The sequence below is a fragment of the Flavobacterium sp. genome, from assembly GCF_031409475.1.
Classification (GTDB): Bacteria; Bacteroidota; Bacteroidia; order Flavobacteriales; family Flavobacteriaceae; genus Flavobacterium.
In genome coordinates this window covers 1-40,388 of record NZ_JANNXH010000050.1, presented here as the reverse complement: position 1 = coordinate 40,388, position 40,388 = coordinate 1, and the positions used below count along the sequence as shown (strand labels likewise).

30 protein-coding genes, 1 rRNA gene and 1 pseudogene are annotated in these 40,388 nt (G+C 33.6%); 21 read left to right on the top strand and 11 right to left on the bottom strand.

Annotated elements, in window-relative coordinates:
• Positions 1–237 precede the first annotated feature (237 nt).
• From RMO53_RS09705 to RMO53_RS09655, 12 genes and pseudogenes are all read left to right on the top strand, one after another.
• Positions 238–2,640, top strand: a complete 2,403-nt coding sequence (locus tag RMO53_RS09705) for a TonB-dependent receptor (protein WP_310380072.1) — start codon at positions 238–240, stop codon at positions 2,638–2,640.
• 5 nt (positions 2,641–2,645) lie between these two features.
• Positions 2,646–3,467, top strand: coding sequence for a DUF4249 family protein (locus RMO53_RS09700; RefSeq protein ID WP_310380071.1), 822 nt, complete (start codon positions 2,646–2,648; stop codon positions 3,465–3,467).
• Between the two features lie 273 nt (positions 3,468–3,740).
• Complete coding sequence (locus RMO53_RS09695; protein WP_310380069.1) at positions 3,741–4,403, top strand: thiamine diphosphokinase; 663 nt, start codon at positions 3,741–3,743, stop codon at positions 4,401–4,403.
• Between the two features lie 78 nt (positions 4,404–4,481).
• The gene (rlmF, locus tag RMO53_RS09690) at positions 4,482–5,465 is read left to right on the top strand and encodes a 23S rRNA (adenine(1618)-N(6))-methyltransferase RlmF (RefSeq protein ID WP_310380068.1); all 984 of its coding nucleotides are present in this window, start codon (positions 4,482–4,484) and stop codon (positions 5,463–5,465) included.
• 341 nt (positions 5,466–5,806) lie between these two features.
• On the top strand, positions 5,807–6,391 hold the full coding sequence (locus tag RMO53_RS09685) for a sigma-70 family RNA polymerase sigma factor (RefSeq protein ID WP_310380067.1): 585 nt from the start codon (positions 5,807–5,809) through the stop codon (positions 6,389–6,391).
• An 89-nt stretch (positions 6,392–6,480) separates the two neighbouring features.
• Positions 6,481–7,593 (top strand): FecR family protein, encoded by a 1,113-nt coding sequence (locus RMO53_RS09680; RefSeq protein ID WP_310380066.1) that lies wholly within the window; start codon positions 6,481–6,483, stop codon positions 7,591–7,593.
• 119 nt (positions 7,594–7,712) lie between these two features.
• Positions 7,713–11,123 carry a TonB-dependent receptor gene (locus tag RMO53_RS09675; protein WP_310380064.1) on the top strand — a complete coding sequence of 1,137 codons (3,411 nt, stop codon included), beginning with the start codon at positions 7,713–7,715 and terminating at the stop codon, positions 11,121–11,123.
• A gap of 266 nt (positions 11,124–11,389) precedes the next feature.
• Entirely contained in the window at positions 11,390–13,381 is a 1,992-nt protein-coding gene (gene uvrB, locus RMO53_RS09670) for an excinuclease ABC subunit UvrB (RefSeq protein ID WP_310380062.1), read from the top strand.
• A gap of 78 nt (positions 13,382–13,459) precedes the next feature.
• Positions 13,460–14,587 carry an ATP-binding protein gene (locus tag RMO53_RS09665; RefSeq protein WP_310380059.1) on the top strand — a complete coding sequence of 376 codons (1,128 nt, stop codon included), beginning with the start codon at positions 13,460–13,462 and terminating at the stop codon, positions 14,585–14,587.
• 9 nt (positions 14,588–14,596) lie between these two features.
• Positions 14,597–14,698 (top strand): annotated as a pseudogene (locus tag RMO53_RS14465) (UvrB/UvrC motif-containing protein); the annotation flags it as partial.
• Between the two features lie 171 nt (positions 14,699–14,869).
• Complete coding sequence (locus tag RMO53_RS09660; protein WP_310380057.1) at positions 14,870–15,748, top strand: hypothetical protein; 879 nt, start codon at positions 14,870–14,872, stop codon at positions 15,746–15,748.
• Positions 15,749–15,964: 216 nt separating this feature from the next.
• Complete coding sequence (locus RMO53_RS09655) at positions 15,965–16,354, top strand: hypothetical protein (protein WP_310380056.1); 390 nt, start codon at positions 15,965–15,967, stop codon at positions 16,352–16,354.
• Between the two features lie 103 nt (positions 16,355–16,457).
• Here RMO53_RS09655 and RMO53_RS09650 read toward each other — a convergent pair whose 3' ends face one another.
• On the bottom strand, positions 16,458–16,859 hold the full coding sequence (locus tag RMO53_RS09650) for an excinuclease ABC subunit B (protein ID WP_310380054.1): 402 nt from the start codon (positions 16,857–16,859) through the stop codon (positions 16,458–16,460).
• A gap of 60 nt (positions 16,860–16,919) precedes the next feature.
• On the opposite strand from RMO53_RS09650, the gene RMO53_RS09645 reads away from it, so the two are divergent.
• Genes RMO53_RS09645 through RMO53_RS09635 form a run of 3 tightly spaced genes read left to right on the top strand, consistent with a single transcriptional unit; the run spans position 16,920 to position 18,713 of the window.
• On the top strand, positions 16,920–17,726 hold the full coding sequence (locus tag RMO53_RS09645; protein WP_310380051.1) for an alpha/beta hydrolase-fold protein: 807 nt from the start codon (positions 16,920–16,922) through the stop codon (positions 17,724–17,726).
• A 58-nt stretch (positions 17,727–17,784) separates the two neighbouring features.
• Positions 17,785–18,252: a DUF1456 family protein gene (locus RMO53_RS09640; RefSeq protein WP_310380049.1), complete on the top strand. Its 468-nt coding sequence runs from the start codon at positions 17,785–17,787 to the stop codon at positions 18,250–18,252.
• On the top strand, positions 18,249–18,713 hold the full coding sequence (locus RMO53_RS09635; RefSeq protein WP_310380048.1) for a DUF1569 domain-containing protein: 465 nt from the start codon (positions 18,249–18,251) through the stop codon (positions 18,711–18,713). The genes RMO53_RS09640 and RMO53_RS09635 overlap by 4 nt, the downstream gene beginning before the upstream one ends.
• A gap of 65 nt (positions 18,714–18,778) precedes the next feature.
• Here RMO53_RS09635 and sucC read toward each other — a convergent pair whose 3' ends face one another.
• Entirely contained in the window at positions 18,779–19,972 is a 1,194-nt protein-coding gene (gene sucC, locus RMO53_RS09630) for an ADP-forming succinate--CoA ligase subunit beta (RefSeq protein ID WP_310380046.1), read from the bottom strand.
• Between the two features lie 406 nt (positions 19,973–20,378).
• Here sucC and gltB point away from each other — a divergent pair, with 406 nt between their 5' ends.
• From gltB to RMO53_RS09600, 6 genes are all read left to right on the top strand, one after another.
• Positions 20,379–24,896, top strand: coding sequence for a glutamate synthase large subunit (gene gltB, locus RMO53_RS09625; RefSeq protein WP_310380044.1), 4,518 nt, complete (start codon positions 20,379–20,381; stop codon positions 24,894–24,896).
• 2 nt (positions 24,897–24,898) lie between these two features.
• The gene (locus RMO53_RS09620; RefSeq protein WP_310380043.1) at positions 24,899–26,353 is read left to right on the top strand and encodes a glutamate synthase subunit beta; all 1,455 of its coding nucleotides are present in this window, start codon (positions 24,899–24,901) and stop codon (positions 26,351–26,353) included.
• 144 nt (positions 26,354–26,497) lie between these two features.
• The gene (locus tag RMO53_RS09615; protein ID WP_310380040.1) at positions 26,498–27,391 is read left to right on the top strand and encodes a Fic family protein; all 894 of its coding nucleotides are present in this window, start codon (positions 26,498–26,500) and stop codon (positions 27,389–27,391) included.
• 170 nt (positions 27,392–27,561) lie between these two features.
• Positions 27,562–28,782 (top strand): diaminopimelate decarboxylase, encoded by a 1,221-nt coding sequence (gene lysA / locus RMO53_RS09610; protein ID WP_310380038.1) that lies wholly within the window; start codon positions 27,562–27,564, stop codon positions 28,780–28,782.
• 192 nt (positions 28,783–28,974) lie between these two features.
• Positions 28,975–29,193, top strand: coding sequence for a hypothetical protein (locus tag RMO53_RS09605; RefSeq protein ID WP_310380036.1), 219 nt, complete (start codon positions 28,975–28,977; stop codon positions 29,191–29,193).
• 19 nt (positions 29,194–29,212) lie between these two features.
• Positions 29,213–29,488, top strand: coding sequence for a type II toxin-antitoxin system RelE/ParE family toxin (locus RMO53_RS09600; RefSeq protein WP_310380073.1), 276 nt, complete (start codon positions 29,213–29,215; stop codon positions 29,486–29,488).
• A gap of 38 nt (positions 29,489–29,526) precedes the next feature.
• On the opposite strand, the gene pafA is transcribed toward RMO53_RS09600, so the two are convergent.
• The 9 genes from pafA to rrf all read right to left on the bottom strand — a co-directional run bounded on the left by pafA (position 29,527) and on the right by rrf (position 40,348).
• On the bottom strand, positions 29,527–31,143 hold the full coding sequence (pafA, locus tag RMO53_RS09595) for an alkaline phosphatase PafA (protein ID WP_310380034.1): 1,617 nt from the start codon (positions 31,141–31,143) through the stop codon (positions 29,527–29,529).
• A gap of 85 nt (positions 31,144–31,228) precedes the next feature.
• On the bottom strand, positions 31,229–31,645 hold the full coding sequence (locus RMO53_RS09590) for a hypothetical protein (RefSeq protein WP_310380032.1): 417 nt from the start codon (positions 31,643–31,645) through the stop codon (positions 31,229–31,231).
• A gap of 43 nt (positions 31,646–31,688) precedes the next feature.
• On the bottom strand, positions 31,689–32,633 hold the full coding sequence (locus RMO53_RS09585; RefSeq protein ID WP_310380030.1) for a nitronate monooxygenase: 945 nt from the start codon (positions 32,631–32,633) through the stop codon (positions 31,689–31,691).
• Between the two features lie 15 nt (positions 32,634–32,648).
• Positions 32,649–34,280, bottom strand: coding sequence for a S8 family serine peptidase (locus tag RMO53_RS09580; protein WP_310380029.1), 1,632 nt, complete (start codon positions 34,278–34,280; stop codon positions 32,649–32,651).
• Positions 34,281–34,305: 25 nt separating this feature from the next.
• Entirely contained in the window at positions 34,306–35,493 is a 1,188-nt protein-coding gene (gene mnmA / locus RMO53_RS09575; RefSeq protein WP_310380027.1) for a tRNA 2-thiouridine(34) synthase MnmA, read from the bottom strand.
• 72 nt (positions 35,494–35,565) lie between these two features.
• Complete coding sequence (locus RMO53_RS09570; protein ID WP_310380026.1) at positions 35,566–36,273, bottom strand: hypothetical protein; 708 nt, start codon at positions 36,271–36,273, stop codon at positions 35,566–35,568.
• Between the two features lie 84 nt (positions 36,274–36,357).
• Positions 36,358–38,262, bottom strand: a complete 1,905-nt coding sequence (gene yidC, locus RMO53_RS09565; protein WP_310380024.1) for a membrane protein insertase YidC — start codon at positions 38,260–38,262, stop codon at positions 36,358–36,360.
• A 46-nt stretch (positions 38,263–38,308) separates the two neighbouring features.
• The gene (locus tag RMO53_RS09560; protein WP_310380023.1) at positions 38,309–39,922 is read right to left on the bottom strand and encodes a CTP synthase; all 1,614 of its coding nucleotides are present in this window, start codon (positions 39,920–39,922) and stop codon (positions 38,309–38,311) included.
• Between the two features lie 316 nt (positions 39,923–40,238).
• Positions 40,239–40,348: ribosomal RNA gene (gene rrf, locus RMO53_RS09555) — 5S ribosomal RNA — on the bottom strand.
• Between the last annotated feature and the right edge of the window lie 40 nt (positions 40,349–40,388).

Here is a 40,388-nt window from a genome sequence, read left to right as displayed (position 1 = left end):
GAAACATAGAAAAAAAGAGTTAGATAGCCCACTTCATGGGTTCAGATAGCTATGATTTTCTTAAAATAAGTGAAACGCCTTTTAAAATTCACAAAATCTATGTTTCTATGTGGTAAAAAAAACGAATTACACCCAACGGGTAATTTTTAAAAAGAATATATCTTAATTATAAATTAACATTTGTTATGTAACAAAGTAATCCTAAATACGTCTACTTTGCAATACTAAAAATAGGATATGAATTTGAGACTACAATTTATTTTTTCGATGCATTTATTTATAGTTTGCAATTCCATTTTCTCTCAAGAAATTAGCAATAGCGAACTCGGAAAAGAAAAAATTACCCTAAGCGGAACTATTACGGATTTAAGAACCAATGAAACCCTTATTGGCGTCAACCTTTTTATTCCTGAGATTAAAGCCGGAATTACTAGTAACGAATATGGATTTTATTCTATCACCGTTCCCAATGGAAATTACACCATACAAATTTCTTATGTTGGTTATGAAACCATTTCCGAAACAATCCTATTAGACAAAACCCAAAAAAAGAATTTTTCATTAATAGAAACTGGGGAACAATTAGACGAAATAATCATTTTAGAAAAAAAGACGATTAACATTCGTAAACCTGAAATGAGTACCAACAAACTTTCAGGAAATACCATTAAAAAAATTCCTGTTGTGCTTGGCGAAGTCGATGTTTTGAAAGCACTTTTGACTTTGCCCGGAGTTACAAATGCTGGTGAAGGACAATCCGGTTTTAATGTTCGTGGTGGTGGTGCAGATCAAAATTTAATCCTGCTTGATGAAGCTACTATTTTTAATTCATCACATGTTTTTGGATTTTTCTCGGTTTTCAATCCGGATGTTATTAAAGATTTAAAGCTTTATAAAGGTGGAATTCCAGCTCGTTTTGGCGGAAGAGCATCTTCTGTTTTGGATATTTATCAAAAAGATGGAAACAGTAATAAATTAGGAATTAGCGGCGGAATTGGTTTAGTATCGAGTAGATTGTTGATTGAAGGTCCAATTGTAAAGGACAAAGGTTCGTTTCTTATTGGCGGTCGTGGGTCTTATGCGCATCTCTTTTTAAAATTAGCGGACAATCCAAATTCGGCTTATTTTTATGATTTAAATACTAAAATGAATTACAAAATAAACCCCAACAATAATTTATTTCTATCCGGTTATTTTGGTCGTGATGTATTTAGTTTGAACGATAGTTTTGTAAATACGTATGGAAATTCAACCTTAAACTTGCGTTGGAATCATTTATTTACGGATAAACTATTTTCGAATTTATCCTTAATTTATAGTGATTATTATTATGGTTTAAATCTAGATTTAATTGGTTTTCTATGGAATTCAGGCATAAAAAATTATAATATCAAATATGATTTTAAAAATTATATTAGCGATAAAATGAAATTGAATTATGGAATTAACGGCATTTACTATGATTTTAATCCCGGTATAATTGAACCCTCAAATGCAAATTCTGGAATAAACTACAGACAATTAGAAAAAAAATTCGCTTTTGAACCATCCCTTTATATTGATGCTGAACAAAAAGTTACCGAGAATTTATCACTTTCTTACGGATTACGATACAGTATGTTTTATCGATTAGGAAGTTCAACCGTGAATCTTTATCAAAATAATCAAGCGGTAGTTTTCAATACCGATTTACAAATTTATGAAAAAGCAACACCAATTGGTGTTAAAAATTACGACAGCAATAAAGTAATTGAAAGCTATAATAATCTGGAGCCGCGATTTGCAGCTTCGTATCAATTGAACGAAAATCAATCTGTGAAAGCGAGTTACAACCGCATGACACAGTATTTACAGTTAATCACAAATACGGCTTCGCCAACACCTCTGGATGTTTGGACACCAAGCGATCAATTCATCAAGCCTCAAATTTTGGACCAAGTGGCTTTGGGTTATTTCAAAAATTTTAATAATGAAAATTACTCTTTAGAAATAGAATCATTTTACAAAAAAACAAAAAATCGTATCGATTATATTGATGGTGCCGATTTGATTGCAAATGAAGCTATCGAACAAATTATTTTAAACGGCGAAATGCGGGCTTATGGTTTAGAAGTGTTATTACGCAAAAACACAGGAAAATTGAGCGGTTGGATTGCCTATACTTTATCCAAATCAGAACAAAGAACGCCAGGCAGAAACGCTACAGAAACCGGAATAAACGAAGGAAATTGGTATCGCTCTGGTTACGACAAATTACATAATTTATCTATTACGAGCACCTATGATTACAGTAAAAAATGGACTTTTGGAGCCAATTTTGTTTTACAAACAGGTCAACCCGTAACGTATCCGATTGGTCAGTACGAATATCAAGGCATCACAATCCCAAGTTATGGTTTGCGCAATGGAAGTTCATTACCTACGTATCACCATTTAGATGTTTCGGCTACTTATGTTCCAAAACCAAAACCAAATAAAAGCTGGCAAGGCGAATGGGTTTTTAGTATTTATAATCTTTATGGTCGAAAAAATGCCGCTTCAATTTCGTTTCGACAAAATGATACTTCGGGTGCAAACGAAGCGATTCGATTGTCAATTTTTGGAATAGTACCCGGAATTACTTATAACTTCAAATTTTAATTATTATGAAACGATATAAAATAATATTGATTTTAATTATAACAATCTTCGTTTCGAGTTGCGAAGATGTAATTGATGTTAATCTGAATACAGCAGCACCACAATTAGTAGTTAATGCTTCTATCGAATGGAAAAAAGGAACTTTAGGAAACGAACAAAAAATAAAATTAACCACAACAACAGGGTATTTTGACAAAACAATTCCAACAGTTTCTGGAGCCAACGTTAATATAAAAAATTCGGATAACTTAAGTTTTAATTTTATAGAAATACCCAATACTGGCGAATATGTTTGCACAAATTTTGTTCCTATTATTGATAAGCAATACGAATTAACCATCATTCTAAACGGGCAAATCTATACGGCAACCGAAACCTTAAAAAGTGTTTCAACCATTACTACTATAACTCAAAATGACAAAGGTGGCTTTACGGGTGATGAAATCGAGATAAAATCGTTTTTCCTTGATCCCGGAAATGCAGCTAATTATTACATGCTTAAATTCAAATCCAGCATTACGGTAATTCCGTCCTATGATATTTTTGACGATAGCTTTACACAAGGAAACGAAAATTTTGGGTTGTATATTAATGAAGACATTAAAACTGGAGACAATCTAGACATAACCCTTTTTGGTATTTCGAAACGCTATTTTGAATACATGAGAAAATTAACAGCCGTTGCTGGCAGCAGCAGTGGCGGACCATTTGCAACAGCTCCAGCCACCGTTCGTGGAAATATTGTGAATCAAACTAATCCTGAAAATTTTGCTTTTGGCTATTTTAATATTTCCGAAACGGATTTTAGAAATTATATTGTAAAATAAGGAGCCAATCCAGCCATTCATTACAAAAAAACTTCCTTAAAAACAGTTTTACAAAGGTTTCAAGGAACTTCCTTTGGTCGTTCTTGAAACCTAGCAAAACTAAAGTTTTTAAGGAAGTTTTGTTTTTCATTACTGTCTGGGCTATTGATCTAAGATTGAAGATTAACGATTTTTGTCCCGAAAGCTTTCGGGATTAGATTTTTCATACATTTACAAAATTCTATTTTCTTTATTCTATTCTCTACTGTCTGAAATCTAAAATCTAAAATCCTTATGTCCTCACACCATATTGTTCGCGAAGACCAAGAACCTGCATTAATTATTGCAAATGGTGCTTCGTGCAACCCCGAATTATTAGGACAATTATTAGAATGGTCGCCACTTGTAGTTGTACTGGATTCCGCTATGGAAAGAGTGATGCAATTAGACATTAAAGTCGATGTGCTGTTAGGAGATTTCGATAGAGGATTTGACCCAGAAGTCTATAAAACATCGCAATATCCAATCGAAATTGTTCACACACCGGACCAAAACAAAACCGATTTAGAAAAAGCATTCGATTATCTTATAGCAAGAAAAATTCCAGCAGTAAACGTAATTTGGGCAACTGGAAAACGTGCCGATCACACCATTACAAATTTGACAAATAGCACTAAATATCGAAATTTGTTGAAGATTGTAATTCTGGATGATCATTCTAAAGTTTTTTTATTACCAAAAAAATATGAAAAATGGTACACAGCAAATACGATTATTTCACTAATACCTATAGGAAAAGTAACTGGAATTCACACTCAAAATTTGCACTATTCGTTACAAAACGAAACCTTAACAATAGGCTACAGAACTGGTAGCAGTAATCATGTCATTAATGATGGAATTGTGAGTATTGAGCATACAGACGGCGATTTATTATTAATGGAATGCAGTGATTAATTAGGCGATAAAACATACTGAAATTAGTTTCCTACATCTATAATTCTTAACTATCTTTGCAAACATTCAAAATGAAAAATGAAAGCGAAAATAGTTGCCGAAAAAACCAATTTACATCCTAGAAACAGCCATAGATTGGGATATGATTTTGGATTATTAACACAAAAATATCCCGAATTAAAAAAATTTGTTGCCCTCAACGAACATCATATCGACTCGAGCCATAGCGAACAGGCGAAGCAAACCATCGATTTTAGTAATCCACATGCTGTAATAGCACTCAATACAGCTTTGTTAATTTCAGATTACGACATTCAGAATTGGGATATTCCTGAAAATTATCTTTGCCCACCAATTCCCGGACGAGTAGATTATATCCATTACATCGCAGATTTATTAGCCTTACACAACAATGGTATAATTCCCGAAGGAGAAAATGTAACAATTTTAGACATTGGTATTGGAGCAAATTGTATTTATCCAATAGTAGGAAACTCCGTTTATGGCTGGTCTTTTGTTGGGACAGATATCGATGAAAATGCGATTCAAAATTGCAAGAAAATTATAGAAGCCAATCCCAAATTAATAGACGCAATCAGTCTGCAATTACAAACGGAATCTCGTTTTATTTTCAAAAACATCATCACTCCCGAAGATAAATTTGCTTTCACGATTTGCAATCCACCTTTTCATAATTCGAAAGATGAAGCTACAAAATCATCCATTCGAAAAGTAAATAATTTACAATCCCGAAGCTTTGAGGAAAGAACCAAAAATCCAATTTTGAATTTTGGAGGACAAAATACAGAACTATGGTGCGAAGGTGGCGAAATTGGATTTATTATTCAAATGATTTATGAAAGTGCAAAATATCCCATGCAAGTGTTATGGTTCACCACTTTGGTTTCAAAAAAAGAAAATCTTTCAAGAATTTATAAGACATTATCTAAAGTCAGTCCTATCGAAATAAAAACAATTGATCTGTCTCAAGGTCAAAAAATCAGTAGAATTGTAGCGTGGACATTCTTGAGCCCGACCCAACAAAAAAACTGGAAGTTTTAATATTAGTATTAAACCATTGGCTATAAATGTTTAATTTTTAGAAATATAAAAATTGAAATGCATAGATACATAAAAAAAAGATTTGTCTAGACCAATTCTTGGTTTCCACATAGCCTATGAAACGACTAAATTACATCTACATTAACTATGTATCTGTGCGTTTAAAAAAATATAAATTGAACTACACCCAACGTGGTTAGCCTTAAAATAATTATACGATTACAATACTAAATCAATAAACGAAAAAAAATATTGAATAATTTACGTTATTTTAGCAAAATTTCTTATCTTAAGAAATTAAATTAAAAGCTTATTAACTTTATCTTTTAGAAACAAGAATATTGAAAACCCATACAAAATATTCAAAAAACCTTGATGATTCAACGCTTTGGAGCAATCTAAAAGCAGGTGATAAAGTTGCCTTCTCTTTTCTTTTTAAAAAATATTACGAAGATTTAGTTCGGTATGGAAAATCCTTGAGCACTTTTCCTGAAAAAGTTGAAGACTGTGTTCAAGATGTTTTTACAGATTTATGGGTTTATAAAAATAAATTAAGTGATGTTGCACTAGCAAAACCCTATTTATTAGCCAGCGTTCGCAAACGCATCATTAGAACTCAAGAACGGGATTCTATTTTTAGCAAAAGTACTTCTTTAGATTCAGTTTCTTTTCTATTCGAATGCTCTATTGAAGACCATTTTATTGCAGCTGAAACATCCGACTCAAAAATTTTATACCTCAATAAGTTATTAAATGAATTGCCCGCAAGACAAAAAGAAGCCTTGTACTTAAGATTCAATCAAGGATTAACCGTGTCTCAAATAGCAGTTCTACTCGATGTTAATTATCAGTCCGCAAACAACCTTTTGCACCGTGCCTTATTGAGTTTACGCAAAGAATGGAACGGAACAAACACAGTACTCTAAATAGTTGTTATTATTATTTAAAATTTTAATAAAATAATGAGTATTAAATAAAGATACTGTCCTTTCTATAATTGTAACCCTATATTTCAATGAATCAACGTAATAATTATACTCAATTAGAAGACTTCCTAGAAGATGAATCCTTTAAACTTTGGGTTTACTTCAATGAAGACGAGCAAGGTTGGGAAGAATGGACTTTAGAAAACCCAGCAAGAGCGAAGCTTGTTGAAAAAGGAAGACAATTGTTGCTGGCAATGAAAATTCCAAATTCTAGTTTTTCTACATCTACCATTCAAGCTGCATTAAACGCTACTTGGGACAAAATTGAAATAAAAGAGGAAAAGAACATCAATAAAAAATCAATACTAAAACCTTGGAAAAACAAGTGGATTACTCAAGTTGCTGCAATTTTTATTGTAGGATTTTCTCTAGTTTGGGTTTATGATAAATACCTAACCAAGTACGATTCTGTGCTTACTTATAATGAATTATTAAAAGAAAATTCTGGTGGTTTAGTAGAGCAAACAAACAACGACGACAAACCCCAAATTATAACCCTGTCCGACGGAAGTTCCGTATTACTTCAGCCCAAAAGTAAATTGAGTTATCCAAAAATATTTATTGGTAATCAACGAAAAGTTTATTTATCTGGAGAAGCTTTTTTTGAAATTAGTAAAAATCCACAAAAACCATTTCTTGTTTATGCAAATGAAATTGTTACTAAAGTAGTAGGTACCAGTTTTAAAATAAAAGCCTATGCCAATCAACCGGATGTAGAAGTTGTAGTGCGAACCGGAAAAGTAAAAGTAAAATCGAACCAGTTGATTGCAAATTCAAACCATCAAGAAATTGTATTATTACCCAATCAAGCCTTAAGATTCAAAAGAGAAAATCTTACATTTAATAAAATCACTGATATAACACAAGACGAAGCTTTAAATAATTCGATAAGCAACATAGAGCAATTAGGTTTTGAATTTACTGATATTCCTGTAAGCCAAATATTTAAAACAATAGAACAAGCTTATTTAGTAAAAATTGATTATCAGCATACAAAATTAAAAGACTGTTATCTTACCACATCACTCGGAGATCAGCCATTACCAGAAAAACTCAAAATCATTTGTCAAAGTATTGGCAACAATACAAGCTATGAAATGAACGGAAACCAAATAATAATTATATCAAATGGATGCAATTAAAAATATAAAAAAAGGTCGAGAACACATTTAAGCACTCGAAAAACAAAAAAAACTATTATTTCTTTTTAAAAATATAAATACTCCAAACAAACTCAATAATAACCAAACAAACCAAAATTATGAAAAAAACTGTCCTTAAAAAACGATTATTAAATCGAATTATGAAAATTACATTATTTCAATTTGTGCTGGCAATTGCATTTTCGAGTGTCGCAATGGCAAATGATGTAATAGGTCAAAAAAAACTGGATACAAGAGTATCAATTACAGTAAACCAAATGAGTTTAGACAATGCTCTAATTAAGCTCGAAAAATTAGCGAAAGTAAAATTTTCATACAATTCGAGAATGACTCAACTCAATCAAAAAGTTAGTGTCAATGCTAAAAATGAAATACTATCAAATGTACTTACCCGTATTTTAAAACCTCTGAAAATAAATTATTCCGAAGTTAGCAATCAAATTGTGTTGCAAAATGAAAACAATCAAAACATAGGTTCGAAGGAAAACAGTACTTCAATATCAAGCGAATCGATTCTTGCAGAAACTACAATCAAAGGAAAAGTAGTAGATGAAAAAGGAGATTCACTTCCCGGAGCATCAGTAACAGTAAAAGGAACTACTAAAGGAACTACAACAGATTTTGATGGAAATTATACCATAACTGCAGACCTTGGAGCTGTTTTACAGTTTTCTTACGTAGGACTTGAAACTCAACTTGTAACAGTTACAGGCGAAACTATGAATGTAACCTTAAAAGGAAGTGAAGAAACACTGCAAGATGTTGTAGTAATAGGTTCCAGAAACCCTGCAAGAACTGTAACGGAATCTGCAGTGCCTATTGATGTAATTAGCATGAAAGAAATTGCTTCTCAAGGACCACAAGTAAACTTGAACCAAATTTTGAATATGGTTGCTCCATCTTTTACTTCAAACACTCAAACTGTAGCTGATGGAACAGATCACATTGATCCTGCACAATTAAGAGGTTTAGGACCAGATCAAGTTTTGGTTTTGGTAAACGGAAAAAGAAGACACTCTTCTTCATTAGTAAATATAAATGGAACTCCAGGTAGAGGTTCAGTAGGAACAGATTTAAATGCTATTCCTGCCTTTGCAATCGAAAAAATCGAAGTTTTAAGAGATGGTGCTTCTGCACAATATGGATCTGATGCTATTGCTGGTGTAATAAATATTAAAGTAAAGAAAAATACAAACGTACTAGACGTAGCACTTTTTGCTGGAAGTCATTTTTCTGAAGGAGCAAACAACCATGAAGGTGGAAATGACGGAAGCAATTACCAGCTTGATTTAAACTACGGAACAGGACTTGGTAAAGAAAAAAGTTTCATAAATGCAACTGCTAGTATCCAACTTAGAGATGCTACAAGTAGAGCAAAAGAAGTTACGAATACTTTATTCAACGGCTACAACGCAGTTGAACAAAGAGCTTTAGAAAATAACCTAAACATCAATTCATTATTTGGTAATATTACAAATACACCAAACAGTGCTCAAATAATTGCAGCATTAAAAACTTATGCTCCACAAGTGAGTTATTTTACTCCAGCTCAACAAGCGGCAATTAACGGAGCTTCTACAATTTCTCAAATGCAAACTGCGTTAAACTTTGATGCGACCGCAGGCGAATTAGCCTATAGAGGACTCGAAAGAAAAGATTTTAATATGCGTGTTGGACAATCATCTTTGAAAAGCGCCCAATTCTTTTTAAATGGTGCTTACCCATTGAGTGAAAATGTAGAATTGTATGCTTTTGGTGGAACCAGTCATAGAAATGGTGAAGCTGCTGGTTTTTATAGAAGACCTAATCAAGCCAGATCTTACACCGGATTGTATCCAAACGGATTTTTACCAGAAATTCATTCTACCATAAATGATGTATCTGCAGCCGCAGGTTTAAGAGGTAAAATGTTTGATAAAACTTGGAACTTTGATTTGAGTCAAACAATGGGTAAAAACTCCTTTGATTATAATATTGAAAATACCGTAAATGCTACTTTGAGAGAAAATTCTCCAACTGAATTTGATGCAGGTGGATTAGCATTTATTCAAAGAACTACCAATTTTGATATGAATAGAAAAATCGATTTTCTAAAAGGATTTAATATTGCATTAGGTGGAGAATACCGTTATGAAAAATATCAAATCAATCCAGGCGAGCCAGATTCGTACTTACAATACGATATAAACGGTGCTGCTGTAACAGGTACAACACCTGCAAATATAAGAGTTACCGATTTTTATGGTGCTGCTAGACCAGGTGGATCACAAGTTTTTCCAGGTTTTAGAGCAGCGAACGCGACAAATAAATCAAGATACAGCAAAGCGCTTTATGCCGATTTAGAATTAGATGTTACGGATAAATGGTTGGTAAACGGAGCCATTCGTTTTGAAGATTATTCTGATTTTGGAAACACAACAAATTATAAATTAGCCACACGTTATAAAATAACAAACAACATCAATTTTCGTGGTGCAGCTTCAACAGGGTTTAGAGCACCATCCTTACACCAAATTTATTTTAATTCAACAGCGACACAATTCGTAGGTGGTGTACCGTTTGAAGTTGGAACTTTCAGTAATGATTCGCCAGCAGCTAAACTTTTAGGAATTCCACAATTAAAACAAGAAGAATCAAAAAGTGCTAGTGTTGGTTTTACTGCTAAAATTCCAGCGGTAAATATTACCATGTCAGCAGATGCTTATATTGTTGAAATTGTTGACAGAGTTGTTTTGACTGATCAATTTGCTAGACCAGGTGGAACTCCAGTTTCTGGATCTCCTGCAGCTGTCCTCAACGGATTATTTGACTCGGCTGGAGCTACAGCGGCAACATTTTTTGCTAATGCAGTTGATACCAGATCAAAAGGAATTGATGTAGTTATAAGCCAAAAAGCAAATTTTGGAAACGTTACTTTAAAAACTGATTTATCAGGAACTGTCTCAAATACCAGAAGAATTGGTGAGATTCATGCCTCTCCTATTTTAGCAGCAAACGGGCAAATAAACCGATATTATTCTGAAGCAAGTAGAGTATATCAAGAAGAAGCGGTTCCAAGAATTAAAGCTAATTTAACGAATTCACTTTCGTACAAAAAATTCGATTTTTTCTTGAGAAACGTATATTTTGGTGAAGTAACAGATCCTAATACAGTTGATGTAAATAGAGACGGAAGAATCGAAGGTGCAATAATCAATGGCCAAGCCGTAGAAATAGAACATCCAGTTTGGGGAGCAAAAATAATCACAGATTTATCCATTGGGTATAACATTACAAAATCAGCAAAAATTGTAATTGGTGCTAATAACATTTTAGACATTTATCCTGATTTAAATTTAGGTCCAATAAGTGCTATCAGACCAAGATTAGTAGCCGGCGCTCTTGACTATACAGCACCTCCAGCTACTGTTAATTTATCAAATGAGAATCAATTTGTTTACTCGAGAAACGTATCGCAGTTTGGTCAAAACGGTCGTTTTTTATTCGCAAGAGTAAGTTATAAATTTTAGTTAGTTTTTTTATTATTAAAAACCATTCGTTTACTCGGATGGTTTTTTTTTGTAATTTTGTTAAAATCTATTTTTGATGAGCATACAGTTTTTAAAAAAATTACATACCGGAAAAAGAGATGATTTTGACTTTAACTTCCTGAAATTAATTATAAAAAAATACCGCAGATTCGCAGATTTTTAATTTGCGAATCTGCGAATCTGCGGTAAAATTTTGAATCATAAAATTTCAAACTTTGTAACTTTGCAAATCTGAATCATTTTAAATGAACTTCCAAGTAGTATCTGATTACAGCCCAAAAGGCGACCAACCGCAAGCAATTGAAAAATTGACTCAAGGTATTATCGAAAACGAAAAATACCAAACCTTACTTGGCGTTACTGGTTCTGGTAAAACATTTACCGTTGCCAATGTCATCGAAAATGTGCAACGCCCAACACTAGTTTTAGCCCACAACAAAACGCTTGCTGCGCAATTATACTCGGAGTTCAAACAATTTTTTCCTAATAATGCGGTAGAATATTTCGTTTCCTATTACGATTATTACCAACCCGAAGCTTTCATGCCGGTAACTGGAATTTTCATCGAAAAAGATTTATCGATCAATGAAGAATTAGAGAAAATGCGAATGTCAACCGTGTCCTCACTCCTATCTGGACGTCGCGATATTATTGTGATTTCTTCGGTTTCTTGCTTGTACGGAATTGGAAATCCTATTGAATTCCAGAAAAATGTAATTCCAATCGAGAAAGGGCAAATCATTTCTCGTACTAAATTATTGCATCAATTAGTACAAAGCTTATACTCCAGAACCGAAGCTGATTTTAATCCAGGGAACTTTAGAATAAAAGGCGACACACTCGAAGTCTATCCAAGTTATGCCGATGAAGCGTTTCGGGTTCACTTTTTTGGCGATGAGATAGAAGAAATCGAAAGCTTTGATGTAAAGAACTCATTTGTTATCGAAAAATTCGAAAAACTCACGATTTATCCAGCCAACATGTTTGTAACATCGCCTGATGTATTGCAAAATGCCATCTGGGAAATCCAACAAGATTTAGTCAAACAAGTCGATTATTTCAAGGAAATTGGCAAACATCTCGAAGCCAAACGATTGGAAGAGCGCACCAATTTCGATTTAGAAATGATTCGCGAATTGGGATATTGCTCCGGAATCGAAAATTATTCCCGCTATCTCGATGGACGTTCTGCCGGCACAAGACCTTTTTGTTTGTTGGATTATTTCCCAAAAGATTACTTGATGGTTGTGGACGAAAGTCATGTCACACTTTCGCAAGTTCATGCTATGTATGGCGGCGATCGAAGTCGTAAGGAAAACTTGGTCGAATATGGTTTTAGATTGCCCGCAGCAATGGACAATCGTCCGTTGCGATTTGACGAATTCGAAGCCATGCAAAACCAGGTCATTTATGTATCTGCAACTCCAGCCGATTATGAATTGCAAAAAACCGATGGCGTTTATATCGAACAAGTCATTCGCCCAACAGGATTATTGGATCCAATTATAGAAATTCGTCCCAGTTTAAACCAAATTGATGATTTAATTGAAGAAATTCAAGTTCGTGCCGAAATTGACGAACGCGTTTTGGTCACTACTTTAACCAAAAGAATGGCCGAGGAATTAGCAAAATATTTATCCAAAGTTAATATTAGATGCCGTTATATCCATTCCGAAGTCGATACGCTTGAACGCATCGAAATCATGCAAGATTTACGAAAAGGTATTTTTGATGTTCTCATTGGTGTTAATTTATTGCGAGAAGGTTTGGATTTACCCGAAGTTTCCCTCGTTGCCATTCTCGATGCAGACAAGGAAGGTTTTCTGCGCAGTCATCGTTCACTAACTCAAACCATAGGTCGTGCGGCAAGAAACTTAAACGGAAAAGCCATTATGTATGCAGACAAAATTACCAACAGCATGCAAAAAACAATCGATGAAACCAATTACCGCCGAACCAAACAAATCAATTTCAATACCGAGAATAATGTTGTCCCAATGGCATTGAACAAGAAAATAGAAAGCGCTTTTACCAAAAATCCTTTAGTTGATTATGAATTGGGTTACAATTCTTTGCATGTTGCTGCCGAACCTGAAACCGAATATTTATCGAAACCAGAAATTGAAAAACGCATTCGCGAGAAACGAAAATCCATGGAGAAAGCAGCCAAAGATTTAGACTTTATGCAAGCTGCAAAATTGCGTGATGAAATCAAGGCGTTGCAAGCGCAGGTATAAAAAGTAGTATTTTTTAGAGTTAAATCTAAAATAAAGTAGTATTTTTGCGATTACATTCTACTATTTTATAGTTTATATATGAAAAATATACAGCGACAAATTATAAAGGACTTGCAAAATGATTGTTTTAAAGGCAAAATAATCGTTATCTTAGGAGCACGACAAGTAGGTAAAAGCACCATTATAAAAATGCTAACCAACAACCAAAGTCAAGAGGTTTTATGGCTTGATGGAGAAAACGCCGATGTCCATTTGTTATTGCAAAACCCCAATAGCGAACGATTAGCACAAATTACCGGCAACAATAAATTTATAATAATTGACGAAGCTCAAAAAATAAATAACATTGGTAGTATTTTAAAACTTTTTGCCGATTATCACAAAAATATTCAAGTAATCGCCAGTGGCTCGAGCGCTTTTGAACTCCGAAACACACTAAATGAACCACTAACTGGGCGTAAATTCGAGTTTTATTTGTATCCAATTTCATTTCAAGAGATGGTTACTCAAACCAATTTATTACAGGAAATTAGACAACTGCCACAACGAATGCTTTATGGGTATTATCCCGAAATTGTTACCAATATTGGACAAGAAGAACGATTGCTTAAATTTTTATCAGAGAGTTATTTGTATAAAGACATCTTTTTATTTAAAGGTATTAAAAAGCCTGAAAAAATATTAGAACTACTCAAATTATTGGCTTGGCAAATAGGTAGTGAGGTAAACTATAATGAACTTTCGAGAACTTTAAAAATAGATAATCAAACCGTTGAAAGTTATATTACAATGCTCGAACAAGCTTTTGTAATTTATAAACTAAATGCGTATCACACCAACCAACGCAACGAACTCAAAAAATCAAAGAAGATATATTTCAACGATTTAGGCATTCGCAATGCATTGATAAACGATTATCGTCCAATGGAATTGAGAAATGATGTTGGTAATTTGTTTGAGAATTTTGTTATAAATGAAATGCGTAAACAAAATGAGTACAAACAAATTTATGCCAATTTTTATTTTTGGAGAACCACTGACCAAAAAGAGATTGATTTGATTATCGAAAAAAATAATACATTGGTAACTTATGAAATAAAATGGAATGCTACTAAAAAAGTGAAATTAACCAAGAGTTTTAGTAATATTTATAGCAATTACACTTTTGAAGTTATTAATAAGAATAATTTTTTTGAGTTTATTTGAAAAGATTAGCGAAAAAAAAGCAAATCCATGGAGAAAGCAGCCAAAGATTTAAACTTTATGCAAGCCGCAAAGTTGCGTGATGAAATCAAGGCGTTGCAATATCAAGTGTGAAAATGTAAGAAATTTATAAAGAATTAATTATATATTTGATTGTAATAAATTAAGATGTTTATCCTACTTATCTACCCTAAATTAGGTGGCTTTGTTTGATTTTATAATACAAAAAAAATGAGTTATGGGCTATAGCAAACGTTGACAACAATCAAATAACATCTTGACTAAATGATTCCACAAAAAATACAAGCATTATTTGAGTTTATCGATTTTTTGGACAAAAACAAAACAGAATACATCCAAAAATACATTCCGCTTTGCAATGAACTTAAAGAACTTGATAAACAAAGAAACGCATTAAAACCTCACGAAAATTACAAAGACAAACAGTCTTACGAAAACATTCAAAAACAAATAAAGGAGAAATTTGAACCTATTACAGATAACATTTACACCCCAATCAAAAGTAAATTGCAAGAATTAGGAATTTGGTCAGGAGATGATGTTTATACGAGCATTTGGAATAACAATATTTCTGAAATATCAGATTTCAAAAGAAATTTTTCAGAAGAAGACGTAAAACAAATTTTTCAATACAAACAAAAATATCTGAGTTTTAGAGCTGAAGCAAATAGTGATTTTCTTTGCCTTTCATTTTTACTTTCCAGCTTAGACGAAATACTGAAAGAACTTTTTGATTTTTTCAAAGATACAAACGAAAACGAATTTGACAGTTTTGAATCTAAAACAATTGAAGTTGAAAGTTTTGCTGAAATAGCAAAAAACATAAAAGAAAACAGGGGGGAAAATGTAAAATATTCTATTCCTACTGAAACTGTTTTTGAAAAAAAACACACACCACCAAAAGCAAAAACCGCAGACATAAAAAATGAATTTAATATTTATAATATGAGAGATAAAATTGAAGTAGGCACTATTTCTAATAACAGCGGACAAATTACCATAGGCAAAGACAACAAAACAGAAGTAAATAGCAATGATGAAATTGCTAAAAAATCGTTTCGTTGGCAAAAACGCGACACAATCATTACAATAATCATCGGAATTATTGGACTAGTGATAGCATACTTATCGATGGGAAAATGACTTTAGCATAAACTGACAAAGCCACAGCCCATAACTGCTACTACAAACAATTTGGGCAATTGGTTTAATGGAAAGTTAGTTTTGTTCTGGAAGATTTGGCAAATCCGAAAACAGTGCTTAATTTAGTCCCAAACCCGCTGTAGTGCCAAGACGTTGGCGGTAATACTATCGCAGAAACTCAAAAAACAGAGACTAACTAAAATATTGAAAAAAAATATGGTAATTGAAATTGCAAAATGGACGATAATTGCTTTCGGAATATTCTTTATATGTGTCGGTGGAGTTATGCTAATTAAACCGAAAATGGCAAGAGAAACTTTAAGAAAAGCGGGAAGCACAAATTTTATAAACTATGCAGAAATAACAATCCGAATGATACCTGCAATCGCACTAATTTTATGCTCTGATTATTCAAAATATCCAGAAGTTTTTAAAATATTTGGTTGGTTTATGCTAATTACTTCTTTTGTCCTATATTTTGTACCAAGACATCTTCATCATAATTTTTCAAACAAAGCAGCAGATATATTGAAACCATTATATTTTCAATTAATCTCACCTTTTTCAATCATTATCGGAATAATTATTATTAATTCTGTAACATAAACATCAGAAAATAAAGCCTAGCGCTAACAGCCTTTTTAAGAAATTTGGGTTTTAGTCCTGTCCCGAAGTTTCGGGATAAAGTTTGTCATTGTTCTAAAAAACCCTAATTTAACTGTTCTTGAAAAATTCTTAACACTATTTCAGAATCAATAATAGCATTGGGCGTATTTGCCATCAACTCTAGTATTCGTTTTATAGCAAATGGATTCAATCCCATAAGAACACCAATTTCACGAATTTTTATTTGTTCGCGATCGTGTAAAACTCCATCACAATGCATCAACAACGCCAAACGATAAAATTGTTGAATGCGTTCGAACTCTGATTTATTGATTATGGTGTGCAACTCTTGATGGAATAAATCATCAAATTCCGCTTTATCAAATCCCAATTCTCCCGCAATCATGGATAAAAACAAATATTCCTTTTTATGCAAATCGCCATCAATAATAGAAAACGCAATCATTTCTGAGAGTAAACTAATTTTTTCAGCTTTTGTATTCATCAAGTTGAGTATTTTTGGCTAAAATATTGTTTTTAATTTAAAACAACAAAACCAATTTCAATGATTCGAAAACTATCCCTATTACTCCTCTTTTTCATCACGTCATCAAAAACTTTGGCGCAGCTAAGTACAGCTTCAACACAAGTTTCAACTTTCACTATCGAAGCACCACAATTACAGACGACAAAGAAAATTTGGATTTATTTACCAAAAAATTATGCTACCTCAAAAAAGAAATATCCTGTAATTTATATGCACGATGCGCAAAATTTATTTGACGCCAAAACATCTTTTGTAGGCGAATGGAATGTTGACGAAAAACTAGACAGTATCAACGCACAAGTCATTGTGGTGGGAATTGAACACGGAAACGAAAAACGAATGGAAGAATTAACACCTTACAAAAACGCTAAATATGGTGGCGGCAATGCTGATAATTATCTCGAATTTATTGTGAAAATTTTAAAACCTGAAATCGATAAAAAATACAGAACAAAAACCAATGCCCGAAACACCGGAATAATGGGAAGTTCACTTGGTGGATTGACTTCCTATTATGCCGTTTTAAAATATCCTAAGATCTTTGGTAAAGCTGGAGTTTTCTCTCCATCATTTTGGTTTAACCGAAAAGAAATTATAGAATTGACCAAAAATACGCCCAAACTTAAAACCAAAATTTATTTTCTCTGTGGTGACAACGAAGGAGATGCAGACGTGATTCGGGATTTGAATACAATTGACGATTTAGTTTCAGGAAAACGCTGTGATTGTTTGCATCTTACAAAAAAGACGATTGTAAAAGGCGGTCAACACAACGAAAAATTATGGCGGGATAATTTTGTAAATGCGTATCTTTGGCTTTTTTAATTGCAATTTGCATAAAATCATACTCTTATAACTTTTTACACCCATCAACCTTTTTCAAATGACAAACAACGATATCCTCAAAAAACTACGCGTAGCCTTAATGTTGCGTGACGATCAAATAGTTGAAATATTAGAACTAGTAGATTTTAGAATTTCAAAATCAGAACTAGGTGCTTTTTTTCGTGCCGAAGATCACGAAAATTATGTGGAATGTGGCGACCAAGTATTGCGTAATTTCTTAAACGGATTAGTGATACACCTTCGTGGAACCAAAGAAAATCCAAAAAATCCAACAGCAGTTTTAGCCAAACACAAAGCTCAAATTCCTGCAAAAGAAGGTCAAAAACAAAGACCCGAGTTTAAAGCAAAACCAAAAGACGAAGACAGCGCAAGAGGAGATCAAAGTCCATCTAAATCGAAACCCGCTGCAAAAAGAACTTCAAAAAAAGAGTTTCCAAAAGGGAATAACAAAATACAAGTGGTCGAAAAAGTGAAATTTAATTTCGGTAAAAAAAATACTAAATGAAAAAAATTATTTTACTATTAAATGAATTAGAAACTAAAATTGTGTTTCGAGACATAGAAAATTCATCTGTATCAAAAAGTGCCGTTTCATGGCATATCGATCATACTTTAAGAGTTTTAAGTCTTGTTATAGAAACCCTAAAAAACACAAAACCTACTGATGCTAAACGAAAGTTTAATATTCTTAAACAACTAGTTTTTATAACAGGTATTATTCCTAGAGGCAAAGCCAAAGCACCAAAATCAGTTCAATCCTTTGAAGAAATCACTTTAGAAACCTTGAAACTACAGTTTAAAGAAACAAGGTTTTTAGTTTCGTTATTAAATCATTTGAATGTAAATAGCAGTTTTATTCATCCTTATTTTGGGGTTTTAAACTTAAAAGAAACCGAAAAATTCTTGTACCTACACACCAAACATCATATCAAAATTATAAATGATATTATCCAAAAAAAATCCTGAGCTTTGCTCCGCCAGTTGGCTTCGCTCGGGTCGCTCAGGATTTTCGTTGTATAACTATTCTAGAATTAAGAAAGCGCTTTTTTCACTTGGTCTGCAGCTTCTTGAAATTCAACAGCTGACAAGATTGGCATTCCAGAATTATCGATTAATTCTTTTGCAATAACTGCATTAGTTCCTTGCAAACGAACAATTATAGGCACTTTAATCGCATCACCCATATTTTTGTAGGCATCAACAACACCTTGAGCAACACGATCACAACGAACGATTCCACCAAAAATATTAATTAAAATTGCCTTTACGTTTGGATCTTTCAAAATAATACGGAACGCTAATTCTACACGTTTTGCATCTGCTGTTCCACCAACGTCCAAAAAGTTTGCGGGTTCAAAACCTGCATATTTTATTAAATCCATTGTTGCCATCGCAAGTCCTGCACCATTTACCATACAACCTACAGTTCCGTCAAGATCTACATAGTTCAATCCTGCTTCTTTTGCTTCAACCTCAATAGCATTTTCCTCACGAACATCACGCATTTCGGCTAATTTTGGATGACGAAATAAAGCGTTATCATCTAAATTAACTTTGGCATCAACAGCAATAATTTTATTATCCGAAGTTTTTAAAACTGGATTAATTTCAAACATCGATGCATCAGAACCAATATATGCTTTATATAAAGCATCTATAAACTGAACCATTTCTTTGAAAGCATTTCCTGAAACACCTAAATTAAAGGCAATTCTACGAGCTTGAAATCCTTGTAATCCTACAGTTGGATCAATTTCTTCATTAAATATTAAATGTGGAGTATGCGCAGCCACTTCTTCAATATCCATTCCGCCTTCCGTAGAATAAACGATCATGTTACGTCCTGTAGCTCTATTTAATAAAACCGACATGTAAAACTCTGAAGTTTCACTTTCGCCAGGATAATAAACATCCTCTGCTACTAAAACTTTGTGTACTTTTTTACCGGTTGCTGAGGTCTGAGGTGTTATCAATTGCATTCCTATTATTTGTTCCGCAATTTCCTCAACTTGTTGCAGATTTTTGGCCAGTTTTACACCACCACCTTTTCCTCTTCCGCCTGCGTGAACTTGCGCTTTTATGACATGCCAACCTGTTCCTGTTTCTGCCGTTAATTGTTTTGCTACAGCAACAGCTTCTTTTGCATTATTAGCAACATAACCGCGTTGTACCTTAACACCATAACTGGCTAATATTTCTTTTCCTTGGTATTCGTGTATATCCATAATGATGTTTTTGTCAAATTTCTGAATTAATTTCAGATTTAAAGTGGGACAAAAATAGCAAAATTAACCTAAACTGTTATTATTTTTTTAATTTTATATGGAGTTCCTTTATGTTTATTTTATTGCTGTAAAATACAGCAATGCAACTTAAAATATTATAAATAATAATCCCCTTTTTGTTATAATTTTTGAACTAAAATTATAAGTAACCTATTTAGTACAAAACCATAAAATTAAGCTTATTTTTAGGTCTTGTAATTATTGATTAATGAATTCTACAGTATTATAATTGCAATATTGATATTTAACGAAGCTTTTATTACCATTATAGCAAAAATAGCCTCATTACTCCTTTTAGACTCTTTATATGTTATGAAATCTTTAATTTTGTAAAAAATTATTTAGCATGAAAGTTAAAGCACAAGGCCTCTATTTACCTGAATTTGAACACGACAATTGTGGTGCAGGATTTATTTGTAATTTGAACGGAATCAAGTCAAATGACATTATTCATAAAGCACTAGACATCTTAATAAAACTAGAACACCGTGGCGCGGTCAGTGCCGATGGAAGAACTGGAGATGGAGCAGGAATACTGTTTGATATTCCGCATGCTTTTTTTAAGAAAGTATGCGATTTCGAGATTCCTGAAACTAGAGAATATGCAGTGGGAATGGTTTTTATGCCCAAAAGCAGCAACCAAGTTGCCTTTTGTAAAACTACTTTTGAAAATGCTATAAAAGATCAAAAATTACAATTATTAGGATGGAGAGATGTTCCGGTTGATGTATCAAATTTGGGACAAATTGCCGCCGAAAAAGAACCAACTGTAAAGCAAGTATTCGTTGGCAAAAATGGTTTGGAACTTACAGAACAACAATTCAATGCCAAAATGTTTGCTGCTCGTAAAATCGCTGAGCATACGATTATAAATTCTAGAATTTCAGAAAGTCATAAATTTTATTTCACTAGTTTTTCAACAACTACCATTATATACAAAGGTTTGTTGATGCCTGAAGACATCAGTCGTTATTATACTGATTTGCTTGATGATGATTTAGTAACTCGATTGGCACTTGTACACCAACGATTTTCGACCAACACTTTTCCTTCATGGGAATTGGCACAACCTTTTAGATACATGTGTCACAATGGCGAAATCAATACATTGAGAGGAAACATTAGTCGCATGCGTGCACGTGAAGAGTTAATGCAAAGCGATGTTTTTGGTGATGATATCAAAAAATTATTCCCTATTATATTAGAAGGAAAATCCGATTCGGCTTCGATGGATATGGTTATCGAATTACTTTTGATGACAGGTCGTTCTTTGCCAGAAGCCATGATGATGGTGGTTCCCGAAGCTTGGGAAAAACACCAAACCATGTCTAAAGAAAAGAAAGCATTCTACGAATACAACGCTTGTATCATGGAACCTTGGGATGGACCAGCTTCGATTCCGTTTACTGATGGAAATGTGATTGGCGCTTTATTAGACAGAAATGGTTTGCGTCCTTCACGTTATACTTTGACCAAAAGTGGTTTTGTAATTATGTCCTCAGAAATTGGTGTTTTGGATATCAAACCCGAAGATGTAGTACAACACGGACGATTAGAGCCAGGTAAAATGTTCCTCGTTGACATGAACGAAGGTCGTATTATTGAAGACGATGAGATAAAAAATTTGGTTGTAACCAAAAGACCTTACAAGAAATGGTTAGACGAAAACTTATTGCCTCTTTCTAAAATACCGTACACTCAAAATGCAATTCCTGTCGAAAATATCGATTTTCAAACCAGACAACGTTTGTTTGGCTACACAATTGAAGATTTAAAAACCATCATAAACCCAATGGGAGCAGAAGGTGCAGAAGCATTGAGTTCTATGGGAAATGACACGCCACTTGCCGTGCTTTCGGATCAGCCACAGTTAATGTACAATTATTTCAAACAGTTGTTTGCGCAAGTTACTAATCCACCATTAGACGGAATTCGCGAGGAAATTATTACCGATATTAGTTTAGCTATTGGTGGCGATTACAATATTTTTGATATTGTTCCAAAACATTGCAAGAAACTAAAAATTCAAAATCCAGTTATCTCTAATGAGGATTTAGATAAGATACGAAACATTGACCATGTCGATTTCAAATCGGTTACAATTTCTACTTTATACAACATAGATAAAGGTGTAAATGGTCTCGAACGTGCACTAGAAAAATGTGTTCAAGCAACGTTCAAAGCCGTTTCCGAAGGTTGCAATATTGTCATTCTTTCGGATAGAAATGTGAGCGAAAAAATGGCTCCAATTCCAATGTTACTCGCCTGTTCTTACATTCATCATTCTTTAAATATTTTAAAAGCCCGTTCTAAATTTGGAATCATAATCGAATCTGCTGAGCCTCGCGAGCCACATCATTTTGCATTATTATTTGGTTATGGCGCAAGTGCTATCAATCCTTATATGGTTAACGAAATCATTTACGATCAAGTAAAACAAGGTTTTATCACCAATGTAAAAGCGGATTATGCTGTTAAAAATTTCAACAAAGCGATTGCCAAAGGGATTCTGAAAATCATGAATAAGATAGGAATTTCGACTTTACATTCGTATAGAGCAGCTCAAATTTTCGAAATTTTAGGATTAAATAAAACATTCACTTCTAAATATTTTCCATACACGCCTTCAAGAATAGAAGGAATAGGTTTGATGGAAGTCGAAAAAGAAATCAAAAAAAGATACCAAAAAGCATTTCCAAACTCGAAAGTGGCCAACTTACTTCCACTTGAAATTGGAGGAATTTACAGATGGAGAAGATCGGGCGAAAAACACATGTTTAACCCAACCACCATTTCAAAACTACAACAAGCCGTTCGTTTGAACAGTCCTGAAAGTTATAAGGAATATTCAACAATGGTCAATGACCAAAGCGAGAATTTAATGACCATCAGAGGATTATTCGAATTTAATAATCTGGATCCAATTGATATTAATGAAGTAGAACCTTGGACCGAAATTGTAAAAAAATTCAAAACTGGCGCCATGTCGTATGGTTCAATCAGTCAAGAAGCACACGAAAATTTGGCGATTGCCATGAACAGAATTGGCGGAAAAAGTAATTCTGGCGAAGGTGGAGAAGATTCAAAACGATTCCAAAAAGACTTAAATGGAGATTCTAGAAATAGTGCTATTAAGCAAGTAGCTTCAGGAAGATTTGGTGTTTCGATTAATTATTTGACTAATGCCAAAGAGATTCAAATAAAAATGGCTCAAGGTGCAAAACCCGGCGAAGGCGGACAATTACCGGGCGAAAAAGTAGTGCCTTGGATTGCCGAAGTAAGAAATTCAACACCTTATGTTGGACTTATTTCACCACCGCCACACCACGATATTTATTCTATCGAAGATTTATCGCAATTGATTTTTGATTTAAAAAATGCCAATCGTGAAGCACGAGTAAACGTAAAATTAGTTTCTGAAGTTGGAGTTGGAACCATCGCTGCTGGTGTTGCTAAAGCAAAAGCCGATGTGATTTTGATTTCGGGTTACGATGGCGGAACTGGTGCTGCGCCACTTACATCGCTACAACATACGGGAATTCCGTGGGAACTTGGACTTGCCGAAGCACAACAAACTTTAATCCTAAACGATTTAAGAAGTCGTATAGTTCTCGAATGTGATGGCCAATTAAAAACCGGTCGTGATGTAGCCATTGCAGCTTTGCTAGGCGCAGAAGAATTTGGTTTTGCAACCGCACCGCTTGTAGCTTCAGGTTGTATCATGATGCGTGCTTGCCACTTGAACACGTGTCCAGTTGGTATTGCAACACAAGATCCCGAATTGCGTAAAAATTTTAAAGGAACACCAGAGCACATCATCAATTTCATGTATTTTATTGCCGAAGAATTGAGAGAAATCATGGCGCAACTTGGTTTTAGAACCTTGAAAGAAATGGTAGGACAGTCGCAAAAACTGAATGTCAACAAAGCTATCAAACATTATAAAACCAGCGGATTGGATTTGTCTTCCATTTTATACAAACCAGAAAAAGCAAATCACGTTCCAAATCATAATACAACAACTCAAGATCACGCATTAGAAAACGTATTGGATTTTGAAATTATAAAAGCGGCGATTCCATCTATTTATAGAAAAGAAAGAACTCGAGTTAATTTTAAAATAAAAAATACCGATCGTTCAGTTGGGGCTATTTTAAGTAATGAAATTTCTAAAATATATGGCGCACAAGGTTTACCCGAAGATACCATTCTGGTAGATTTTGAAGGTTCGGCTGGACAAAGTTTTGGTGCTTTTGCAACCAACGGATTGTCGTTTAAAATTCACGGAAACTGTAATGACTATCTAGGAAAAGGACTTTCGGGCGGAAAATTAATTATCAAAGTTCCTCCTACTGCAACCTTCAAACCCGAAGAAAATATCATCATAGGTAACGTAGCACTTTATGGAGCAATTACCGGTGAAGCTTACATAAATGGAATGGCCGGAGAACGTTTTTGTGTAAGAAATTCTGGAGCAACAGCCGTTGTTGAAGGTATTGGAGATCACGGATGCGAATACATGACTGGTGGAACTGTAGTGGTTCTCGGAAAAACGGGAAGAAATTTTGCAGCTGGAATGAGTGGTGGAATTGCTTATGTTTTTGACGATAAAAAACAATTCAATTCGAACTTATGCAATATGGAAATGGTAGCTTTTGACCCTTTAGAAGAAAGTGATTTTATAAAATTGAGACGTTTAATAAAAAATCATTCGATGTATACCAACAGTCCTTTGGCAAAAAGAATTTTAGAGGATTGGGAAAATACACAGAAACATTTTATCAAAGTAATGCCTACCGATTACAAAAAAGCATTACAAAGATTATCAGAAGAAAAGCAAATTGCAGAATTAATAGGAGCATAATTATGGGCAAGATAGGTGGATTTAAAGAATATACTAGAACCGACGAAAGTAATGTAGCTGTTCTAGAACGCGTTGCAAATTACAATGAATTTACGATTCCGTTATCTAAAGAAAAGATAAAAGAGCAAGGTTCACGATGCATGGATTGTGGGATTCCTTTTTGTCACAGCTCATGTCCGTTAGGAAATTTGATTCCTGATTTTAACGATATGGTGCATCAAGAAGAATGGCAAAGCGCTTTAGAGATTTTGCAATCAACTAATAATTTTCCTGAATTTACAGGTCGTTTATGTCCTGCGCCATGCGAAAAATCATGTGTTTTAGGAATCATAGCAGAACCAGTAGCTATCGAAAATATTGAAAAAAATATAATCGAAAGAGGTTTTGCAGAAGGTTGGATAAAACCTCAAATTCCAGCAATAAGAACCGGAAAAACAGTAGCCGTTATTGGTTCTGGTCCAGCAGGTTTAGCAGCAGCACAACAATTAAATCGTGCAGGACATACGGTAACGGTTTTTGAAAGAGACAATGCCATTGGTGGATTATTGCGTTACGGAATTCCAAATTTCAAACTCGAAAAAGGAATCATCGACAGACGAGTAAAAGTATTAGAAGCAGAGGGAATAGTTTTTAAAACCGATGTGAATGTTGGTGTAAATTATAGTGTTGAACAATTAAATAGTTTTGATTCAATCGTATTATGTGGTGGCGCAACGGAGAGCAGAAGTTTGCCTACAAAAGGAATCGAAAGCAAAGGAGTTGTTCAAGCTATGACTTTTTTGACACAACAAACCAAATCCTTTTATGGTGAAAATATCCCAGATCAAATCAAAGCAACTGGCAAAGATGTAATCGTAATTGGAGGTGGCGATACGGGTTCTGACTGTGTGGGAACATCCAACAGACATGGTGCAAAATCGGTTACTAATTTTGAGATTCTACCAAAACCACCTGTTGGAAGAAGTGAAACAACACCTTGGCCATTTTGGCCATTGCAACTCAAAACATCTTCCTCACACGAAGAAGGTTGCAATAGAAACTGGTTGATTAATACAAAAGAGTTTATCGCTAACGAAAAAGGCGAACTTACCGGTTTAAAAACCGTTGAAGTAGCCTGGAAAATGACTCCGGGACAAAGACCTGAATTAATAGAAAAAGCAGGTTCAGAGAAAATCTGGCCTTGCGATTTAGCCTTATTAGCGCTAGGTTTTACTGGTCCAGAAAAAACTTTGAGCGATCAATTGGGGTTAGAAATTGATATGAGAAACAATTATAAAGCCAAAAATTACCAAACAAATGTTCCCCATATATTTACTGCTGGTGATATGCGACGCGGACAATCACTTATTGTTTGGGCAATCTCCGAAGGTCGTGAAGCCGCAAGAGAAGTAGACAGTTATTTAATGGGTTACACCAATTTACCAACAAAAGGAAATGGTGATTTGCCCAGTTTGTAATAAAAAATAGTTTTATAAAAAAGCCTTGGAAAATATTTTTTTCAAGGTTTTTTTTTAACTCTTGCCTATATCGGCAAAAAATACTAAATTTAAAGTGTTTATATATCAAATTATTGCCGATAACAATAAATTAAAATAAAAAAAATGAAATATATTTCAGTTAGTGAATTTGCAAAAAAATGGAATCTACCAGAGAGAACGGCGCGAAACTATTGTGCAAAAGGGAAAATAAAAGGTAGTTTCTTGACGGGTAAAACTTGGAATATTCCAGAAGATGCAGGATTACCTGAAAAAGGAAATAAGAAACAATTCAGTAATAATCAACTACTCAATCAACTAAAAGAGCAAAAAGACATGAAGCTGAAAGGTGGTATTTACCACCGCACACAAATTGATTTAACCTATAATTCGAACCTTATTGAAGGAAGCAAACTTACTCAAGAACAAACCCGTTTTATTTTTGAAACCAATACGATAGGTATTACTAACGAAAATGTGAATGTTGATGATATTATTGAAACCAACAATCATTTTCGATGCATAGATTTGATTATTGAGAAAGCAAAATCTAAACTAACCGAATCTTTTATAAAAGAATTGCATTTTTTACTAAAATCAGGAACTTCGGACAGCCGTAAAGATTGGTTTAATGTTGGTGATTACAAAAAATTTCCAAATGAGGTTGGAGGAAATCAAACCTGTCATCCCAAAGAAGTTGCTACAAAAATGAAGGAATTGCTTTTATATTATAACAATAAAGAACAAAAAACTTTAGAAGACATCGTAGATTTTCATCAAAAATTTGAAGTCATTCATCCTTTTCAAGACGGCAATGGTCGTGTTGGGAGATTGATTATTCTTAAGGAATGTCTTGCCAATTCGATTGTTCCGTTTATAATTGATGATGATTTGAAATTATTCTACTATCGCGGGCTCGAACAATGGAACAACGTGAGAGAATATTTAATGGATACTTGCCTCACCGCCCAAGATAATTATAAAGTCATCTTGAAATATTTTGAGATAGACTTTAAATAATCTGTAAGCTCCTTAATTAAAGCTTTACTTTGGCTCTAATTTCAATAAAAAAAATTAAAATTAACCTAGTAAATGTTTATTTTATAACAATTTGTTATAAATTGTTAATATCTGTTTTTTTCTTGTATTTAAATAGTAAGTAGCTTAATTTTGTAAAAAATATTTCAACGATGCAGTCAAAAGATTTACTACAATTAGCAGAACAATTTGGAAGTCCATTATATGTTTATGATGCCGAAAAAATCCAATCGCAATACAACCGATTAACAAAAGCATTTTCTAAGGTAAACAATCTTCGCATTAACTATGCTATGAAAGCCTTGTCTAATGTAGCCATATTGCAATTATTGAGAGAAATGGGTTCGTGTTTAGATGCAGTTTCAATTCAAGAAGTACAACTTGGACTTCATGCAGGATATTCTCCAGAACAAATATTTTTTACTCCAAATGGTGTTTCACTTGAAGAAATTGAAGAGGTAAACGCAATGGGAGTTCAAATCAATATTGATAATTTATCAATATTAGAACAATTTGGCACAAAACATCCAACAGTTCCCGTTTGCATTCGTATCAATCCGCACGTAATGGCTGGTGGAAACACAAATATTTCGGTGGGGCATATTGATAGTAAATTTGGCATTTCAATTCATCAGTTGCCGCATTTGATTCGTATTGTCGAAAATACTAAAATGAATATTGTGGGAATCCACATGCATACAGGTTCGGATATTCTAGATATCGAAGTGTTTTTATATGCTGCAGAAATATTATTTGATGTAGCTAAAAATTTCAAGAATCTAGAATTTTTAGATTTTGGAAGTGGTTTTAAAGTACCTTATAGGAAAGACGATATCGAAACGGATATTGAAGAATTAGGTAAAAAATTATCCAAAAGATTCAATGCTTTTTGTGCTGAATATGGCAAAGAATTAACTTTAATTTTCGAGCCAGGAAAGTTTTTGGTAAGCGAAGCAGGATTCTTTTTGGCCAAAGTAAATGTAGTAAAACAAACAACTTCTACGGTTTTTGCTGGAATTGATAGCGGTTTTAATCACTTGATTCGTCCAATGCTTTATGGCTCACAACATCATATCGAGAATATTTCGCACCCAAAAGGGAAAGAGCGTTTCTACTCCGTTGTAGGTTATATTTGCGAAACGGATACTTTTGCCAATAATCGTAGAATCTCAGAAATTAAAGAAGGCGATATTTTAAGTTTCCGTAATGCTGGTGCGTATTGTTTTACGATGGCATCAAATTACAATTCGCGTTACAAACCAGCCGAAGTTTTATGGCTAAATGGCGAAGGACATTTAATTAGAGAAAGAGAAACTTTTGAAGATTTACTCAAAAATCAGATTCCGTTGCCTGTTGAAGCTGCAACTGTTTAGATAAACTAGAAATCCCATTTCAAATTGAAATGGGATTTTTTTTGAATAAATTGTGGTAAATTTATTTAAAAAATAAAATTTTGTAGTCACAGTTTGTATCTAAATAATAAATTCAAATTTTATGAATGATTTTTAAAACATAATTACATAAAAATTTAAAAACAGTATCTTAGAAACTATAAATAAATTGTTATGAACATACAACTGACAAAAATGGAACTCATAGAAATGCTTTTGAATACAAGAAAAACATCTGTTTTAAAAAAAGTCAAAGCAGTTTTAGAAGAAGATTTAGACCAACTTACGGCAGAAGATTATCAAATAATTGATGCCCGCAGAAATAGGCATTTAAGTGGCGAAAGCAAATCATTTTCTTGGGAAGATGCTAAACAAAGCATCCTGAAATTATAAAATGAAGTAGGAATTAGAAATTAAGCAGAAAGCTGTTTTTGACATAAAAGAGGCTTATTTATATTATGAAGAGCAAAGAATAGGTCTAGGTAATCGATTTTTAAAAACTTTGGAAAGCTATTTACAACGTGTTCAAAAATATCCTGAACATTATCAAATCAAGCGAAAACCCTATAGAGAAGCGTTCATTAAAGATTTTTCGTATCTCATTATCTATGAAATTGAAGGGAATAAGATAATTGTTTATGCAGTTTTCAACACTTGGCGAAATCCAAGCAAAAAACCAATAAAATAGGTGTAAAAGTAATTGTTGTGTTTAATTTTAATATAAAATTATTTCTCAACCAATACTTCTTCCAAAACAGTTGCGTCTGTTCCGTTAGTAAAAGGGATTTTGAGCATTTGTGAAAGCGTAGGTGCGATTTGTGTTATCGCTTTTTTGTTAAATGACTCGCCGTGTTTTACATTACATCCATAAAAAAGTAAGGGCACATGCGTGTCATAACTGTTTGGCGAACCATGTGTTGTTCCAGTTTCTTTGTATTCAAGATAACCCGCTTTGTCCAGAACAACAATGTCTCCTGATTGTTTCGGGTCATAACCTCTGGCAATGTAACTCAAAAAATAATCATCTCCTGTTGTTGCTAAAATCTCCTCTTCGGTATAGACTCTTTTTACTTGTTCTTGCGTCATCAAAAAATCCTTGAAACTTTGTTTTACTTTAGTCAACCCCAACCCTTTTTCTTTAATAATTTCTCTGTCAAAAAAAAGGTTGAAATTAGAATAATCTTTAAGTAAATTTACCCCAAAAGTATCCATTGAAAATTTCTTTAATCCATTGACGATATCCTTTGAAGGGATATTTTTTACATTGTACTTATTGTCTTTTAAATAATTTGGGTTTTCAGCACCAGCATGATCTGCCGTTAAAAAAAGCAAATAATTGTCTTTGCCAACGGTTTTATCTAAATAGGCTAAAAAAGTTGCTAGTGTTTGGTCTAAACGCAAATAAGTGTCTTGCAACTCTATAGATCGTGGTCCAAATTCATGACCAACATAATCTGTTGAGGAGAAACTTACCGCCAGAAAATCCGTAATTTCATCTTTCCCTAATTCCTCTTTTTCTATTGCTTTCATGGCTAATTCAGCCAAAATATCATTTCCAAAAGGAGTCGTTCGTAGAGCATCTGCGCCTTTATCAGCATAAATTTTATTTAAATCATACGGAAAAACTGGTCCAGTTGTTTTGTCAATTTTTCCTTCGTATGGATTGTCATCAGGAAGGCTTTCGTTGTAAGTGCCAATAGGTTTTAATAAACTCCATCCTTTGTTAAAATAGTTCAGGTATTTTTTTTCTTGATTGAATTGGGTTACCCATTCTGGCAAAGCAGAACCATAAAAAGTACTCGAAATAAAAGCACCCGTTTTACTGTACCAAAAAGCCCAATTAGCAAAATGACCTGCAGGCAAAATTGCTCCACGATCTTTTATGCTCATACCAATTACTTTTCCTTTAAAGTTAGTTGCCATACGCAATTCATCAGTAATTGTTGTACTTAACAGGTTTTTTGGAGACATTGCTCCTTCTTTATCCGTTCCATCACCTATGGTTTTTACAGATACATCATCAGTACAATACATGTCCTTTGCTATTGCTCTATTGAACCATTCGTTTCCTACAATTCCATGAGTCGAAGGTGTAGCTCCTGTATAAATACTTGCATGTCCAGGTGCTGTATAAGTTGGCATATAATTGTAATGCATGTTATGAAAAGTATAGCCATTGTTCATCATTCGCTTGAAACCATTTGGAGAAAAATCGTCACTAAAACGATAGAGGTATTCCATTTTCATTTGGTCAACCACAATTCCAACTACTAATTTTGGTCGCTCCTGGGATTGACTATTTACAGTTACAATAAATACTAAAAACAAAATCGATTTTTTCATTATACTATTTTTAATTGGGAAATACACCTTTGCATTTTAAGTAACTCGACAAACTAAACGGTTTGCAAAAAATTAATCTAACTGTTTACTCGCTAAAATTCGAAATATTATACACGATAATCCTATCTACATAATTGAGGTAAAGTTGTTTCCGATTGTCTTGTTTTTTTCTGGTAATTATGGATAAAGTGCAGTCTTCCCCATTATTATCTTTACAAGTAAAGGTGTATATGCTATCGGTTTCGGTTTCTTCTAAAGGGATATAATCTATAATTTCAAATAATTGAATAATTTCAGAATACACAGAGATTCTATTTTTATTTGTATCCAATGAAACTAAAATATTAGCCAATTTCAAATCCGACCATTTACCCCAATTCCCTTTTTGATTTTTTTCTAAAACACTTAAACCTGTGGTTTTAAATTTATATGTTTGACCGTAGGATTGTTGTAAACCAATGGTTAAAAAGAGAAACACAATTATTATTTTTATTTTCGTCATTTTTATAAAATTAGAGCATTATCAAAAGTAATAAAATTAGGAGTTAGAAACCAAAATTCAGCATCTCTTTTCTTGTTAATTCAAAATCAGTTATCATTTCGTAAATAATTTCGGCAGCAGGTTTTATTTCATGAATTATTCCTGCAATTTGGCCAATTTCTAATTCGCCTTCGATTAAATCGCCTTCAAACATTCCTTTTTTTGCTCTGGCTCTTCCTAACAACCCAATCAATGCTTCTTTAGTTGGATTTTTTTTGTACAAATTTTGAATATCCTCGTAAAATTTATTCTTAATTAATCGTACGGGTGCTAACTCTTTAAGAGTTAACTGTGTTTCACCTTCTTTAAGATTAATAATCGTTTTTTTAAAATTCTCGTGCGCAGATGATTCTACCGAAGCTACAAAACGACTGCCTACTTGAACTCCATCAGCTCCAAGAACCATTGCAGCCAGCATTCCTCTGCCGTTTGCTATTCCACCGGCAGCAATTAAGGGAATTTTAATTTTTTCTTTTACCATAGGTATCAGAGTAAAAGTGGTAGTTTCCTCTCTTCCGTTGTGTCCTCCAGCTTCAAAGCCTTCGGCAACAACAGCATCAACTCCTGCATCTTGAGCTTTTAATGCAAAGGCTGAACTGCTTACCACATGAACAACGATTATTCCGTTTTCCTTCAAAAATGGTGTCCAAGTCTTTGGGTTTCCTGCTGATGTAAAAACTATTTTGACTCCTTCATCGACAATAATTTTCATGATTTCTTCGATATTGGGATACAACATTGGGACATTTACTCCAAAGGGTTTTGAAGTTGCTTTTTTACATTTTTGAATGTGTTCTCGCAAAACTTCGGGATACATTGAACCTGCACCAATTAATCCTAAACCACCAGCATTGCTTACTGCACTTGCTAATTTATAACCTGAATTCCAAATCATTCCTGCTTGAATAATAGGATATTGTATTTTAAAAAGTTGGGTTATTTTATTCATTTATTGGAAAGGAAATTACTGTTTTATGATTTTTCCGCTTTTAAAAGCACCATTAGATTCAAATTTATAAAAATAAGAACCTTTACTTAGAGTTTTTAAAGATACAACTGAAGCAGTTTTTGAAATTTCAGACTCTAAAACTTTTTGCCCTAATAAATTATAAATTACTAATATTCCTGAATCAAATTTTTCAGACAGGGAAACTGTTAAAAAATCACTTGTTGGATTTGGATAAACTATAAAATCATTTTTCGAAAAAGCTTCAACCGATAATCCATTGGCTAAAGCCAAATTAAAATCTGGAATTCCGTAACCAAACTGTGTTGTTGGAGCAAGAAATCTATCCGATGATTGTGTAATTAATTGCTTGATTTGTTGATTGGTTTTTGTAGGCAAAGCTTGCCATAAACTTGCTACCATTCCAGCTAAAATTGGACCTGAAAATGAAGTTCCATTTGCAGTTGTAATTGTACCAGCAGTATTTGACAAGACAGATGCTTGACCTTGCGCCATGACATCTGGTTTTACTCTATTGTCAAAACTTGGTCCAACTGAACTGAATGTAGCGTAAGTTTCATCTGCTTTTACAGCTCCAACCGCTATGACATTTAGAGCTTCGGCCGGAACTCCAACGTGTGGCTCTGCTGTTCCACCTTCGTTTCCAGCACTTGCAACTACAATCATTCCTCTAGAAAATGCTATGTTTGCTCCTTGAGAAGCAAAAGCAGAATTTCCTGTCATATCTGCATAAGTGTGGCTATAGGCTGCATTATTATATTCAAAATAACCCAAAGAGCTTGAAATTATATCCACTCCTAATCGATCTGCTTCTTCGGCTGCTTCGACCCAATTTGATTCTTCAACTGGATTTTCAGCATATGGAAATGTTGAAACTGCATCTTCTGTAATAAATAAATAATAAGCTGCATCTGGTGCTGTCCCCACTAATTGCCCATCCGTAAATCCTCCCATGGTAGAAAGTACTAATGTTCCGTGTGAATCACCGGTATAGAAGTTGACGTTTTTATTGACAAAATCATAACCACCAAGAATTAAATTATTAGTTATTAATCTTTGAAATGGCTGAGCTGTATTTACATTAGGAAAACCAGCATCTAATACAGCAATTATTTTTCCTGTTCCAGTATAATTTAATTGGTGCAATAAATGTCCGTTCAACATTTGAATTTGATTGGCTGATGTTCCGTAATTAAAATTTACTGCCGTCTCAAGTACTTTGTTAACGGGCTTAAACTTGGGTTTTGATGCAATCTTTTTTGTAGAATTAAGTGATTTATTAGCAAAATCAACACGAAGCACCGAAGATAATAATTTTAATACATCAATATCTGTTTTTAAACCACGTACATGCAAACAATTCAACCATTTAGATTTCGCCTTTACAGTAATTCCAGTTGATGCAGTTATTGCATCAATATAGGGTTGGTTAATAGGAACGTCTTTAATGTCCAAGGCAATTGCTTGATTGGTTCGTCTGTCCAATGCGCGTTGAGTGAGCATCGTTAATGGATTGCTTAGATACGGTGCGGAATTGGGTTTGTCTTTAAAATAAACCCAGGCATCTTCTATTTGTGAAAATCCATTAAAACTAGAAACCAAAAGTAAAAATAGAATTATTTTTTTCATGATTTAAAAGAATTAAAATACCAAATTACGAAATTACTCCTGAACCAACTAATTCATCGTATAAATACCAAGCTGCAAATTGCCCTTCGGTTATGGCGGATTGAGGTTCAGCAAAAGCTAGGTACATTCCGTTTTCAAATTGATGCAAGGTGGCGCTTTGTAATGGTTGACGGTATCGAATTCGTGCTAAAACTTGCATCGTTTCTCCATTGGCTAAAGCCAAATCTTGACGAATCCAATGTATTTCGGATTTCTCAATGAACAAAGCTTTTTTGAACAATCCTGGATGTTGACTGCCCAAACCCGTATAAATAGTATTGGTTTCTACATTTGTTGAAATGATGAATAAAGGATCTTTAGTTCCACCTACATTGAGTCCTTTTCGTTGTCCCGTTGTGAAATAATGTGCGCCTTGATGTTTGCCTACAATCTTACCCATTTCAGGTTTGTAGTCAATTTTTCGAGCATCAAATAACAACTCCTGTTCTACAGAGAGTCCTGATTGTTTCACATAACTATATTCAGGATTCTCTTTGTCGATTTGGATAATTTGACCTTCTTTGGGTTGCAATTTTTGTTGTAAGAAATCTGGTAATCTCACTTTACCAATGAAGCATAATCCCTGTGAATCCTTCTTTTCGGCGGTAACTAAATCCATTTCGGCAGCGATTTCTCGAACTTCGGGCTTTGTTAATTCGCCTATTGGAAACATAGATTTAGCTAATTGTTCTTGTGATAATTGACAAAGAAAATAAGATTGATCTTTATTATTATCTGCTCCAGCCAAAAGTTGGTATACTTTCTTGCCGTTGACTTCGATTTGACCTTTTCGACAATAATGACCAGTTGCCACATAATCGGCACCAAGACTTAAAGCGATTTTCATAAAAACATCGAATTTAATTTCGCGGTTACAAAGCACGTCGGGATTTGGAGTTCTCCCTTTTTCGTATTCGTTGAACATATAATCAACGATTTTTTCTTTGTAAGCTTCGCTTAAATCAACGGTTTGAAAAGGAATACCCAATCTATTAGCAACTAATAATGCGTCGTTGCTGTCTTCGAGCCAAGGACAATCGTTAGAAATAGTTACGGAATCATCGTGCCAATTTTTCATAAAAAGACCAATGACTTCATATCCTTGCTGCTGCAATAAATAAGCCGCAACACTCGAATCTACACCACCGGAAAGGCCTACAACAACACGTTTCATTTTTAAAAAAATTATAATTTTACAAGGTGCAAAGTTACAAAGATTTGCGACAGGATTAGTACATCCAAAAAGTTAATTCTTTTTGGATTTTGAGTTGTTCTGAGGATAACTCATATTCATTTGATTGATTAATTTTCCTTTTTCAAAAAACTGCCAAACTCCTGTTTTTTTTCCATTAGTATACTTCCCTTTTGAAACTATATTTCCTTCAGTATCATTATAGATTGCTATTCCGTTGTATTCATTATTTTTATAAATTGCTTCTTCAATTACAATTCCAGCTTCGGTATAGCGTTTATAAATTCCTTCTTTTAAATTATTTTTATAATTAATTTCTTCGGCAATTTTACTATTTGGATAAAAAACAGAACGTAATCCTTCGAGTTTACCCTTATTGTAATTTTCTATAGTCATTACAATTTTTGATGATTTGTGGTAATATTTCCATTGGCCTTCAAACAATTTATTGACCACTTTACCTTCACTAACTTTGTTTTTTTCTTGATCATAAAAAACGGTATACGCTGAATTATCCTTTGGATTAAATTCTCTGGTGGCGATAATTTTTTTTGTGCGCGTATTATCATAGAAGTTAAAAGTTCCAACTTCTTTTCCGTGATCGAAAGTCCCTTCAAATTTTAGATTTTTGGTATCTTGATAAATTCCTTTCCAAAGTCCGTGTTTATTGCCTTTTTCGTCTAGTTTATTATAATCGATTTGGGAATGTAGGCTAAACACATTCAGAAAAACTAAAACTATTATTGTACAAATTGTTCTCATCATTTACTTTTTTATCTAACGAATTCAAACTACATAAATTATAACTAAATGAAAAAATCTCGAATTAACGAGATTTTTAAATAATTATTTCTTTTTATCCTTCGCTTTTTGAGCTTCTGCTTGTTCCATCACTTCTTGCAGTTTTTGTTGAAACTTGCCTTGTTTTTTTGGCTCTTTCAATTTATTCTCCTGAATTTGAGCGTGAATCTTATCACTGTCAATAAAATATCTTTTGATGACAATCATTATTCCAATGGTGATTAAATTCGAAATAAAGTTATACAAACTCAATCCAGCACCATAACTATTGAAGAAAAATAACATCATTATTGGCGAAACATAAATCATGATTTTCATCATCTTAGCCATATCCGGCATACCTTCTTGCGTTGGAGCAGCCATTTGCTGGTCGCCAGAAGTCATTTTCATATAGAAGAAAATTGCAATTGAGGCAAGCACCGGGAATAAACTGATGTGATCGCCGTATAATGGAATATGAAATGGCAATTTTATAACTTCGTCAAATGAAGATAAATCGTCAGCCCAAAGAAATCCTTTTTGTCTCAGCTCAAAAGCCGATGGAAAAAATTGAAATGAAGCATACATAAACGGAATCTGAATCAATGCTGGAATACAACCCGCCATAGGATTTACTCCGGCTTTGTTGTATAACTTCATTGTTTCTTGTTGTTTCTTCATAGGGTCTTTTTTGAATTTTTCCCCCAATTCAGTAATTTCTGGACGTAATACTTTCATCTTTGCTTGTGACAAGAATGATTTAAACGTAATAGGTGCCATGGCAATTTTAATTAAAATTGTAAAAATAATTATTGCAATCCCAAAAGTCAATCCAATAGTTGTAGTTAAAAATCCAAATAAAGGAATAAAAATAAATTTATTGATCCATCCAAAAATCCCCCAACCTAAAGATATTATTTTATCTAAATTTTTATCATAATTATTTAAAATTTTATAATCTGTAGGCCCAATATACCAATTCATTTTATAATCTAATTCTCCATTACTGAATGCTAAAGGAACATTTACCTTAAATTGCTTGGTAAAAACAGTATCTATTTTCTCGTCATTTACTAAATCATTTGATTGCAATTTAGCCGATTCAAACGGCTTGTTTGTTATAAGAATAGTGCTGAAAAAATGTTGTTTAAAAGCTACATAAGAAGTCTTTTCTGCATTTTCCTCCTTGTCTTTGCCTTGACCTACATAATCAATCTTACCGTCTTCATATTCAAAATAAATTTCAGTATAACGATTTTCATAAGAAATACTTTTCTCATTTCTATACGTTTTCAAACCCCATTCAAAATCCAATGGTTTAGCTGTATTCAAAATTTTATTCAAGCCTTGAGAACGAATATCAAAACCAATCATATAATCCTTTGGTTTCAAAATGTACTTATATTCCAAAAACTCATTGGTTCCAGCTTTCAACTTCATTGATAGTATTTGATCTGCTCCAACTTTTGACAATGAAGGCTCAAAATAAAGGTCTTTAGTATTTAAAGTACGATTATCGTTAGTTTGTAATTGAATATTTAAATTGGCATTATTTTCTTTTATCAATTCAACAATTTGTCCTGAACCTTTCTTAAATTTCTCGAAATTTTTTAAAGTAGCTTCAACAATATAACCTCCTTTGTTGGCGATTTTCAGTTTTACCAATTCATTTTCAATAGTCGTAAAACCATCTTTTGCTGATGAAATTGTTGCAGAATAAGCAAAACTACCAAGCGTTTTTTGAGCTTGAGCTAATTGTGTTGAATCTCCTGCCAGAACTACTGCTGGAGCTGCTGGAGCCGGAGTAGCAACCGCTTTGTTTGCTTTTTCTTTTGCGACTAATTCTTTTTTGGCTTTTTCAGCTGCGATAGTTGCTTCAGAAGGCTTGTTTTGGTAAATTATCCAAATCAAGATTCCAAAAATCAATACGAAACCAATAATCGAATTGAGGTCTAATTTTTTTTCTTCCATTATTATATTTAAAATAGTTTAAAGTTTAACGTATCAAAAAACGTTATTATTTTTTATTTGCTTTCACGGTTGCTGCCACAAAATTCACAAAAAGGGGATGCGGATTTGCCACAGTGCTTTTGTATTCAGGATGATATTGTACGCCAATGAAAAAAGGATGATTTTCTAATTCTACAATTTCGACCAAACCTGTTTCAGGATTTACTCCAGAAGCTATTAGTCCTGCATTATCCAATTCTGTTACATAATCGCTATTGTATTCATAACGATGGCGATGACGTTCAAAAATAGTTTCTTTTTCGTAAATTTTAAAAGCCAATGTACCTGTTTTTACATTACATTTCCACGCTCCAAGTCGCATTGTTCCTCCTTTATCCGTAATGGTTTTTTGTTCTTCCATAAGGTTTACAACAGGATGTGTTGTGCTCGGATTCATTTCTGTTGAATTTGCGTCGACATATCCCAAAACATTTCTTGAATATTCAATGATTGCCATTTGCATACCTAAACAAATTCCGAAAAACGGAATTTTATTTTCACGTGCATATCGAACGGCTTCTATTTTCCCCTCAATTCCTCTTTCACCAAAACCTGGTGCAACTAGTATTCCATCTAATCCTGCAAATTTTTCGGCAACATCTGATGCATTCAAAAATTCAGAATGAATAGAAATAACGTTAACTTTAGTTTCATTAGCAGCGCCAGCGTGAATAAAGGCCTCTAAAATAGATTTGTATGAATCTTGTAATTCAACATATTTCCCGATTAAACCAATATTTACGGTGTGTTTTGGATGTTTTATTCTATGCAAGAAAGTGTTCCAGTTTCTTAAATCCGGAGCAGCTCTTTTCGGCAAAGCCAATTTCTTTAAAGCAACAACATCTAAACCCTCTTCGAGCATCAAAATAGGCACTTCATAAATCGTTGAAGCATCGATGGATTGAATTACGGCCTCTCTTTTTACGTTGCAAAACAAAGCTAACTTATTACGCAACTCCTCTGAAATTTCGTGCTCTGTTCTACAAACTAAAATATCTGCTTTTATACCGCTTTCCATTAAAGTTTTAACAGAATGTTGCGTAGGTTTTGTTTTTAATTCTCCGGCTGCGGCCAAATAAGGAACCAAAGTCAGGTGAATGACTAATCCATTGTGTTCGCCTAATTCCCAAACCAATTGCCGAACCGATTCTATGTAAGGTAATGATTCAATATCCCCGACAGTTCCACCAATTTCAGTAATTACAATGTCAAAATCACCAGATTTACCAAGCAATTGCATTCTATCCTTAATTTCATTGGTAATATGAGGAACAACTTGAACTGTTTTTCCAAGGAATTCTCCTCTTCGCTCTTTTTCAATGACCGAAAGATAAATTCTACCTGTAGTAACATTATTAGCTTGAGAAGTAGGAACATTTAAAAATCGCTCATAATGACCTAAATCTAAATCTGTTTCAGCTCCATCATCAGTCACATAACATTCACCGTGTTCATAAGGATTTAAAGTGCCTGGATCGACGTTGATATATGGATCAAATTTTTGGATTGTGGTTCTATATCCTCTCGCCTGCAATAATTTTGCTAGTGAAGCTGCAATAATTCCTTTCCCTAAAGAAGAAGTCACACCGCCAGTAACAAAAATATATTTCGTTTGATTCATTTTATTGTTGTTGTAAAAATTTTGTATAATGTAAGCAAATATGTTTTCAAAAACGATGCAAAAATACAATTATAAATTGAAATTAAACTAATTTATAAAAGAGTTAATTTCAAAATTTCCAATTCTCCTAATTTCAAATAATTTTACAAATTATACCTTAAACAAAAAAACCTCTTTAGGATTGAGCAGGTTTTTTTTATCATCTAAAACGAGTTCATATTAAAGAAATGGACGAGTTGAGTCTCGACTTTTCTAGAGAAAGTTGGCTTTCTTATAAAACAAAAAACCCCAACCTTATCGGGTTGGGGTTCATAAAGAAAGGCGGCGACATACTCTCCCACATAACTGCAGTACCATCTGCGCAGGCGGGCTTAACTACTCTGTTCGGGATGGGAAGAGGTGAGCCCCGCCGCAATAACCACCTTAAGGTTTTTAGTCTAAAGTTTAAGGTCTTAAAGTCTAAAGA

Coding starts and splice junctions, on each gene's coding strand:
- RMO53_RS09705 (WP_310380072.1), top strand. CDS start 238: ATGAATTTGAGACTACAATTTATTTTTTCGATGCATTTATTTATAGTT.
- RMO53_RS09700 (WP_310380071.1), top strand. CDS start 2,646: ATGAAACGATATAAAATAATATTGATTTTAATTATAACAATCTTCGTT.
- RMO53_RS09695 (WP_310380069.1), top strand. CDS start 3,741: ATGTCCTCACACCATATTGTTCGCGAAGACCAAGAACCTGCATTAATT.
- rlmF (WP_310380068.1), top strand. CDS start 4,482: ATGAAAGCGAAAATAGTTGCCGAAAAAACCAATTTACATCCTAGAAAC.
- RMO53_RS09680 (WP_310380066.1), top strand. CDS start 6,481: ATGAATCAACGTAATAATTATACTCAATTAGAAGACTTCCTAGAAGAT.
- RMO53_RS09675 (WP_310380064.1), top strand. CDS start 7,713: ATGAAAAAAACTGTCCTTAAAAAACGATTATTAAATCGAATTATGAAA.
- uvrB (WP_310380062.1), top strand. CDS start 11,390: ATGAACTTCCAAGTAGTATCTGATTACAGCCCAAAAGGCGACCAACCG.
- RMO53_RS09665 (WP_310380059.1), top strand. CDS start 13,460: ATGAAAAATATACAGCGACAAATTATAAAGGACTTGCAAAATGATTGT.
- RMO53_RS09660 (WP_310380057.1), top strand. CDS start 14,870: ATGATTCCACAAAAAATACAAGCATTATTTGAGTTTATCGATTTTTTG.
- RMO53_RS09655 (WP_310380056.1), top strand. CDS start 15,965: ATGGTAATTGAAATTGCAAAATGGACGATAATTGCTTTCGGAATATTC.
- RMO53_RS09650 (WP_310380054.1), bottom strand. CDS start 16,859: ATGAATACAAAAGCTGAAAAAATTAGTTTACTCTCAGAAATGATTGCG.
- RMO53_RS09645 (WP_310380051.1), top strand. CDS start 16,920: ATGATTCGAAAACTATCCCTATTACTCCTCTTTTTCATCACGTCATCA.
- RMO53_RS09640 (WP_310380049.1), top strand. CDS start 17,785: ATGACAAACAACGATATCCTCAAAAAACTACGCGTAGCCTTAATGTTG.
- RMO53_RS09635 (WP_310380048.1), top strand. CDS start 18,249: ATGAAAAAAATTATTTTACTATTAAATGAATTAGAAACTAAAATTGTG.
- sucC (WP_310380046.1), bottom strand. CDS start 19,972: ATGGATATACACGAATACCAAGGAAAAGAAATATTAGCCAGTTATGGT.
- gltB (WP_310380044.1), top strand. CDS start 20,379: ATGAAAGTTAAAGCACAAGGCCTCTATTTACCTGAATTTGAACACGAC.
- RMO53_RS09620 (WP_310380043.1), top strand. CDS start 24,899: ATGGGCAAGATAGGTGGATTTAAAGAATATACTAGAACCGACGAAAGT.
- RMO53_RS09615 (WP_310380040.1), top strand. CDS start 26,498: ATGAAATATATTTCAGTTAGTGAATTTGCAAAAAAATGGAATCTACCA.
- lysA (WP_310380038.1), top strand. CDS start 27,562: ATGCAGTCAAAAGATTTACTACAATTAGCAGAACAATTTGGAAGTCCA.
- RMO53_RS09605 (WP_310380036.1), top strand. CDS start 28,975: ATGAACATACAACTGACAAAAATGGAACTCATAGAAATGCTTTTGAAT.
- pafA (WP_310380034.1), bottom strand. CDS start 31,143: ATGAAAAAATCGATTTTGTTTTTAGTATTTATTGTAACTGTAAATAGT.
- RMO53_RS09590 (WP_310380032.1), bottom strand. CDS start 31,645: ATGACGAAAATAAAAATAATAATTGTGTTTCTCTTTTTAACCATTGGT.
- RMO53_RS09585 (WP_310380030.1), bottom strand. CDS start 32,633: ATGAATAAAATAACCCAACTTTTTAAAATACAATATCCTATTATTCAA.
- RMO53_RS09580 (WP_310380029.1), bottom strand. CDS start 34,280: ATGAAAAAAATAATTCTATTTTTACTTTTGGTTTCTAGTTTTAATGGA.
- mnmA (WP_310380027.1), bottom strand. CDS start 35,493: ATGAAACGTGTTGTTGTAGGCCTTTCCGGTGGTGTAGATTCGAGTGTT.
- RMO53_RS09570 (WP_310380026.1), bottom strand. CDS start 36,273: ATGAGAACAATTTGTACAATAATAGTTTTAGTTTTTCTGAATGTGTTT.
- yidC (WP_310380024.1), bottom strand. CDS start 38,262: ATGGAAGAAAAAAAATTAGACCTCAATTCGATTATTGGTTTCGTATTG.
- RMO53_RS09560 (WP_310380023.1), bottom strand. CDS start 39,922: ATGAATCAAACGAAATATATTTTTGTTACTGGCGGTGTGACTTCTTCT.